The organism is Acinetobacter sp. ANC 4204, assembly GCF_002135205.1.
Classification (GTDB): Bacteria; Pseudomonadota; Gammaproteobacteria; order Pseudomonadales; family Moraxellaceae; genus Acinetobacter.
In genome coordinates this window covers 630,735-688,405 of record NZ_NEFZ01000001.1, presented here as the reverse complement: position 1 = coordinate 688,405, position 57,671 = coordinate 630,735, and the positions used below count along the sequence as shown (strand labels likewise).

Sequence of the window (57,671 nt, the reverse complement as noted above, 5' to 3'; positions counted from 1 at the left end):
TTCCTGTATCACCATACTTAGGTGTGTCAGACATGAGCATTGGCCTATTGTTCTTTATGGCAATGGCCGGTATTGCAGTCTATGCCGTATTGTTTGGTGGTTGGTCATCAAACAACAAATATGCATTGCTCGGTGGTCTACGTTCAGCAGCACAAACCATTTCTTATGAAGTGTTCTTGGGTATTTCATTGATGGGTGTGGTTGCGATTGCAGGCTCATTCAACATGCGTGAAATTGTAGAAGCACAAAAAGATGTATGGTTTGTTATTCCACAGTTCTTAGGTTTCTTAATCTTCGTGGTTGCAGGTGTTGCGGTTACTCACCGTCACCCATTTGACCAACCAGAAGCAGAACAAGAATTGGCGGAAGGTTACCACGTCGAGTATGGTGGTATGAAATGGGGGATGTTCTTCGTTGCAGAATATGTCAACGTGGTTCTGATCTCTGCATTGATCGTCACGCTATTCTTCGGTGGTTGGTTAGCGCCATTTAACATCGACATTCCGTTCGTTCCACCCGTATTCTGGTTCATTATCAAAACAGCATTCTTTGTGATGATGTTTGTCTTGGCTCGTGGTTCACTTATGCGTCCACGTTATGACCAAGTGATGAACTTTGGTTGGAAGATTTGCTTACCATTAGCGTTAGTTAACTTATTAGTTACTGGCGCAGTGATTCTGTGGTAAGGGCAGGGAGAATAAAATGTATAAAATTCTAGCTGGGTTCGGGTCAATCGTACGTTCACTGTGGATGGTTTTCTCACACGTGACACGTAAACGTGACACCATTCTTTACCCAGAAGTGCCAGCCGAACAAATTGTTCCACCACGTTTCCGTGGTCGTATCGTGTTAACACGTGACCCAGATGGTGAAGAACGTTGTGTTGCGTGTAACTTATGTGCAGTTGCATGTCCTGTTGGCTGTATTTCACTACAAAAAGCAGAAAAGGAAGATGGTCGTTGGTATCCGGAGTTTTTCCGTATCAACTTCTCACGTTGTATTTTCTGCGGTATGTGTGAAGAAGCATGTCCGACGACTGCAATTCAAATGACGCCAGATTTCGAGTTGGGTGAATACGTTCGTCAAGACTTGGTATACGAGAAAGAAAACTTACTCATTTCAGGTCCTGGTAAATACCCAGACTACAACTTCTACCGTGTAACAGGTATGGCTGTAACTGGAAAAGACAAAGGTCAAGCGCAACGTGAAAGCGCACCAGTTGATGTACGGAGCTTATTACCATGATGTGGCCATTTTATTTGATGGCACTTGTGGCCATCGTTTCTACGATTCGTGTTGTGACCAACGCGAATCCTGTACACGCTTTATTGAGCTTGATCGTGTCACTTCTTGCAGTTGCAGGCATGTTTATGATCGTGGGTGCGCCATTTGCTGGCGCGCTTGAGATCATCGTCTATGCAGGCGCGATCATGGTGTTATTCGTATTCGTAGTGATGATGTTAAACCTTGGTCAACATACCGTTGAACAAGAGCGTAAATGGTTAACATCGTCTGCTTGGGCATACCCAGCACTCATGAGCTTCTTAATGGGCTTGGTGTTGGTGTGGATGCTCGGCTCTGACTACACAGTGGCTGGCCCTGCTATGGGTACCGAAGTTGTGGGTCCAAAAGTCGTTGGCCAAGCACTCTTTACTCACTATTTATTATTGGTTGAAGTTGCTGCCATGTTATTGCTTGCTGCATTGGTTGCAGCATTCCATCTTGGTAAACGTGAACCAGGTGCAGAAGAGGACAAACAATAATGGGCAACATCCCTTTAGAACATGGTTTGATTGTTGCAACCATCCTTTTTGCACTGGGTTTTTACGGTGTGATGGTGCGACGCAATCTATTATTTATGTTAATGAGCCTTGAAATCATGATGAACGCAGCAGCGCTTGCGTTTGTTTTGGCTGGTAGTGCATGGGTACAACCAGACGGACAAATCATGTTTATTTTGATCTTAACGCTTGCTGCGGCAGAGGCTTGTATTGGTCTTGCGATCGTCCTTCAGTTCTACCATCGCTTCCATCACTTGGATGTGGATGCTGCTAGTGAGATGCGCGGATGAGTTTTTTATATTTAACAGTATTATTCCCGCTCATTGGTTTTGTCCTTTTAGCGGCAGGTCGCAACAAGCTTCCTGAAAATGTTGCTGCCATTATTGGTGTGGGGGCAGTTGGCCTTTCTGCATTGGTTGCTTTGATCGCTGGTCTAGACTTTGTTAATAACGGCAAAGTGACTTATGTTCAACATCTGTGGACATGGTTCAATGTCGGTAATCTAAGCCCAGGCATTAGCTTACATCTTGACGGTTTATCACTGCTCATGATGGGTATGGTGACGGGTGTGGGTTTCCTAATTCACATCTTTGCGTCATGGTACATGCGTGGCGAAGAAGACTTTGCACGTTTCTTCTCTTATTTCAACCTGTTCGTTGCTAGCATGTTGCTGCTCGTATTGGGCGATAACTTAGCGTTATTGTTCTTAGGTTGGGAAGGCGTGGGTCTATGTTCTTACTTGCTGATTGGTTACTACTACCAAAACCCTGCAAATGGTTTTGCAGCAATTAAAGCATTTACCGTAACACGTATCGGTGATGTGTTCTTACTGATCGCTTTGTTCTTAATTTACCAACAGTTCGGTACATTAAACATTGCGGAAGTGGTTGCAGCTGCACCAACAGTGATGACACAAAGTTCATCTTTAACCATTTGGACAGCACTCATGTTGTTCTTGGGTGCAGCAGGTAAATCTGCACAGATCCCATTACAAACATGGTTGGCCGATGCGATGGCAGGTCCTACACCTGTATCTGCATTGATCCACGCTGCAACGATGGTAACTGCAGGTGTTTACCTGTGCTGCCGTATGCATACCGTGTTTGAAATGGCACCAGAAGTGATGATGTTTATCTCAATCACAGGTGCGGTAACCTTGTTGGTGGCTGGTTTTGCTGCATTGGTTCAAACAGACATCAAACGTATTTTGGCTTACTCTACAATGAGTCAGCTCGGTTATATGTTTATGGCTGTGGGTGCTGAAGCTTACCAAGCAGGTCTATTCCACATGCTGACTCACGCATTCTTCAAGGCATTGTTATTCTTGTCTTCAGGTGCAGTGATTTTGGCTTATCACCACGAACAAAACATCTTCAAGATGGGCGGTTTGTTCTACAAGAACAAATTCCTATTTATCTGTTTCGCCATTGGTGGCGGTGCATTAGCCGCGATTCCATATATCACCGTGGGCTTCTTCTCGAAAGACGCGATCTTGGGTGCAGTTTGGGTTCAAGGTGAATCAATCGCAGTGTATAACTCATTATACTGGGCGGGTGTAGCAGGTGCATTCTTAACCTCGATTTACACATTCCGTCTGATTTGGGTTGTGTTCTTTGGTAAAGAAAACACCCCATATCATGCGATTAAAGGCATCACATACTGGGGACCTTTGGGTATTCTTGCAGTACTTTCAACCTTCATTGGTGCGGTACTTAAAGCACCTGTAGAAAGCATTTTAAATGCAGCAAAAATCCCAGCATTTGTAATCCCAGAAGCATTAGAACATGGCATGCACAGCGCTGAATGGACTGCTGTTGGTATTGCATTGGTTGGTTTAGCGATTGGTGTGGTGTTATTTGCATTTGCTTATAGTGCTGTGAAAAGCTTCGCTAAAACGTCATTCGGTGCAGGTCTTGCAAACATTTGCCGTAATGCGCTGGGTTTCGATGCGCTTTATGACATCGTTTTTGTGAAACCATATTTGCTTATTGCGAAGATTTTAGGTCGTGATCCAATTGATCGCTTGTGGTTAGTCTTGCCTGCTATTGTGAAAGGTGGACATAGCTTCACAAGTTCACGTCAAACAGGTTCATTGCGTGATTACGCATCAAGCATGGCATTAGGTATCTTTGTATTACTAATGGTCTTGATCGTAACTCAGATCGTGGGGAAATAAGATGGAAATCACAAACAACTGGATTCTACCCGCGCTGATCTTAGTTCCGTTCATTGCTGGTTTTATTTGTTGGTTAGTCGACAAACTCGACGACAAACTGCCGCGTTATATTGCGCTGATTGGTATGCTCATTACTTTGGGCTTAACTGTTGCGCTGTGGCAAACAGGTACATTTAACTACGAACTTGGCGCGAAAGTGCCATCGTGGTCTGCTGAATTCATGTTGCCATGGATTCAAACTTTAGGCATTAACATCCACTTAGCGGTGGATGGCCTATCTCTATTAATGGTGGGCTTAACGGCACTTTTAGGTGTGTTAGCTGTCGGCTGTTCTTGGGGTGAAATTCAAAAGAATGTTGGTTTCTTCCACTTAAACCTTTTATGGTCTTTGGGGGGTGTGATCGGTGTCTTCTTAGCGATTGACATGTTCTTGTTCTTCTTCTTCTGGGAGATGATGCTTGTACCTATCTACTTCTTGATCGCGCTTTGGGGTCATAAAGGGGCAGAAGGTAAATCACGTGTTTACGCTGCAACCAAATTCTTTATCTATACGCAAGTCGCTGGTCTTATTATGTTGATCGGTATCCTAGGCCTCGTGGTTTATGGTTACATGATGACAGGTATGATCGGTTTTGATTACAACTACTTATTAGCTGTAGCCAACACTTTAGACAAAGAATTACCTACCGTTGCTTATGCATTCATGCTGTGTTTATTTGTCGGTTTTGCGGTAAAACTTCCAGTTTTCCCATTACACGGCTGGTTACCAGATGCGCATGCACAAGCACCTACAGCGGGTTCGGTTGACCTTGCAGGTATCTTGATTAAGACGGCTGCATACGGTCTACTTCGTTTTGTGATTCCATTCTTCCCAGCGGCTTCTGCACAGTTTGCAGATATCGCGATCATTTTTGGTTTGATCGGTATCTTCTACGGTGCTTGGTGTGCTTTCCAGCAAACCGATATGAAACGTTTACTTGCGTACACGTCAATTTCACACATGGGCTTTGTTTTACTTGCGATTTACGCAGGTAACATCTTAACCTTCCAAGGTTTGATGATCATGATGTTGGCACATGGCTTGTCATCTGCTGCATTGTTCATTATGTGTGGTCAAGTGTACGAGCGTGTTCATACACGGGATATGCGTTTGATGGGCGGTATGCGTGGTCAATTCCCATATCTTGCATTCTTCCTCATGTTCTTCGTGGCGGCGCTTGTAGGTATTCCGGGTCTAGGTAACTTCATTGGTGAGTTCCTGATCTTGATGGGTTCTTATGCAAAATTCCCAGTGTTTACTATTCTTGCAGCTGTAAGCTTAGTATTTGCAGGTCTTTATGGCTTGATTCTGATCCACAAAGCATTGTTTGGTACACCGAACGAAGAACAACAACAGCACTACAACAACCCATTGAAAGACTTAAATGCGCGTGAAGTAGTGATCTTGTTAATCTGTGCTTTCGGTCTGTTATGGCTGGGTCTATATCCACAAAGCTTCCTTGATATTTCAAATTCAAGCATGGCGTGGTTAGCAAACAGCTACATTCCTGTACAAGAAGTCGTTGATGTTGCAAGTCAAGCAACTGTTCAACTCGAAAATGTGGAGATGCAATAAGTCATGAACTTCACAATGTCATTTTCTGAGCTTATGCCTTTAGCTCCTGTGATGATCGTTGCTTTAACAACGATCGTCGTGATGATTCTTACTGCAATTAAGCGCAACCATAACTTAATTGCAACAGCATCAGTTGTGGGCTTAAACCTTGCAGCAGCTTATGTGCTTTTCACAATGTTTGGTGGGGCTTTTAAACCAGCAAACGTGATGGGTATGTTCATGGTGGATGCGTTCACCTTGTTATACCAAGTGATCATTTTGATTGCGGCACTGGCATGCTGTACTTTGTCTCATGCCTATATCGAGACCTATAAAGATAACCGTGAAGAACTGTATATCTTAATGTTGTCATCAGTGACTGGTGCAATGTTAATGGTCGCAAGCTCTCACTATGCATCGTTCTTCATTAGCCTTGAGTTGATGTCGATTCCTGTATATGGCTTATTGGCGTATACACACCAACGCTCTAAATCTTTAGAAGCGGGTGTGAAGTACTTGGTGCTTTCAGCAACCGCTTCGGCAATGTTGTTGATGGGTATGGCTTACATTTACGCGTACACAGGTTCAATGTCGTTCTATGACAATGTTCAAGCGTTAATGCAAAACATCCAGCAACCGATGGTGCTTTTAGGTTTAGGTTTCATCGTATTTGCTGTGGCATTTAAACTGTCTTTAGCGCCATTCCACAAATGGACACCAGACGTTTATGCAGGTGCACCAACACCGATTGCAACTTTCCTTGCAACGGCTGCAAAAGTCGCAACAATTGGCCTGTTTGTACGTTACATTTTAACTTCAGGTGCAATCCTAGTTGACTCTATCATCACGATCTTAACTGTGATTGCAGTGTTATCAATCTTGGTGGGTAACTTCCTTGCAGTGAAGCAAGTAAACTTGAAACGTATCTTGGCATACTCTTCAATTGCGCACTTTGGTTACTTGTTGATTGGTTTAATCAGCATGACCTATGCAAGCCTTGGAAACGTATCTGTTTATGTAATCACTTATGTATTAACTACAATTGGTGCGTTCGGTGCAGTTGCATTGATGTCTAGTCCATATAACAACGTGGATGAAGCAGAAAGCCTAGCAGATTACCGTGGTCTATTCTGGCGTCGTCCAGTGTTGACCGCAGTGTTAACGGTGATGATGTTATCGCTTGCAGGTATTCCATTGACAGCGGGCTTCATTGGTAAGTTCCTAGTGGTGATGGCTGCGGTAACGACTCAACATTGGTTCCTTGCTGCGATGATCATTGTTGGTTCTGGTATTGGTCTGTACTACTATCTCCGTGTGATGGTTGTGATGTACATGACACCACCAGACGCACCGCGTGTCGACGCTGTGGATCATTGGGGTCAAAAAGTGGGGGGGATTATGGTGCTTTTAGCTGCGGCAGCAGTACTGGTGATTGGTATCTATCCAGATCCAATTATTAAGCTTGCGCTTCAGTCTGAGATTTTATCTCCAATCCACTTTATGCTTTCTCAACAGCACTAATCATTCAAAACGTTTTGTTTTAATAAAAAAGCCTCCATCAATTGGGGGCTTTTTTGTTTTTATCGCACGATAAAAAGCTTTATAATGTCAGGAATTTTATTTTACCTTTTAGGTGCTCTCCCGTGGCTATCCATGAAATTTGTCATCCGTTGATTCGTCATAAGCTTGGTCTTCTTCGTCGTGCAGATATCAGCACGAAAAACTTTCGCGAGCTGGCTCAAGAAGTGACTATGCTGTTGACCTATGAAGCAACTAAAGATTTACCTGTGTGTGATCATGAAATTGATGGTTGGAATGGTAAAGTCATCGTAGATCGTATTGTGGGTAAAAAAATTACGGTTGTGCCTATTTTACGTGCGGGTATTGGTATGTTGGATGGTTTCTTAAACCTGATTCCAAGTGCAAAAGTATCTGTATTGGGTTTAGAGCGCGATGAAGAAACGCTTGAAGCGCGTACTTATTACAAAAAATTGGTGCCAGATGTACAAAACCGTTTAGCCATGATTATTGACCCAATGCTTGCAACAGGGTCTTCGTTGGTTGCTGCGATTGATGTATTGAAAGCAAGTGGTTGTAAAGATATTCGTGTAATGGTATTGGTTGCTGCGCCTGAAGGAATTAAACGTGTAAATGATGCGCACCCAGATGTCACTATTTTCACGGCTTCAATCGACCAAGGTTTAAATGCTAATGGTTATATCGTGCCGGGTCTAGGCGATGCGGGCGATAAAATCTTTGGTTCAGTTCAAAAAGATTAATGATTAAAATGAATGCATAAAGGAGGCTTTCACAGCCTCTTTTTTATATACTGGCTATCTAGCCATGTACAGATGAGGATCGGGTAATGAAGTCTGAACAATATCAAGGAAAAGTGAAGCAATATAATGCGGATAAAGGTTTTGGTTTTATTTCCTCACCTGAAGGCGACGTATTTTTTCATATCTCGGATTTCCCAGCAGACTCAGGTGAGCCGAAACGCAATGAACGTGTAAAGTTTAATGTGGTTGAAAATGGCGATCGCTATAAAGCAATTAAAATTGAGCGGGTTGAAGACAACTCTGCCAAAGCTAAGAAATCGAAAGTCTCAAGCCACAATAAGTCGATTACCACAGATTTATTGTCTAATTTCAGACGTTAAAATGGGTAAATTGAGTATGCACATGCTGCAAAATTAATCTGCTTATTTTGATTGAAAGAGGCTTTTTAGCCTCTTTTTTATTGATTACAATACTCGAAAATACAGTTGATTAGCGCATATTATGTTTCTGAACGGGAAAATCAAAAGCTTTAGCCCCTCACGTGGTTTTGGTTTTATTGAAGTAGACGGGGATGTTGATGATGTGTTTTTTCATATCAAAGATTTGCCACAGAACAACATTGAACCCAAGATTGGTGAAGCGTTGCAGTTTATGATTGTGGAAGATCAAGGCAAGTTTAAGGCTGGAAATATCCAGCGGTTGAATCATCCAACAGAAACTCAAAAATTAGGTGAGTTAAAGAAAAAAGTAAGACCGAGTAACTCATCTGTTCGCTATAACAAGGCAGGACATAAAAGTACGATCATTACCGTGATCGGTGTAATTGTGATTGCAGTGTTGGGATTTCTGACTTATGGCAAATATCAAAGCTATACTATCGAAAAACAGCATAAAGCTGAGCAATTGATGCTTGAGCAACAGCAGATTGTAGAAGAACAACGTAAGGCTTTAGGTGAGTTACCTGATCAGGTGCTTACAGAGCAAGGTAAACAAAACTTAGATGCTGAGCTACATCAAACCAATCAACCTCGCTCAGAACGTGTGACGCAGAGCATTGATAAACAAAATGGTCGTTTACCTGTCAGCACAGGAAAGTTCAAATGCGATGGACGAACTCATGGCTCCCAAATGCGTTCCTATGAAGAAGCGCTTTACTTCTTAAGGAACTGTCCAAATACCAAAATGGATGGGAACAATGATGGTGAGCCTTGTGAGCGCCAATTTGGGAAATAAAAAAAGCACCCTCGGGTGCTTTTTGCTTAGTTATTTTTCGCAAAACTTCATAAAGGCTTTGAGTCCTGGGCCTTGGTACTTCTGACGATGCACCAACATGAACAGTGGACGTGTTAGAGACCAAAACGGTGTATCAAGTACCACCAACTGGCCTTTTTCACGCAAAGGTTCCGTTGCCAGTTTTGAAATACAGGACATCCCTAAACCACCCGCCACGATTTTTAAAATCGCTTCATTATGACCCAAGGTCAGACGGATATTGGCATCAGGCAAGTCTTTCAAAATAGCGTTATCAAATACTTCACGCGTACCTGAACCTTCTTCACGCAAGATCCACTCGACCGATTTAAAGTCATCTGCGGTCAAAGTACGGTCTAGTTGTGCAAGAGGGTGGTTGGGTGCACAGCAGACGGCTAATTCATCGTCACGCCAGTGAATGCATTGCAGTTGTGGTAAGTGACAAGAGCCTTCAATCAAGGCCAAATCCAGTTGGAACTGATTCACTGCCTCAATCATTTGACGGGTATTACCAACTTGTAGCTGTAAATGGGCTTGAGGTTGAATTTGTAAGAAGTCAGCCATCAGGTCAGGCATGAGGTAGTCACTGATGGTCAGGGTTGCACCTAAACGTAAATCAATGCTTTGTAACTCACCTTTAGCGGCCTGCTCGAAAGCATCACAGCGACCCAAAATTTCTAAAGCTTGTGGCAGCAGGAAACGACCCAAATCATTGAGTTGAAGACGCTTACCTAGACGGTCAAATAAAGGAGCCCCCAAACCGTCTTCTAGATCTGCTAAAGCCATACTCGCAGCACTCTGGGTAAGTCGAACCGCATCACTGGCTTTGGTTACTGTGCCTTCTTGAGCAACTGCTACAAAAACCGCCAACTGGCGTAAAGTCATGCGCATGAATATAGCCTTAACATTTAAAAAATATTAACAAATTATGTGGTCATGCTAACATGAGCAACGTCTTTGATGCCACGCTGAAATCATGTCAATTGAAAAATTTAGCCTAGAAAAGGTTTTATCCGTACACCGTTGGACCAATACACTTTTTAGTTTCACCATGACGCGACCTGCACATTTTAAGTTTAGCGCAGGACAATTTGCCCGTATTGGCATCAAAGTGGGTGATGAATTGGTGGTTCGAGCGTATTCGGTGGTGTCCTCTCCCTTTGATGAAACTTTAGAATTTTTCTCGATTGTGGTGCCAGAAGGTGCCTTTACCTCAAATTTACAACACTTAAAAGTTGATGATGACATCTACCTTGAAAAGATCCCGTACGGCTTTTTGACTTTGGCGCGTTATCAGTTGCCACTACCAAAAGACTTATGGTTACTGGGCACAGGGACAGGGCTTGCGCCTTTTATTTCGATGTTGCAAGACTTTGAGACGTGGTCGAAGTACGAGAGCATTACACTGGTCTATAGCGTACGTACAGCTTCTGAACTGGCCTATGCAACACGTATTCAGGAAATTGCAGAGACCTTTGGCGAGGGCCATACAGGCTTTAAATTTGTGCCGATTATTACGCGTGATCCGCATGCGCCACTACATGACCGCTTACCCGTACTGATTGAAAATGGTGAGCTTGAAAAAGCAGTTGGTTTGAGTCTGAACCCTGAAACTAGCCATGTGATGCTGTGTGGTAACCCGCAAATGGTCGAAGACACCAAAGAAGCCCTAAAAGCACGTGGCCTGACTATGAATCGCCGTGGTGAAGGAAATATTGCGGTCGAAAACTATTGGTAAAGCTATTTCGCTAATAAAATGCTCATCGAATGATGGGCTTTTTTTATTCTTAGATTAGCATTTGAATCACTTAGATTTTAAACTTGGCTTAAAAGAGAGATCACTGCTTGTACGCTCAGATCGCGCTATAATTTCTCTTTTGTACTGGGTTGGATGGGTTATGTCTTTAGCGTTAAAAACGACGGCTCAGCTAGAGGTTCAACTCAGTCCACAGCAGAAAAAATTAAATCGTTTGATTGAACGCATTGAACAACAAAAACAAGAACTGGCAACATGGCAAAATGTGCAAGCCGACATTCAAAATTATACGCGCAGTAAGCTTTTGCCCATTTATAGCGAGTTACATACGGTTCTATTTACACAGCTAGATACTCTGTGGAATCACATAGCCAGTGATGCCTTTAGCAAAGCTGATTTGGCGCAGATAGACACCAAAATAGCCGCCTTAGCCAAGATGCTAAAAAAATCTCAGATGCTAACTTCTGAGCAAAAAGAACAAGTAGAGAAAATTGATACTTTCTATATACAGCATGAAGAACATATACGCGCGAAGAAAGCCAAAGCAAACTCAATACAAAATCATGACCTTGCTGAAACGGTAGAACAAAACGTAGATGTAGACTGGGAAAATTATGAATATGATTCTACCCAGTATATAGCAGAGCGAGAACGTGCCAAGCAGTTAAAACAACAAGAAAAACGTGAGCAAGCGGTTAAAATGGCAGAGCAGTCTTTGAAAACCGTATATTTAAAAATTACCGCGATGATTCACCCTGACCGTGAGCCTGATGAAGCCAAGAAGTTGGAAAAAACTGAGCTTTTGCAGAAGGTCAATGAAGCTTATGCAGAGCAGGATTTATTTTATTTATTGAAACTCCAGTTACAGCTTGAAACCAATAGGGGTCTAAGCTCAAAGGCGTTAAGCTCTGAGCAAGTCAAGTTTTATCAGTTGGCTTTGGAAGCACAGGGTCAGAATTTGCAAAGCCAGTTAGAAGAGATCTTTACGTCTTTTCATTTGAGCAGTCATGTTAATACCAAACAGCTCAAAATGAGTGATGTGTATAAGGTGATTGATAAGGATGCTGCTGAGTTAAAACAGCTGTTGAAGTGGGAAAAGGAACGTTTAAAGCATATGAAAAAGGTGAGTGGGGTAGAGATGTTGTTGGCGCATGGGGTGTTATAAAATCCCTCACCCCAACCCTCTCCCATAGGGAGAGGGAGCCGTAAGTGATTACATACCTGCATAAAATTTATAATGAACATTCCCTCTCCTTTTAGGAGAGGGTTAGGGAGAGGTAATAATAAAAAATGAAACTAGACCCACAATTATTAGAGTTCGCTAAAAACATGAGAAGTAATGCGACTGATGCAGAGCACCTAATGTGGCAACTACTTCGTGCTAAACGATTTATGAATCTTAAATTTCGCAGACAGCTTTATATTATTGATGGATATATCTAAAAAAATTACTATTTATAAGAAAGTAGTATTTCTCTAGCTTCGTTAATTAGATGTGCTTGTTCCTCTAACATTTGTTTGACTGCGGGAGTAACATTAGTATTTCGGTCTGGATGAAAATCCTTAATTTTTAGACGATAAGCTTTTTGTATTTCTTCAATCTTTGCATCAATAGAAACACCCAAAATCTTTGCTGCTTTTTCAATTTCAGATGTATTAGTAGACGGCTCCTCTTGTTGATATATGTGTTCATTAACAACATTTTGACAATATTGATATTCAAGACCTATGTTAGATCCAAAACTTAAACTTTCTTGCCTAATAATTTCGGCATTCTTACAAGTATTAATTAATAGTATAACAACAGCATTGTAAATTATTTTTTTATCATCTGTGGATGGTTTTGTTTTTAACCAGAGTGAAATATTATATGAAAGGTCTGGTCTTGTGTTTAATTTTAAGCGGTTTTTTAGAAAATCTTGTTCAATACTAGTTTGACATATGGTTTTAAATAAGCCTTTAATATACCTAACTTTTTCTGGATTCCATTCTTTCTCATACTTTAAGGAAAAATAGCATAGTATATCGATACATGGGGTTAGTGTTTCAATATGGCGTTGATGATGTTCAGGAGGCGTAGTTTGAGATGTATCAGTGTCATTTTTTTGCGAAAGAATATACCAAATTATACCTAGAGATATCAAAAAACCAATTGGTCCTGCGATCACCGTTGCGACTACAACTATAGCTAATAACCACATATATGTGCCCCTAGAATATTAAATTTATTTATCAGTAATCTGCTTTTTAATTACCATAGAGGGTTCTTCTTTTTCAAATTTAATATCGCTATTCTTAAAAAAAGAAGTTTCATTTACTACTTTTGGAGCTATAAAAATATTTTTAAGAGCTAGAATGATGCAGTATAAAGAAACTATATAAGCTGGTTGAATAATGAGCTTATCACCAATAAAGCCATTAAATATAGGATATAACCATGCTAGGTATAGGGCAGCGAGGACCCAATTAATTGTATTGCTAATTTTTTTCTGCTTTTGAATAAGGTATTTATGGTTTAAGAAAGGGATAATTAAGAATATACCCCAATTTATAATACTCCATATGCCTAGGAGGGATGAATTGTTATCACTTAAGTAGAAAGCACTCCAAAGATAGAAGAACCACAGTGCAGAAAAAAATAGAGTTTTCTTTAGGTAAGTAATTTCAATATTTTTCATTAATTTTGTCCTTAGATTAAATTTTATATTTGAATTGTATATGTTTTTTTTAATATTTCAATAAATGCTTGATTTTTTGGTTGAAGAAAATAAGAGGAGATTTAATAAAACTTTGCGTGTTTAATTAACTCAGAAGAGAGATATTTTAATCTTTGCCCACAGCCGAAAAAGCAATAACTATAAACTGTAAAATCATAAGATGTGGGAAAAATACATGTGTTAAATTCCATATACAAGCCACAGGACCCTTAATTAATCTGCCAATAGAGCCAAAGGTTACAATAGTACCAAAAATAACAGCAACACTACCAATCCAAAGTAGTAAAAATCCAAGTACAAATGCCATTATAAGTTAATTCTCAAGTATATTTTTTGATTTTCAAAAAAATCCCCTCAATTATGAAGGGATTTTATCTTATTTTTTAATCTTTTAGCAATTGGTTAAAGCGCTGCAATCTGCTCCATATTCGCTTTAATCTTCACTAACTGGTCAGCAAACTCAGCCAGTTTCACTTTTTCACCTTCAACCACAGCCACAGGTGCTTTCGCCACAAAACCTTCATTAGAAAGTTTGCCTGCAATGACATCATGCTGCTTTTGCACTTTGTCTAAGTCTTTCTGTAAACGACCCAATTCCGCTTTCGGGTCAATTAAACCTTTCATAGGAACAAAGACAGACGCATGGCCTACAACACTCGATGAAGACAATGGTGGTTGCTCACCCTCAGCCAAGAACGTGATGCTTTCCACTTTCGCCAAGGCTTTAAACAACGCTTCAATACGTGTGATCTGTGCTTTCTCAGCTTCAGTTGTGTTTTGTAAAAGCACTGGTAATAAACGCGCATTACCTAAGCCCATTTCACCACGAATGTTACGTACCGCACCAATCAAACCTTGAAGCCATTGCATATCGGCTTCAGCCTGTTCGTTTACACGCTCAGGGTTAGCAACAGGGTACTGCGCAAGCATGATGGTTTCGCCAGAAATACCAAGTTTCGGTGCAAGCGTTTGCCAAATTTCTTCAGTCAAATACGGCATGATTGGGTGTGCAAGACGTAAAGAGGCTTCCATCACTGCAAGGAGTACACGACGAACTTCAGCTTTACGCTCAACCGACACATTTTCATCATTCAGAACAGGTTTCGTTAGCTCGACATACCAGTCACAGTATTCATTCCAAATGAATTCATAAATGGCTTGTGCAGCCAAGTCTAAACGGTAAGTCGCAAAAGCTTGTTGAACCGCAGCTTCGGCTTTTTGCAGACGGCTCACGATCCACTGTTCAGGCAATTCCCAAAGGTCTTGACGAACTTCAGTACCAATCACTTGCTCTTCACAGTTCATCATCACGAAACGGGTTGCGTTCCAGATTTTGTTGGCAAAGTTACGGTAACCTTCAACACGTTTCATGTCGAACTTAATGTCACGACCTGTGTTGGCAAGCGCACAGAAGGTGAAACGCACTGCGTCTGTACCATAGGCTTGAATGCCTTCTGGGAACTCTTTACGGGTCGATTTTTCAATCTTCGCTGCTTGTTTCGGGTTCATCAGACCTGTAGTACGTTTTTGTACCAAAGTCTCAAGGTCTACACCGTCAATCAAATCTAATGGGTCAAGCACGTTGCCCTTAGACTTCGACATTTTTTGACCTTCGCCATCACGGACTAAACCGTGAACATAGACCGTTTTAAACGGAACTTGCGGCGTACCGTCTTCATTTTTCATGAAGTGCATCGTAAACATAATCATACGAGCAACCCAGAAGAAGATGATGTCAAAACCAGTCACCAATACATCCGTTGGGTGGAAAGTATTGAGGAAATAGTTTTCCGCATCTTTCTTGGCATCGCCAGTCCAACCAAGGGTTGAGAAAGTCCAAAGTGCAGAAGAGAACCACGTATCGAGTACATCTTCATCTTGGCTAAGCGCAACATCAGCAGGGAGGTTGTTTTTGGCACGTACTTCAGCTTCGTCACGACCCACATAGATGTTACCTTCAGCATCGTACCAAGCAGGGATACGGTGTCCCCACCAAAGTTGACGAGAGATACACCAGTCTTGGATGTTGTTCATCCACGCCATGTACATATTGCTGTACTGTTCAGGCACGAACTTGATACGACCGTCTTGAACGGCTTCAATGGCAGGTTGAGCCAATGGTGCAATTTTTACATACCATTGATCTGTCAATAATGGCTCAACGATTACACCTGAACGGTCACCGCGAGGTGGTTTCAACGTATAAGGTTGGATTTGCTCTAACCAACCTTCAGCTTCAGCTTGTTCAACCAGTTTTTTACGTGCTTCAAAACGCTCTAAACCAATATAGTCCGCAGGGGCAGCAATGGTTTTTGAGATTTGCTCGCCTGCCTTGGCGATGTATTCAAATTCAGCCAATACTTCTGCATTTTTATTGAAGATATTGATGATAGGCAATTCACAACGCTTACCGACTTCATAGTCGTTAAAGTCATGCGCAGGGGTGATTTTCACACAGCCTGTACCGAATTCTTTATCGACATATTCATCTTTCACGATGGGAACAGCACGACCTGTAATTGGCAGGATAATGTTCTGACCCACAAGGTGCGTATAGCGTTCATCATCCAGTGCCACAGCAACCGCAGTATCACCGAGCAATGTTTCAGGGCGTGTGGTCGCTACAACGATGTGGTCTTTACCATCATGGGTACGTAGGTTTTTATCTTCAAAGAAATATTTGAAGTGCCACAATGAACCTGCTTCTTCTTTATCTGACTCAACTTCGAGGTCAGAAAGCGCCGTTTGTAATTTTGGATCCCAGTTCACCAAACGTTTGCCACGGTAAATCAAACCGTCTTCGTGCAGTTTAACGAACACTTCTTTGACCGCATTCGATAGACCTTCATCCATGGTAAAGCGTTCACGCGACCAGTCCACTGAAGAACCTAGTCGACGGATTTGACGAGTAATCGTGCCGCCTGATTGTTCTTTCCATTCCCAAACTTTTTCAATGAATTTTTCACGGCCGAGGTCATGACGGCTGACACCCTGAGCGCCCAATTGACGTTCAACTACCATTTGCGTTGCAATACCCGCATGGTCTGTACCCGGCTGCCATAAGGTATTTTTACCTGACATGCGGTTGTAGCGAGTTAACGCATCCATAATGGCATTGTTAAAACCATGACCCATGTGCAAGCTACCGGTGACGTTTGGTGGCGGAATCATGATACAAAATGACTCACCTTTTTCAGAGGGCTTAAAATAGCCACGCTCTTCCCAAGTTTGGTACCATTTTTTCTCGATCTCGGTCGGATCGTAAGTTGTAGCGATATTTTGCGCTGAATCAGTCATAGTTCAAACAGTTCAAAAGTAGATAAAAAATTGCATCTATTGTAGCAAAGAAATCGTAAATGGGGGCATGTAAAGCAAATGCGTTGATCTAGCAATTGCGACATGAAGCAGAGCGCTTTATGATGTGCTTACACCTAGAGTGCGCATTGTTCGCAGTAAAAATCAAAAAAAAGGGGGGATCACGATGACTTATCAAATTTCTTTAAAATTAAAACCCGAAACTCACCAGCGCTTTACCCATATTCATCAACAGCTCAATGCAGGCGAAAGCCAAAATTTAGCAAAACCACTCGGTGAAGTTCTAGCAGATATTTCATGTGAAGTAATTGATCAGGTCTTTGGGGATTTAGCCCGACTCTCAACTTCGGGCGATGGAGAGTCGGAAAAAGTCATCAAGCAGATTGTGGATACGATGCGTAAGTACATGCCGTGGTCCGTGTCTTTTTTTTCAAATGACCGTCTAATTCCCATGGTGAATTATCTAGAGCAAATGATGTATGACACCGAGAGTACACATTTTTTAAGTTATCCTGTCGAAAAGACTTTGGTGAATGAGCTTTTGGGTTGTGCGGAGCAGATGGATAAAGGCAATAATCAATATGTATCACCTGCTTTAAAAGCATTTACTCAAATTGTGGATCAGGGGGTGACCAGTTTGATCCGCGAACCGAAGAAAATGTTGAAATTTAATGTAGTGGTGGATAAAACACTTAATGGGGTGATTAGTTTTACCACTCAATTGGGTTATAAACGCTTTGACAAATTAGGTCGTATTTATGATGCGCAGATGATGAGTCAATATTTTGATCATTTTCTAACTTTTTTAAATGATCAACCTACAAATAAAACTTCGGTATGAGGCAATAAGGACATGGCACAGTTAAACAGTTTAGATGCGAAAGTGGTGTGGATTACAGGAGCATCTTCAGGGTTAGGGGAAGCACTGGCTAAAGAATGTGCCTTACAGGGGGCTGAGGTCGTACTCACGGCAAGACGTTTGGATGAACTCGAAAAAGTCCGCGTTGGGCTGCTTAATCCAGATCAACACATTTCTATTTGTGCCGACATTACCGATGAGACGAAGGTCCGTCACGCCTATGAGCAAGTGCTCCAGAAAAAAGGTCGGATTGACTGGCTGATTAATAATGCTGGTTTAAGTCAACGTGCCTTGATTGCCGACACGACCATGCAAACTGAACGCGCAATTATGGAAGTCGATTATTTCTCGCAAGTGTTTTTAACCAAAACAGTTCTGCCGACATTCTTAGCACAAAAATCCGGTCGTATTGCCTTTGTGTCAAGTGTGGCAGGTTTATTGGGGACGCAGTATCGTGCCAGTTATTCAGCGGCCAAGGCTGCTATTCACATGTGGGCAAATAGCCTACGTGCCGAAGTGGCCAATGAAGGTGTAGATGTTTCGGTGATTTTCCCAGGTTTTGTTAAAACCAATGTCTCGTTTAATGCTTTAAATGGCGCAGGTAAACCGCAAGGTCATCAAGATGAAGCGATTGAAAATGGTTTAGAACCAGATATTTTTGCGCAAACCGTAGTAAGTGCTTTGCTTAAAGGTGAAGAATACATCGTAGTCGGTGGACGTAAGGAGAAAATGGGTGTTCTGGTGTCTCGTTTATCACCTAAAACATTGTATAAAATGATTCGTAAGATGAAAGTGAAGTAAAGTGAAACGGGCAGGGAGAAATATGTTCCCTGCCCGTTGAATTGATGTTTTCTTATAGATATAGTTTGGGATCGGACTTTTACTTACTGATTTTATTTAAATAATTTAAAAATAATTCCGCATTTTTCCCACGCACTTGCCAAGACATACAACGCACGCCACCGCCCATATGACAGACATTAGCAGACTGTACTGGAATCACGGTACGTTTGGTAACACTACGAATTTGCTTTAAAGCGATAGCATCCTCTTTAATGCCAAATTGCGGGAAGTAAATCCGCTCAGGTGTGGCCAGCATGTTGGTGTATAAGCCACATGCAGAACCAAACTTTTCATCATAAATCTCACTGCCATCATAAGGGGTGATGATTTCACGAATTTTTACATTGGGAATGCCACGTTTTAGGTCTGCTTTAAGCTGCTTGGCATAGTCGGGATCTTCAGGGTAGGAGTTTATTACCAGTGTATTTTGGTCCACAAAACTGACCACACCGTCCGCATGTTCCAAGCCACCTTGTTCATCGGCTTCAATGAATGCAATTTGTTTGGCTCCTGTCAGTGCCATGAGTTTCTTACGCGCTTCGTTTTCGGTTAGCTTGTTATCTGCTAGAAACTTGGTGCTGAGGACGACATTGCCATAACCATCTTCCACCCAATTACCACCATCATTCAACAGTTTGGTCTGAGTAAACTGTAAGCCTGCTTTTTGACTGTAGTATTTAAATTCATCCTGCACTTCATCTGAAATAGCCTGACCTTTTTTAGCCCCACCTTGCCCAGCGGCCGTGTAGCGAAACATGACGGGTTGAGCTGGATTGGCGCTGGTGAAGTCACGCATCCAAATGTCATGCATCGGTGCGATTGCTACATGCTTTTTTCCCAAAGCTTTGACATAGTCGGGGTAGAGCTGTTTGTCTGTCAGAACAACGACATTGTCTCCGTTTTTAATAATTTTTTTTGCATAATCGACGTGGAAATCGAAAATATCATCAATCATTTTTGCATAGTAAGCATCATTACTTTGAGGGGATGCCAATACAATTAATTCAGCTTTGGCTACAAGTGGGATCATGCTGAGTACAGCCATACTTATTTTTAGTGCTAAAGATTTCATTATCTGTGACCTATTTACAGTGTAGGTGAAGTCCATTTTTATTTTGTTCAGTGTAGAGAATTATGCTCTAGCTGTACGATAGAAGGTGACCGAGCATGAGCGATTTTGCGCACTCATGCTGTTTGAGTTTAGTGAATGGAGGATTGGTTCATAGTCGCTGTTTAAGGAATTTGAATGGCGGTCCCATAAGCAAAGACTTCGACCATACCACCTTGCATTCCCATTTCTGTAGTCGCCAGTCGAATACAAGCGATGTGTGTTGCGCCGTGCTTTTCTGCTTCAAGCTTAAGTCGGACAATAGCTTCACGACGGGCACGATCTACCACACTTTCATAACTGGTCAGCCGACCGCCCAAAAAGTTTTGCACAGTGGCCAGTACGTATTTGAAGTAATCATGTGAAATCACCACATTGCTACTGATCATGTGTCCAGACTGTGCAAAATTCACTTTGCGCAGATTACCCACAGTGATGTAGGCAAGTCGCTTTTCATTCTGTTCAAGCTCTGCCAAATGTTTACGTTCGTTATATCGGCCAAAGCCAAAACCGACGCTAAACAGCACCGCAAAGATCAGCAGTTGGAAAATTAAGCTTTCCATCGTTTAGGCCTGCTTTGGAAAAGGGTCAGGGAGATGGTTGTTTAACGGTGTGACACGGACGGCAGTGCCATACACAAATAATTCTGATGCACCTTGGGCAATATTTGAAGTTGAAAAACGAATTCCTACGATGGCATTTGCACCTAGGCCTTGTGCTTTTGCAATCATACGATTCATAGCTTCTTGGCGTGATTCTTCTAAAAGTTCAGTATAGGCCGTGAGTTCACCCCCGACGATATTTTTCAGGCCTGCCAGAAAATCGCGTCCGACATGTTTACTCCGAACTGTACTCCCATAAACCACGTCCAGTTGCTGAGAAATCGTATGTCCAGGTACAGACTCAAGGTTACTTAAAAGCATAATGTCCATTATTTAAAAGTGAGTATTGTCTTTGAAGATAGGAAAAAGCCGATGAAAAAGCAATAAAAAAGCCCACCGAAGTGAGCTTTTCATACCGCAAGCGTTAGTTTGCAGTTTTGTTATATTTTACATCTGAAGAAGAGGGCTGTTTCGCCACTTGATCAGCTGTATTGGCTTTCACACCACCACCAAGCGTTTTATACACTTCAACTTGGTTATTTAAGTTTGCTTGTTCAAGCAATAACAGACCTTGTTCCGCCGAGTACGAAGTACGCTGAGCATCGAGTACTGTTAAGTAGTTGTCGATCCCTGCACGGAAGCGTGCTGTTGACAGCTTATAGGTGGTATTGGTGGCATCCACAAGACGACGTTGTGCAGATAGACGATCACCAATATTTTCACGTACAGCTAATGCATCATTCACTTCACGGAAAGCCGTTTGAATGGTTTTTTCATAATCTGACAACGCAATTTTTTGGTCAGTTTCTGAAATCTTCACATTGGCACGACGTGTACCCCAGTCAAAGATAGGGATATCTAAGCTTGGGCCAAGTGACCAAACGAAGGCACCTGATTTAAACAAGTCGCTTAAATCTGTCGATGCATAACCTGCTGTACCTGTTAAGCTAATTGTTGGGAATAATTGTGCTTTTGCCGCACCAATATTGGCACCTGCAGCAGACAATTGATACTCAGCAGAGCGAACATCAGGACGGTTATTCAACAAGTCACTTGGTAATCCAGCAGTTAAAGCTGTACTTTGAGTAATGCGTTTAACTGGTTGCGGTGCCAATAAGTTAGCTGGTACAGCCTGACCCACCAACAAGTTCAATAAATTCTGCGCTTGGGCCACTTGAGTCTTGTAGTTGGCAACATCATTACGTGCAGTTTCAACTGAAATTTGCGCTTGACGAACGGGAACTTCACTGTCGATACCAACATCAAAACGTTTTTTGTTCAGATTGTATGACTCAAGCTGTGCTTTAAGCGTTTGATCTGCCAGTTTTAAGTTAGCATTGGCAAATGAATAGCTGAGCCATGCTTGCGCAACTTGACCAATCAACGAAATTTGTGTTGCATCACGCGCACTTTGGGTCGCTAAATAGCTGTCCAAAGCATTGTCTTTTAAGCTACGTACACGCCCCCAAAAGTCTAACTCATAAGCGGTGACACCAAGGCCAACATTATAGGTTGTGACTGGCTTAGTCGTACTTAACGTATCTTGACGAAGCACACTACCACTTGCCCCAATAGTGGGTAGTTGGTTGTTTTCAGTAATTTGATACGCTTGTTGTGCACGTTGAATATTTAAAGTTGCAGTGCGTAGGTCACGGTTATTGGCCAAAGCCATTTCAATGACTTGTACCAATCGTGCATCAGCAAAAAAATCTTTATAACCTTGCTCAGCAATAGACGGTCCTGTAGCTGAACCAATATATCCTGTTGGGATATCCGCTTGAACGACGGGTTCTGGACCACGCATGCTTTGACATGCAGTCAAAGCAAGCGCAAGTGCAGATACCGCAATGCTACGACCTGAAATAGACCATACTTTTTGCATCACGATGTTTGCTCCTGATTATTTTGTTTCTTCGGTTTGTATTTGAAAATGCTGCGAATCCAAACAAAGAATACTGGAATGAAGAAAATACCCAAAAGTGTAGAACTAATTACACCACCAAGTACACCATAACCGACAGAGTGTTGACTACCTGCACCTGCACCTGCTGAAAGGGCAAGAGGGAGTACACCAAAACCGAAGGCAAGGGTGGTCATAATGATTGGGCGTAAACGCATTTTTGCAGCATGAAGGGTTGCATCAAATAAGTCTTCACCTTTTTCTTGCAACTCTTTTGCAAACTCTACAATCAAGATTGCATTTTTCGCAGAAAGACCAATTACGGCAACAATTGCGACTTGGAAGTAGATGTTAAATGACAGGTTTGGATCGCCTTTGATGATCATACCTAACCACGTTAAAGTAAATGCACCAATAATACCAAGTGGTACAACCAGCAATACTGAAACAGGGATAGACCAACTTTCATATAAAGCTGAAAGACAAAGGAATACGATCAACATTGAAAGAATGAGTAATGGTCCTGTTTGACTACCAGAATCACGTTCTTCTAAAGATAAACCCGTCCATTCATAGTCGAAACCATCTAAGCCCATTGACGGTAACTTGCCAATAATTTCTTCCATTGCAATCATGGCATCACCCGAACTAACGCCTGGTGCAGGAGTACCTTGGATGTTGACTGATGATACGCCGTTATAACGCTCTAGACGTGGGGAACCATAAGTCCATTCGCCTGTTGCAAATGCTGAGAATGGAACCATTGTGCCGCTACTATTACGTACGTACCACTTGTTCAAGTCTTCAGGCATCATACGTGCATTTGCTTCGCCTTGCACATAGACTTTTTTCACACGACCACGGTCTACGAAGTCATTAATATACGAACCACCCCAAGCGATACTCATGGTTGTATTGATATCAGCAATACTTACACCCATTGCGCCTGCTTGTGCTTGGTCAATACTAATTTGATACTGAGGCGTATCTTCTTGACCATTTGGACGCACACCTGCAAGGCGTTTATCCTGTGCTGCCATACCTAGAATCGCATTACGTGCAGCAATCAGTTTTTCATGACCTTGACCACTCGCATCTTTTAATTGGATGTCAAAACCAGCAGATACACCTAATTCAGGCATTGCAGGTAACTGTAATGGCATGATGTAAGAGGCATCTTTCACGATCATATTCAATGCCATACCACGTTGGATGATGGCACCAATTTGTGATTCAGGTGAGGTACGCTCACTCCAGTCCTTCAGCTTGATAAACGCAAGACCTGCGTTTTGACCAACACCTGTGAATGAGAAACCAGAAACAGTAAAGATGGACTCTACATGTTCTTTTTCTTTATTCATGAAATAGTCTGTCATTGTGGTGATGACTTTATCGGTACGTTCAAGGCTTGCACTTGGTGGAAGCTGTACGAGTGTCATTACCACACCTTGGTCTTCGTCAGGCAAGAATGATGATGGTAAAGCTTTATATAGGCCAACTAAGCCTGCAATCACCAGTAAATAAACCACACCAGAAAATACTTTATGATGGGTCATACGGTTGACACCACCTTGGTATTTTACGGATAGCTTTTCAAAGCTGTTGTTAAACCAACGGAAGAAACGCGCAAAAATATTATTACTTTCTGGTTTGTTTGCATCATGTTGTTTTAACAAGGTTGCACATAAGGCAGGGGTGAATGTTAATGCGACGATCAATGACAGAATCATTGCTGTCACAAGTGTAATCGAGAACTGACGGTAAATAACACCAGTAGTACCACCGAAGAAAGCCATCGGTACGAATACGGCTGTTAACACACTGGTAATACCGACTAAGGCACCAGAAATCTGTTGCATTGACTTTTCAGTGGCAACAACAGGGTCGAGATGCTCTTCTTGCATGACACGTTCGACGTTTTCCACCACAACAATCGCATCATCGACCAGAAGACCAATCGCTAAGACCATTGCAAACATGGTGAGTGTGTTGATGGAGAAACCGAAAATGTTAATGACAGCAAAGGTACCCAATACAACCACAGGAACAGCAAGTGTTGGGATAATCGTTGCACGCCAGTTCTGTAGGAACAAGAACATGACAATGAACACCAAAATTATGGCTTCAATTAAAGTGTGAACCACACTTTCAATCGAAAGCTTAATAAATGGAGTTGTGTCATAAGCCAGTTTATCTTTTAAACCATCTGGATAGTTCTTACGAAGTTCACTGAGGCGCTTTTCTACAGCTGCTGCTGTATCTAGTGCATTTGCACCAGTTGCCAGTTTAATCGCTACACCACCAGCAGGTTTGCCATTGAATTTAGAGTCAAATTGATAGTTATCTGAACCAAGTTCAACACGTGCAACATCAGATAAGCGCACTTGAGCGCCAGATGCTGTATTTTTGAGGAAAATATTTCTAAATTGCTCAGGGGTCTGCAACATACTTTGCGCATTGACCGTAGCATTCAGAACTTGTCCCTGAATTGATGGAGCACCACCGAGTTGACCCACAGCAACTTGTGAGTTCTGCGCATTAATGGCAGTTGCAATATCACTTGGTGTAACTTGCAGACTGGTCATTTTCGCTGGATCAAGCCAAATACGCATCGCGTATGAACCACCAAAAACTTGTACTTCACCCACCCCAGCAACACGACTGAGCGGTTCGGAAATGTTGGAGTTTACATAGTCTTTAATGTCAGATGCAGAAAGGCTTTCATCTGGAGAATAGAATGCCACAACTTGCATAAAGCTTGCGCCAGATTTGGTGACTTTGACACCTTGGCGTTGCACATCTTCAGGTAAGAGTGCAGTTGCAGATTGTAGCTTGTTCTGTACTTGAACTTGTGCAATGTCTGGATCAATGCCTTGCTCAAAGTTCAAGTTAATAGATGCCTGACCATTGCCAGCACTGTTAGAAGAGATATAACGTAAGCCATCTAGACCATTCATTTGTTGTTCAATGATCTGAGTCACGGTATTTTCAACCGTTTGTGCAGAAGCACCTGGGTACGTTGCAGAAATTGTCACCGTGGGCGGTGCAATCGTCGGATACTGGGCAACTGGCATATTGGTTAGCGTAATAACACCCGCCAACATAATCACCAGTGCAATCACCCACGCAAAAATGGGGCGATGAATAAAAAATTGAGCCATTCAGTCTACCCCTTATGTGTTTGAAGTAGCTTTTTGTTCTGTTTTCGCACCAGCTTCTGTCTTTTTAGCCTCAGTTGTTGGAGCTTGAGGCGCTGCTGCTTGAGGTTGATACGGTTTCGTAACAACTTTTTGTTCAGCTTTAACTTTCGCTATACCGTCAACAATAACTTTTTCACCTGTTTTAAGACCTTGAGTCACAATCCAGTTTTGGCCTTGAATGCCAGATGTGGTGATTGGGCGAGACTCAACAACACCTTTGTCATTCACAATCATCGCGATGGCTTGACCAGTAGGTGTACGTGTCACAGCAATTTGTGGCACTAAAATCGCATTTGGGATCACCCCTTGCACGATTTGAGCGTTGGCAAACATACCAGGAAGTAATAAGTGATTTGGGTTCGGGAACACTGCACGGATGGTTACAGTCCCTGTATCTGGATTGACACTTGCATCAGAGAACGCTAAACGTCCTTCGACTGGGTACTCACTTCCATCTTCTAGTTTAAGTTTTACGCGAGTGTTATTACTGCTGTCTAAACTACCTTTGCTTAGTTGTTGGCGTAAGCGTAGAAGTTCAGAACTTGACTGGTTGATATCAACATAGATTGGGTCTAAACGCTGAATCGTCACCAAAGGGTCAGTTTGATTTGCTGTAACCAATGCGCCTGCTGTAACTGTTGAACGGTTCGTTTGACCTGAAATAGGTGAACGAATGGTTGAGTAGCCTAAATCTACTTCAGCATTTTTAACTTGTGCACGTGCAGCAGCGACTTGTGCTTCTGCAACATTCACTTGACCGACTAAGTCATCATAATCTTGTTTCGCAACAGCATTGCTTGAAACCAGTTGTTGATAACGATTGAGTTTGGTTTTAAGTGAGCTTAGATTTGCTTCTTGTTGTAATAATGCTGCTTTGGCATTATCAAATGTTGCGCGATTAGTACGAGAATCAAGTTCATAAAGTGCCTGTCCTTCACGTACATAGCTGCCTTCCGCAAACAAACGTTTTAGAATAATTCCACTCGTTTGTGGGCGAACTTCAGAGACTTCAAATGCCGTGGTTCTGCCAGATAACTCTACAGATTGTTCTACATTTTGCGGTTGTGCAACAATGACACCGACTTCAGTAGGTGGCATTTGTTGAGAAGCGCCTGCTTGCTGCGCATCCTTTGGGTCTTTGCTACAACCAACAAGTGCAATACTCGTTGCTAATGCGCAAGCGGTAAGGGCTGGGGCCCAAAGCTTTGCCGACATCATTGTTCCACCTCGATTAGATTTTTATCTAAAAATAATTTGTATTTGATTGGTTGTATCTGCCATACATAATGTAGAGCAGTGAAATCCATATAATACTGATACTCCATCCCGCAAGGACATCGGACGGGAAATGTACCCCAAGATAGACTCTTGAAATTCCCATCATCAGCATCCATAAAAGAGCAATGCAGACAATAAAACGATGTGCAGGAAATGGGCGACTTAAGAAAATGGCAAGACACGCCAAAGTGGCAGCATACATACTGTGCGCACTTGGAAAGGAAGCACCATAGCTCGTCACTAGGTGAAACATTTCTGGTGGGCGTGGTCTTGAAATTAAAAATTTAAGTAGCCAAACAGAAGCAATGCTTCCAACTACGCCTAAACCTATAAAAATGACATCTTTATACTTTTTATACCATGCACGATGGAAACACCATAGACAGGTTAAAAATAATACAAATGGCATGCCGCCGAGTGCAGATAAAAGTATTGCAAACTTATTTATAGGCTCAGTTCTCAACGTACTGAAATTTTCAACTATTGTTAAATCTAGCGATGTTAATGGTTGAAAAAATAATACTAATATGCTGATTATAAATAGAATAATACCGATAAAAAGCAACAAATAAGGCATGCTAAAACTCGTGTCATTTGAACCGATTTGAGCGCGGTTATTTACTGGGTTAAAGTGTACTCATCAGTACACTTTAATTCAAGTGTTGATTAATAATGCATAAAATTTTGTTCATAGTCTAACAAGTGCTCAAAATGGGTACAAAATCATTTTGTATGGTGTTTTGTACTGTTTGAACTTTCTTCAACTTCAAGTGGTACTTTTGGGGGCCAAAAGAAATCACTTGGGCGAGTCAGAAAATGGGTGAGTACCAATTTTGCTAAAGGTTTCCATTGTTCAAAACGAACTCGACGTGCACGTAAAGCCACAATAATAGTCAAGGTAAAACTGACGAATAAGTTTGTTAGACCAATGCACAATACCCCAAGGAAAGATACAATAATCAAGCCAATTTCAGGACTGCCATTAATATTCATTAGCCCTTGAATAAAGTTTGCTGAAGCAAAGGCAATGTGTCGAATATCTAAAGGTAACCCCAAAATGTAGCCAATGGTTCCCATACTTCCTAGCATAATCCCGAATAAGAAATTACCTGCCAACGCACCTAAGTTACGTTCTATATAACCTGCAAATTTATCGAGCCGTTCTTGTCGCATGATGGTTTTGAGACGGGGGTGTGCTTTTAAGCGAGGACCAACTTTGCGGTAGACGGCCATATTATCGAAATAGCCCGCCAGCAGACCTGACAAAAATAAACATACGCCAGCAATAGCAGCATGGGGAATGGCTAAAGAGGTAAATGGATTCAGGTCGTGTAGTGCTTTGCTGGCTTTTGCATGTGTCATCAGAGGTTCGTGTAGCCCCGTTGCCCAAGCCCATGCAATAAAGGCTGCAACGGGTATGGCAATCGAGATATTACCCAAAATAGCAATGAACTGGGTACGGATAATATTGATAATCAATGCTGCTAATTCAGCAATTTGCGCGGTTTTAGAACCTTTGCGGTGTTGTACTGTTGCTGCAAGGGCTGCAGCAGTCATCGCGGGTTGTTTAGTCGCTACAGTAAAGTGCAAGACATGAATCAGCATAAAACCTAGTGAGTAATTCATACTGTAAATAAAGGCTTGCATGAGTGGTGCCATGACCATACGTGCCGACAAGGTTTTGAGCGTTGCCATAATGGCAATAATAACCCCTGCACCTGCTGCCGATTTGTACATGGCCAAAAAGCCTTGTTTGTCTGTACTTACATAGTGTTCACCTGTTTTACTGGCATTTTCAGTTACCTGTAACGCAATGAGTTCACTGTTGGTAGTGAGTAGAGAACGAACACTGCGTTCGCTATAAATTGCAGCGGTAATATCGACCAGAAGGTTGCTAATGGCTTTATAGTGCGCTTCACCTTCTTCTACAATCAAATTGAGCAACAGTTCAACGCGGTCTAAGCACTGTTCTAATAAGGATATGAGATAAGTTAGGCTCACACTTACCCCAATGCGTTTGGTTGAGCGACGAATTTTTAGAACTACATCACGACACTGCTCAATCATAACCAATGCCTGAGATGCATCGGGTGGTGCAACCACACTGGAAACATCGGCGTCGTGATGAGCTTTTTTATACTGTTGAATGAATTCGATCATTTCGCGATTCTGAACTAAGAAAGGCGATTCATATTCAGTCAGTTCAGGATGTGCATTAATAAATTCAGGATATAAACCAATACCACTAATCCGATAAGACAGCACCGTGATGGCTTTAATCACTTCACTGCGAATTTTGACTTTTTCTTTTTGATTGGCATGGCCATGATTGAGCAGGTTCAGCAGTTGTAGCCAGTCACTGTCTTTGATGTTATCAAGCCAATATTTATCACTTCGGTTGGGGAAAACACGACGGACTAAATCTTGCAACTGCGTCTCGTCGTTAATCAGCGGTAAAAAATGTGCGCCTAAACGCTGCGACAATTGATTCCAAAAACCATCTAAAGACAAAATGCCAGTATCGGCATACAGACTGGTTTGTTTGTATTGGGAAATCAGGCCTAAGATGAAGCTTTGCAATGTTGAGCCTGCATCAGGCGTAATCAACAAAGCATGAATTAATGCTTGTATTTTTTGATGAATTTCATCAGTTTGATATGAGTCAGTAGGGCGAATACGTTCCACCAACTCAATTAAAAGTTGGTCATTTAAAGCAACTTGAGGATGCTCAAGTTGCTGCTGCATTTGAGAGAAAAGATCATTAAATTGTATATGCATAAGCAAGTTAAAAACGTTCTAAGGCATGATTTGTTATTGAATTCGATGCAAAGCCAGTTGGGTTAGATTAACCAAAGCTTGACGATATTGGCTTTCAGGTAAAGCCTGTAAAGCGTCTAAAGCAGCTTCGGTTTCTTCGTGCGCACGCTGACGACAATAGTCCAGTGCACCAGAATTGTTCACAATTGCAATGACTTGTTCAAGATCTGCCGTTCCACCTGTGGCAATACTTCTACGAACGACATCATGCTCTGCGCCCGTTGTGTTTTTCAATGCTGAGATTAAAGGTAAAGTTGGTTTACCTTCCATCAAATCATCACCAATATTTTTACCTAATGTTTCAGCATCTGAGGTGTAATCTAAAATATCATCAATAATTTGGAAGGCATTGCCGAAGTGACCTGCGAATAAACGCAGTGCTTCTCGATACTGTGGCGTACCTGAAAGAATAGCAGCACCTTCAGTTGCCAGTTCAAATAAACGTGACGTTTTACCGTGAATAATATCTAAATAAGTTTGTTCTGTGGTTTCAGGCTGATGTTGGGCTTGAAGCTGTAGTACTTCACCTTCCGCAATTTCACAGGTTCCTGTAGAAAAATCTTTGAGTAAAGTCATGTCGCCCAAATCGACCAACAGATCAAAGGCACGTGAAATGAGGAAGTCACCGACCAGAACTGCAGTCTGATTGTTCCAAGTCGCGTTCGCTGTTGGTCGACCACGACGTAAACCAGACTCGTCCACTACATCGTCATGAACTAGAGTTGCGGTATGAAGCATTTCAATGATTGCAGCAAGTTTACGTTGACGTTCTAAATCTTCTGCACCACAGGCTTTTGCTGCTAATAAACACATAATTGGACGCATGCGTTTACCACCTGCTTCAACCACATGTTTACTCACTGCCATGACTAGAGCCACTTTAGAGGTAATTCCTTCATTAATAAATGTGTCCATCATGGCAAAGTCTTGAGCTACTGGGGCGAGAATATCTTGCTTAAAATCGACGGTCATTTGAAGAGAAGCCTCATCTATATAAAGTGATAAAAATCAGCAATACAATTATGGTTTAAAATAAGGACACATGTCTAAATCATTCATTTCAATCATAAATAAGGCTAGCATTGTGCGAGGCTATATTTTAGAAAGACAGTTCCTTATTTCCCCGATGTATAAGCGTACCGTATTTGTACGTCTATTTATACCTTCGAATCAATTCCTTCATACTATAGCGAATTGATTTTAAAAATCTATTTCATTGTAAGCAAACTCTAGCCAGAGTTGAACTGTAATTTGTTGATTGAGTTTTTCCCGATTATTAAATAATCGTTAATTTAGTCGAATAAGTTTGGCAAATCTCTTGTTGTTTGATCAAATATCACTTAAAATCCTTGCCCTTGATTAACCCCAGTGGCGTTCGTATTAAGATCGGTATATTCCTTTATCGGCACGACGACACGGGCATGTTTGGAGTACATTATGTACGCAGTAATCCAAAGCGGTGGTAAACAGCACCGTGTTGTAGAGGGTGAAACCCTTAAAGTTGAATTGTTGAAAGCTGAAACTGGCGCAACTATTACGTTTGATGACGTACTAATGCTAGTAAATGGCGACAGCATTCAAATCGGTGCTCCAGTTGTTGCTGGTGCGACTGTAACTGCTGAAGTAGTTAGCCATGGTCGTCACGACAAAATCCGTATTGTAAAAATGCGTCGTCGTAAACACTACCGTAAACAACAAGGTCACCGTCAATGGTTCACTGAGTTGAAAATTACAGCTATTTCAGGCTAATCACGAGGAGTAATGAGACATGGCAACTAAAAAAGCCGGTGGTTCGACTAAGAACGGTCGTGATTCGAACCCTAAAATGCTTGGTGTTAAAGTTTACGGTGGTCAAACTGTAACTGCTGGTAACATCATCGTTCGTCAACGTGGTACAGAATTCCACGCTGGTACAAACGTAGGTATGGGCCGTGACCATACTTTGTTTGCTACTGCTGATGGCGTAGTTAAATTCGAAGTGAAAGGTCAATTTGGCCGTCGCTACGTAACTGTTGAAGCGTAAGTTTTAATAGTAAAAAAGCCCACAATTTAGTGGGCTTTTTTTTGTCTTTTAATAACAAGGATCTGTTCTTTACTTCTGCTTTCCTGTAATTTAAGTCTCAAAATCACAGTAAATAGTGATGTGTATCACATAGAATAAGCGTGTAATAGAACTGTAAAACTAGAAGAAAAGGCAGATAGATATGGACAGAATAGATAAAAATGTCTGGCCTGATTCAGGCAGCCATATGGCAGAAACTCTTGGGCATAAGTTCAAACAAGAGCAAAGCCATATCAGTGCCGCAGTAAAAGACATTATTCAGCGACGTTGTTTTTTATTTCATCATGATTTTCATCGAGAAAAATTCACTTTAAAAGCAGTTTTGTTGGGTGCGATGCTCATTACAGCACATGGTGTGTGGGCTGGTGGGAGTGAAAATAATTGCTATTTTAAGAATGACTATTGTGGTGGTCAGGTTGGACCTGCTGGGCCTGCGGGTGCAGATGGTCAAGATGGAGATAGTGCCTATCAAATTGCTTTAAATAATGGATTTGTAGGAACTGAGCAAGAATGGTTATTAAGCTTGCAAGGAGCGGATGGTATAGATGGTCTTAATGGTAAAGATGGTATCAATGGGGCTGACGGTCTAGATGGACAAAATGGTGCAAGCGCTTATCAAGTTGCAGTCAATAATGGATTTGAAGGTAGTGAAACACAATGGCTTGAAAGTCTACAGGGTGATACAGGAGCTACAGGCGCACAAGGTATCCAAGGTGTGAAAGGTGATACTGGGGCAACAGGCGCAACTGGAGCGCAAGGTGAACAGGGTCTCCAAGGCTTACAGGGCGAACAAGGCCTCCAAGGCTTACAGGGTGAACAAGGCATCCAAGGTGTGAAAGGAGATACTGGGGCAACAGGCGCGACTGGGATGCAAGGTGAACAGGGTCTTCAGGGCTTACAGGGCGAACAAGGTATCCAAGGTGTGAAAGGTGACACTGGTGCAACAGGTGCGACTGGGATGCAAGGTGTGAAAGGAGATACTGGTACAACAGGCGCAATGGGTTACAGTGCTTACCAAGTTGCGCAAGTAAATGGTTTTGATGGCACAATTACCGAGTGGCTTGCCAGCTTAAAAGGTGATACAGGTAACACGGGTATGACTGGTGCTTCGGGGTTTAGTGCCTATCAAGTTGCTGTTGGGGATGGTTTTGATGGAACTGTAACCCAATGGTTGGCTAGCCTTAAAGGTGCAGATGGCACAAATGGCATAACAAAAGAGGTGATGGATGCAGCGGATACCTACATCCTTAATGAAGCAAAAACCTATGTGAACCAAGTCGGGGAGCAAACTCTCAATCAAGCGAATGCATATACTGATAGTCGTGTAAATGCTTTGAATCGAGACATGCGAAAACTTGAGGACCGAACCTATGCAGCAGTTGCATCAAGTATTGCGATAGCATCTTTACCGCAACCGACAGATGCAGGTTACAATATGTTGAGTGCTGGTGTGGGGACTTGGGAAGGTGAACAAGGCTATGCTTTCGGTCTTAGTGGTGTGACCGAAAACAATAAATATGTGTACAAAGTCGCAGTGACAACCAATAGTGAAGGTGACTTCGGCGCAGGTGCTGCAATTGGTTGGCAATGGAAATAACAATGATTGATCTTGATTTAAGCTAAAAAGCCTCTGCTTATTCAGAGGCTTTTTAATGTCTAAAATACAACTAAGTTCTCCATCATGATGGATATTTCACAACACTAAGCACCAATAAATATACAAATCTTCTTATATTCTCAATTATTAGCCATAAAATTTGATTTAAGATAGCTCATCTAACAAATTGCGGCTGCGCAAATTATAAAAGGTGAAATTATGAAAATGCTTCGTAAGACTTTATGTGCGATGACAGTAGGCGTGGTAGCGCTGGGCCCTGTTATGAGCAGTACAGTATTTGCAGCTTCGGTTGCAGCATCGGAGCAACAAGCGACGACGAGTTTAGTCAAGCAGTTGAGTGGTATTCAAAGTATCAGCTCTAATTTTGAGCAAACCACTAAAGTGACGAATGCATCTAAGGCGCCGAAGAAACAAGGTTTATCTGCTCAGCACATGAATCAGACCTTTAAAGGGGTGATGAAAGTTGAGCGTCCTGGAAAATTCTATTGGGAAACCACCAGTCCTGCGAAACAAACGATTGTTACCTCGGGTAAAACGGTTTGGATTTATGATCCAGACTTACAGCAAGCAGTTCGTCAGACTTTAGATGAACAGGTGGCGAATACACCTGCACTATTATTGTCAGGGAATACCGAGCAAATCCGTAAGTCGTATCGTATTACTCAACCAAATAAGAGCAAAACCTACTATACCTTATATCCAAAGAGTGATGATGGTGCATTTCAAAGCTTGACGATCAGTTTTGGTGCAAAAAGCGCACCAACGCTAATGATCTTAGAAGACTCTTTGGGGCAAACGACTTATGTGCGGTTTAATAACACTAAAGTCAATGCCAGCATTCCAGCTTCAACCTTTAATTTTACACCGCCTAAAGGCACCGACATTATTGATCAATAATGTTGAACAGTCCGTGAAAACCACCTTTGGGTGGTTTTTTTATCGGATGCAGTCCAGTTACATAACGTGGTGGGAAGTTTTTCCTGTGCTTTGTATAGTCTTTGATAAATGAATATATGACTGAGGAAAAGTAATGACATCACTTCATAACAATAAAATGCGATCAGTCTTTGCTGTGGTGCTATGCGGGGGGTTACTCAGTGCTTGTCAGCCACAAAATGACAGTGCTGCGGCAAAAAGTGAAGAGACCGCTAAGCCAGCTAAAGTTGCACAGAGCTTACCGCTGATTGAGGCAAAAGTTAGACCATTACCATTGGCGCATTCTATTGCTTGTGATGAAGAAGGTTGTACCCAATACCAGTTGTACAGTTTGGAAACCAATGTTCCGTGGATCAATGAGTATTTTGATGAACGGATGAAAAAAGCCAATCCTGTGGCATTTGAAAAAACCAAGCAGTCAGTAAAGCAGCCAGACGAAAGTATGCTTAGTGAAACTTTGTCGGATGTCCGTTATGTGGCGCAGCGTGGCAAATATGCAGATTTTGTTTTGATGGATTATTACTATCCAGCACGTGCGGCGCACGGTATGTATCATAACGAATACATTACTTTAGATTTAGCAACTCGAAAACGGGTTGCACTGAGTGATATTGTGGTGGAGAAGACCGAGTCTAAACTATTAGATGCATTGTATAGTGCCAACAGCATGTGGTTGTCCGAGCATAATATTTCACGCGAGCAATTGAAGCTAACAGACAATTATTATATGAGTGCTAAGGGTATTGTCTTTGTTTATCCCTTATATGAATTAGCCTCTTATGCAGAAGGGATGTCTGAATTGGTTTTACCGTATCCACAAGCCAGCGGCTTAATTAAGTCGGAATATTTACCAAGTTTTGTCGATTATGCCGCTGAGCGAGAAAAAGCGGGTAAAGAAAAGCCATGAAAATTGCTGTAATAAGCCACAGCTAGTGATCGCGTGACTGTATTTTTTGGCTTGAAGCGCTTACACTATAGCCAGTTTTTTTCTTTGCAAAAGATTGGCTATGATCGACCCGAAATTACTCAGAAATAATATTGAGGCTGTAAATTTAGCCTTAGCAAAACGTGGTGTACAACTGAATGTTGAAGAATGGGCATCACTAGAAGCTCGCCGTAAAGAGATTCAATCCAAAACTGAATCTCTTCAGGCAGAACGTAATTCGGGTGCAAAACAAGTTGGCCAAATTAAGAAAGCTGGTGGCGATGCATCTGAAATTATGGCGCGCATGTCAGCAATTGGTGATGAAATCAAAGCGGCGGAAGAGGCTTTGTCTGAATTACAAGCTGAACTTGAAGCGAAATCACTCAGCATTCCAAACTTGCCAGATGAGTCTGTTCCAGAAGGAAAAGACGAAAGTGATAACGTGGAAATCCTCACATGGGGTACGCCACGTACGTTTGACTTCGAAATTAAAGATCACACTGACTTAGGTGAGTGGATGGGCGGTCTTGAGTTTGAAACAGCGACCAAATTGACAGGTTCTCGTTTCAGTGTGCTTAAAGGACCACTTGCGCGTCTACAACGTGCGATTACCCAGTTTATGTTGAATACGCATACCTTAGAAAACGGTTATACCGAAGCGTATGTGCCGTATTTAGTCAATGCTGACTCACTCCGTGGTACAGGCCAATTGCCTAAATTTGAAGAAGATTTGTTCAAATTACAAGGTGAAAAAGAGTATTACCTCATTCCAACTGCGGAAGTGCCTGTAACTAACTTCGTGCGTGATGAAATCATTGATGCAGATCGTTTACCACTGAAATATGCAGCACATACGCCATGTTTCCGTAGTGAAGCGGGTTCGTATGGGCGTGATACACGTGGTTTGATTCGTCAGCACCAATTCGACAAAGTAGAAATGGTGCAAATTGTTAAACCTGAAGACTCAATGCAAGCGCTTGAAGAGCTTACAGGTCATGCTGAAGGGATCTTGAAAGCACTAGGTTTGCCATACCGTAAGATCATTCTTTGTGGTGGTGATATGGGCTTTGGTGCAACTAAAACTTACGATCTTGAAGTTTGGGTACCAAGCCAAAATACGTATCGCGAAATTTCTTCATGTTCAAACATGGGTGACTTCCAAGCGCGTCGTATGAAAGCACGCTATCGTGCAGACCAAAAGAAAACTGAGTTTGTACATACGCTGAATGGTTCAGGTTTGGCTGTGGGTCGTACTTTACTTGCGGTCATGGAAAACTACCAACGTGCTGATGGTTCGATTGAAATTCCGACCGTGCTTCGTCCATATATGGGCGGTGCTGAGTACATTGACTAATAAAGTCGATGTACTGCACCATTTTGTGCACAATAATTGCTTTAAGACAGTCAGATAAAACTCATTGAGGTCGTGTGTGGATATTTTTCCAATCTCTTTAAAGTTGCAGCAGCAACCTTGTCTGATTGTCGGTGGTGGGCATATTGCTTACCGTAAGGCAGTGTTGTTACATAAAGCAGGCGCGGTGATTCATATCATCGCTCCTGATATTGATGCAAATTTATTGCAACTGGTTGAAGAAAGCCAAGGGCAATATATCCAAGCGCTATATCCTGCGCAGATTCAACTCAATGACTATCGTTTAGTGATTGCTGCAACAGATGATTATGCGGTGAATACTCAAGTCTTTGAGGACTGTGAAGCGCTGAAAATACTGGTCAACAGTGTTGATGATCCACCGCATTGTCGTTTTATGGTTCCTGCCATTGTTGATCGTTCCCCTTTGGTGATTTCAGTTGCCAGCAATGGGACATCTCCTGTTTTATCTCGCCAAATTCGTACCCAGCTTGAAACCAGTATTCCACATGGGATGGGCAAGTTGGCTGAGTTTTCAGGAAAATGGCGTGCAGCGGTGAAAGCGAAAATTTCCAGTCCTGATGAGCGCCGTGTTTTTTGGGAAGACTTATATGCAAGTCCGCTGAAAGAACAGGTTTTTCATGACAACCTTGCTGAAGCAGACCGTTTAATCGAACAAGCGTTGGCAGAGTGGAAAACACCAAAAGGTGAGGTGTATTTGGTGGGAGCAGGTCCTGGTGATCCTGAGCTGCTGACCCTCAAGGCTTTGCGTTTGATGCAACAAGCTGATGTGGTGATCTATGATCGTTTGGTTTCCCCTGCGATTATGGAACTTTGCCGCCGTGATGCAACTAAGATTTATGTGGGTAAAGCGCGATCTAACCATGCTGTGCCACAAGAAGGTATCAATGCCTTGTTGGTGGAATATGCTTCGAAAGGTCAGCGTGTTTGTCGTTTAAAAGGTGGTGATCCATTTATTTTTGGGCGTGGTGGCGAAGAAATTCAAGAACTTTTTGCCTCGGGTGTACCATTTCAAGTGGTTCCAGGGATTACCGCAGCTTCAGGCTGTTCCGCTTATGCAGGCATTCCACTTACCCATCGTGATTATGCACAAAGCGTACGTTTCCTTACGGGGCACTTAAAAGAGGGTTCACCTGAATTACCGTGGGATGAGTTGGTTTATCAAAATCAAACACTTGTATTGTACATGGGCTTGGTTGGTTTAGAAAAAATTTGTGAAAAACTGATTGCGCATGGTCAACGCCCAGACATGCCAGTTGCGTTGATCTCGAAAGGAACAACGCCTGAGCAAAAAGTCGTAGTAGGTACTTTGGCCGATATTGCATCTAAAGTTGAAGAGCATCATATTCAAGCACCTACATTGACCATCATTGGCGATGTAGTGAGTTTGCGTGAACAATTACAATGGCAAGATTAACTTTTGCCAAATTGAAAAAGTAGAGAAAAGCTGTGATCCATGTTGTTTTATACGAGCCTGAAATTCCTGCAAACACAGGAAATATCATTCGTTTATGTGCTAATACTGGAGCGCAGCTACATTTGGTAAAACCATTGGGCTTTGAACTAGATGATAAAAAGCTCAAACGTGCGGGTTTGGACTATCACGAGTGGGCACGCATGCAAATTTGGGAAACATTCGATGAGTGTTTAGCAAATTTGGCAGAAAAGGGGGTTGATCTAAATGCGATTTATCCTTTAACCACTAAAGGAACAGAAACACCGCATACTTCGGATTTGAATCGACCCGTGGCTTTACTCATGGGGCCTGAGACGCGTGGTTTGCCTGAACAGGTTCGTATGTTATTTCCAAAAGAGCATTGGATTCGTTTGCCCATGGCTGAAAACTCGCGCAGTTTGAACTTATCCAATGCGACAGCTGTAATTGTTTATGAAGCATGGCGTCAGCAGGGTTTTAAGCCTTTAGCCTAATCAAATTGCTGTGACAGAGCCTGCTTAAGCAGGCTCTGTTTTTTCTAGCTTTTGATCGAATCCCGCTCTGGATTTTAAAACTTTAAGCATATTGGCTTCGACCCAATCTTTCATTTGATAGGCATTTTGAGCAAAGTCTTTGCCAATCTCAGTTAAGGCATACTCCACTCGTATCACGTTATCTTCATGAATGGTTCGCGTCAGAAAACCATCGCGCTCTAATATCTTCAATTTTTGCGAAAGCACTTTAGGTGAAATACCTAAAACGTTTTTCTTGAGCTCATTAAAGTGCTGCGATTCTTGATCCAACGTATATACAATCAATAAAATCCACTTGTCTGCAAATTTTTCAAAAAAAAGACGAGCAGGGCAGTTTGGATGAAAAATATTAAATTTCATGGGTTTATTCATCTGTAAATATGTTCCTTTTACGTTCTATCTTCATCTGAAACAGTGAATTTGACCAGTTACCAAGTGGTAACTAATTGATACTAGGTTTCATAAGTGTATCATAAATACAGACTTAATGCAGCGTTGTCATTAGACGATGCTTTCGCAAGATACTGGCTAATTGGATGGATCATAGGATGAATGTTTCAGAGGCGGTTGTTTTTATTACGGGTGGAAATCGTGGCTTGGGACTAGCCATCGCTCGGGAAGCTCGTCGTCAGGGCGCTAAAAAAATTTATGTAGGGATGCGTCAGATCGGTAGTTTTCACGAAGAAGGCTTAATCCCGATTCAACTCGATGTGAATGATGAGGGATCTATACAGCAGGCTGCCGAACAATGTGCAGATACCACGATTCTTGTGAATAATGCAGGCATTGCACTTTTGAATGAGCATCCTGTTGACGCCAATATCATTACAACTACGCAAAAGATTTTGGAAACTAATTTATTGGGTTTGATGCGAGTGACCCAAATTTTTGCTCCAATCTTGCAAAAGAGCCAACAGGCTTATGTGGTCAACATTCTCTCAGATGTGTCATGGGAGCCAAGCACTGTTTTGACTAGTTATGCTATTTCCAAAGCAGCAGCATGGTCCTATACCAACTCAAGTCGCCAGTGGTTGTCTCAATTTAATATTCAGGTGATGGGCGTACATGTGGGTTTTATTGATACCGATCTGACTCGTTCATTACCTATTCCGAAGATTGCACCGGAAACAGTGGCTCAAGAAATTTTCCACGGCATCCAGCAAAATGCTTATGAGGTTTTAGTTGGAGAAAAGACTCAACAGCTTAAACAAGGTTTAAGTGCTGAAGTGGCAAGTTATGTGAAACTTAAGCCTGATCAGGCAAGCGTTTAAAATATTACATATGATTTATTTTTAATGGTTTACATGGTGCGATGTCACAATTGATTGGCCCATGCAAATGATGTGATTTAAAAGAGGAAACTAAAATGTCGAAAATTTCTGTTGTTTATTTTTCAGGTTATGGTCATACCAAAGTGATTGCTCAAACGTTTGTGCAAGAAATTGGTGCAAATCTGGTAGAGATTGATCCAAATGGAGACATTCAGGAGCAAGATTGGCTGACACTGGATCAATCTGATGCAATTGTATTTGGTGCACCGACTTATATGGGCACTGCACCGTGGCAGTTTAAAAAGTTTGCTGATGCATCTTCAAAGAAATGGTTTACCCGCGCATGGCAAGATAAGATTTTTGGTGGATTTACCAATAGTGCAAGCCTTAATGGGGATAAGCAAGTGACCTTAATCCAATTGCAAACACTTGCGTCGCAGCATGGTGGTATTTGGGTGAGCTTGGGTTTATTGCCAGCCAACAGCAAAGCTGCAACCCGTCAAGATGTGAATAACTTGGGTGGTTCTGTAGGCTTATTGGTGCAAACGCCTTCAGATGCAAGTGTGGATGAGATCCCAACAGGGGATTTAGAGACTGCAAAAGTTTATGCACAACGCATTGCCAAAATTACTCAACAATTTAAGGGTTAGTTTTTTAGCTATATCCTTAAAAAGAAAAAGACGCACTTGGCGTCTTTTTCTTTTCTGAATGAGAGATTATGGATGATCATCAAATTCATTATGTTGTGGTGCTGGTTGCTTAAAGCCTTTGGTTTTATAACCTAAGTATAAAATACCAAACATTGCCCACCACAAACCGAATTTCAATGCAGTTTCTTCAATCTCTAACCACATGGCAAAGATACTGAGGAATCCACACATTGGAATGACCACAAAGCTCAAGATATCTTTAATATTCTTTGTGCGACCATCACGCAGAGCATAACGCGAAATAACGGATAAGTTTACAAAGGTAAATGCCGTTAAAGCCCCGAAGCTGATCATCGAAATGACGATGTCCAAGTCCATGAAGCCCGCGGTTAATGCCACAGCACCTACAATTAAAATATTATAAGATGGTGTGAAGCTTTTCGGACTAATATGACCAAAAATCTTCTTGTTAATCACGCCATCACGGCCCATTACATACATTAAACGTGAAACGCCTGCATGTGCCGAAATACCTGATGCCATAACAGTCACAATTGCGAAGTACAACACCACCGTTTTAAACGCCACGCCACCAACGGCTTGTAAAATGTCAGGCTGTGTTGCAGCAACATCTTCAAAGTACGTCTTAGGATCGTTCGGGAAGTAAATCTGCATGAAGTAGGTGCTGATAATAAAGATCACACCTGCAAAGAGTGCTGTTAAGAAAATCGCTTTAGGTAGAGTTTTCTCGGTATCTTTTGTTTCTTCTGCAAGTGAGCTAAGTGAGTCGAAACCAGTGAATGAGAAGCACAGTAAAGTCGCACCAGTAATTAGGGGACCCAGTGTAGTAAGTTCATTCCAAAATGGCTCTAAGCTCCATAACTGATATTTCGCATTGACCAAAGTACCATCAGCATTGATGCCACTTGCAAGTAAGCTGTAAACCATCCAGGTAAAGTATGCGATAACTGCTAACTGTACCAAAACGATTAAGCCATTAAAGTTTGCAACGAAGCGCGCACCGCGTAAGTTGACCGCCGTCATAAATGCAGTTAAGCCTACTACCCAAACCCAATGGTTTACATCAGGGAATAAGGCTTCTAGGTAAATCACAGCAAGAATGATGTTGACCATTGGAGACAATAAATAGTCTAACCATGATGACCAACCCACCATAAATCCAACATTTGGATGGATGGATTTTTGTGCATAGGTGTAGGCTGAACCCGAGGAAGGGTAGCGACGAATCATGTGACCATAACTGATCGACGTGAATAAAATTGCGATTAAAGCAATGATGTATGACGTCGGCACATGATAATGACTTTCTTCTGATACTAAACCGAAAGTATCAAATAATGTCATTGGTTGAATATAAGCTAAACCAATAATAATGATGTGCCAGAGACCTAGCGTTTTTTGCAGTTTAGCTGCCGATTGAGTCCCAGAAATATTAGTCAACGGCGTTATCCTCTTTATCGTTGATCAAGGATCAGTCATGTTTATAAGGATCGTTTGAGACGAACGATCCCCCCTATGTTTAATTTCAAAAGTGCGCCAATCTACATTAATTTGGCATCTTTTGTCAGTAACTTTTTCAGATTTTTTAGCAGTTTTTATGCCAATAAGTTTATGCATAGCATTATTCCTTATGGCAAATAAAAGCCCGATGTTTAAAAAAGCATCAGGCTAAGATTGTCGCTATATTGGCTGATTTTATGCCAATTACCAAGCTTTTTCTAAAATTGCTTTTAAATCTTTTAAGCTGGCTTCTTTCGGGTTGTAAATAATTGAACCATCGTTGAGGGCTTTTTCTGCGACCTCATCGAGTTGTTCTAAGGTCACTTTTCCTGTTTCACTCAACGTACGCGGTAATTTGGTTAATGTGAATAAGCGATCACGCATCGTGAGTAATGTACTAATGGCTTTGTCTGCACGTAAGTGAGCAGGAGTCTGCGCATAGATATCTGGCCCTGCAAGCGGTAATAGGAGGTCTGCAATCTTGTCTCCATTCACTTCTTTATTAAACTCAAGCACATAAGGAAGGAACAGGTTCATACATAGTCCATGCGGTAAGTGGGCAACTGCACCTAAAGCATGGCCTAGAGAGTGAACGAGACCGACCATTGAGTTTGAAAATGCAATACCTGCCATAGTGGAGGCTTGAGCCAATTCTAAGCGACCGTTCGCGTCGTTTGGATTATCCAGTACATTAAACAAATGATTGCTGACTTTTTTAATTGCAGCCGTAGCATATGCATCTGAAATTGGATTATGTGCCATACATGTATAGGCTTCGACGGCATGGGTCATGGCATCCATCGCGGTCATCGCGGTTAGGTGTGGTGGCAAGGTTTGGGTCATGCGTGGATCAAGAATCGCAGCATGTGGCATTAAATAGTACGATGCGAAAGGTAGTTTGACATTTTTCTCTGGATCAGACACCACCGCAACCATGGTAACTTCAGAACCTGTGCCTGACGTGGTTGGAATCACAAAAAAGGGTTTAAGTGGCTTAGGTAAGTTGTGTGCCCCAGAGTATTTGAGTAAATCATCGCCACCTTCAGACACCAAAATATTGGTGGCTTTAGAGGTATCAATCACTGAACCCCCACCGACAGCAATAATGGCATCACACTGGTGTTCACGGTATAAATTGGCCGCTTTACGTACTGTCTCTAAGCTTGAATCAGGCGGAACATCATCAAAAATTGCGCCAATCACTGCATCGGTAGATTCAAAAGCTGCTTCAATTGGTGCAAGTAAATTGTTGGCACGTACGCCTTTGTCAGTAATGATTAAAGGTCGGGTTGCCCCTAATGTTGCCAGTTCAAACGGAATGTGTTCCAAAGCAGCATGACCAGCGATCACTTTTACAGGACAAAAAAATTCGTAATAAGGCTTCGCCATGTTATGCACTCCGTTTTAAATATGATTGGGCTACTTTGAGGTAAATATTTGCAGCGCCTGTGAGTTTTTCTTTTAAGCTCAGTTCTGTTGGGTATTCTTTGACTGCAAGTTCTGCAACCATTTTTGGTAAAATCAAGGATTCCATTTTATTTAGACAGCGGACGAGGCGAATTGCATAAGAAATATCGCCATCTGCGATCATACGATCATGGGCAAATGCTTGTGCTGTACTTTCTTGAAATGAAAATACTAAAAAGGCATGACTTAAATGTTTAAACGTAATCGTTAAATCTGCTTTTAGACTGCCAGGTGTCAGCAGTTCAAGTTGATGGTCTTCGGTCACTTTGGCTAAAAAAGCAGGCCCATTTGGAAAAACATTCATAGATAGAGTGAAATTGGCTGGAAATTTTGCAACTTCTTGCTGAATTTCACTATCGACTTGGCTGGCCATGACCAATCCTCGGCCAATCACATCCATCATAAGTTTGACATAGGTTAATTGCAGAGCGGGTTTCACTGAATTGAGGTTAATCACTCGCTGTCCTTTCTAAAAATAATTATTAGTTTAGAGTAAATACTCTAATTTATTTTTCCATGAAAAGCAAAGCCTTTATACATGCTGTACTTGAACATCTTTAAAGTAACCGCTGTGCTTTAAAGTTTCAATAATATCGGCACATAAGTTTTCAAAACGTGGGTAGTCGGTTTTGAGGTCTGAGATACGCACCATTTCCAAACCTGCATAACCACATGGATTGATGGTCTGAAATCCGAACAAATCGCAGTCAATATTTAAGGATAAACCGTGATAACTACGGCCTTTACGTATTTTAAAACCTAGTGAGCCAATTTTACGTCCATCAACGTAGACGCCAGGTGCATCAGCTTTGGCATAGGCTTCAATCTCATATTTTTTGAGTAACTCAATCATTAAGTTTTCAGCATAAGATACTAAAGTACGGACGTTCCAGCCAAGACGGTTGAGGTCAAACATAAAATAGGCAACCAATTGACCGGGACCATGCCATGTCACTTGACCACCACGGTCGGATTGAACAACAGGGATGTTGCTGTTCATCAAAATATGTTCAGGTTTTCCTGCTTGACCTTGGGTGAGAACATCATGATGTTGCAGTATCCAAAGTTCATCAGGCGTATCCACATCACGTTGTTCAGTCAATGTCTTCATTTCAATAAAGCGGTCAGCATAGGGAGTTAGGCCATCAAACTGACGAATAATGAGTTGTGGTTTGAGAACGACATCTGACGACACGGCACTTGCGTCCTTATAAAACAAAAAGTATGGGTTAAATTATAAAGAAAAGATCAATAGTGTAGGGGGATTTCTTTAGTGAATAAGTTGAATTCTTGGGATTAAAATATAGGCACAAAAAAAACACGCTCGTAAGCGTGTCTCATTGATACATCATTTGAATTACAGTGCAGTCTTAATTAACGGACAAGCTGCAAGATCTGCATATAACTGATGCACTTGTTCTAACTCTTCAAAACGCAATTGTGCAGTCAAAGAGTGATATTTACCAGTACGTGATGGCTGAGTTTGAACCGATTCAGCATCAAACTCTGGAAAATGTTTTACTAAAATTTCAACTACAGCAACACGTAAGTCATCGCCAGCAAGGCCAATGAGTTTAATTGGGTAGTCCATAGGAAATACCCAAAGATGTTCTTGTAATTCACGAGATGGTGTGCGGTCTAACATAGTCATGAGCGTCAGTCCCCCCTTTATTTCAAACGCCTGCGAAAGTGCAGGCGTTAGGTGTTGCGCTTAAAGACTTAAATGGAGACAATTGATAAAATTTCAAGTCTCCATCGCGTCCATATAAATTAGTCGTTTTCCAAGAATGAACGTAAGTGTTCTGAGCGAGAAGGGTGGCGAAGCTTACGTAATGCTTTCGCTTCAATCTGACGGATACGCTCACGCGTTACATCAAACTGTTTACCTACTTCTTCTAAAGTATGGTCGGTTGGCATGTCGATACCAAAACGCATTTTTAGAACTTTCGCTTCACGTTCAGTCAAGTTTTCAAGCACTTCACGTGTCGCTTCTTTTAAGCCTTCAGACGTTGCAGCATCGACAGGTGAAGTGATGTTTGAGTCCTCAATGAAGTCACCCAAATGCGAATCTTCATCATCGCCAATCGGTGTTTCCATCGAAATTGGTTCTTTGGCAATTTTCAGCACTTTACGCACTTTAACTTCGTCCATTTCCAGACGTTCACCGAGTTCTTCAGGTGTTGGTTCACGGCCCATTTCTTGTAGAAGTTGGCGTGATACACGGTTGATCTTGTTAATGGTTTCGATCATGTGTACTGGAATACGAATGGTACGCGCTTGGTCGGCAATCGAACGAGTAATGGCCTGACGAATCCACCACGTTGCATAAGTCGAGAACTTATAACCACGACGGTATTCAAACTTGTCTACCGCTTTCATCAAACCGATGTTACCTTCTTGGATCAAGTCCAAGAATTGTAAGCCACGGTTGGTATATTTTTTCGCGATCGAAATTACCAAACGTAAGTTCGCTTCTACCATTTCTTTTTTCGCGCGGCGTGCTTTTGCTTCGCCTACAGCCATACGTTTTGAAATGTCTTTGATGCCTTTAACATCAAGGCCCAAATCTTTTTCAATGTCTGCAATTTTTTGTTGGAACGCTAAAACATCTGGACGTACTTTTTCAAGATAGCCTTTTTGATCTGGCGACGCTTTCGCAATTTGTTCATCCAACCAAGCAAAGTTTGATTCTTGACCTGGGAAAGAGGTGCGGAATTGCGTGCGATCCATACGACCACGGCGAACTGCATAGCGCATTACTTCACGTTCAGAGGTACGAATTTGTTCATGCGTACCACGAATCATTTCTGAAATGATGTCAAATAAACGAGGTGTAAATTTGAACATCATAAACACAGTTGCTAGTGCTTCTAATGCATCTTCAGCTGGTTTGCTTGAACGACCGTGCTTTTCGATTACCGCTTGGGTATTTTTCCAAGCGGCTGCCAATTCGTCAAAACGAACTTTTGCAATTTCAGGATCTGGGCCAGACTCGCCTTCAGAATCATCATCACCTTCAGACTCTTCTTCTTCCTCGTCATCATCCAGTTTCACATCTTTGGTTGATTTGCTCGAAGACTCTTCTTCGTCATCAATCTCAGATTCTTCTTCGAGGACTTCTGGAATGTCTTCATCTGTTTCTGGATCTAAATAACCAGAAAGGATGTCTGCAAGGCGACGTTCGCCTGCTTCATAATCTTTGTATTCTTGTAATACCACTTCAACCGCATTCGGCCAGTAAGCAATCGAATGAAGAACGTCGCGAATGCCTTCTTCAATACGTTTAGCAATGCTGATTTCGCCTTCACGCGTTAACAGTTCAACTGTACCCATTTCACGCATATACATGCGGACTGGATCTGTAGTACGACCAGGTTCATTTTCTACAGAAGCGAGAACAGCTGCGGCTTCTTCTTCAGCAACTTCATCGGCAGCTTCATTACCACCTTCAAACATTGCATCGTCAGATTCAGGTGCACGCTCATGCACAGGAATACCCACGTCTTGAAGCATTTGAATAATGTCTTCAATCTGTTCGCTTTCAGTAATCGAGTCTGGGAGATGATCGTTAACCTCAGCGTAAGTTAGGTAACCTTGCTCTTTGCCTCGGCTAATCAGAGCCGCTACTTGCGAAGTAGGGGAAGTCATATCGCTCATCTTTGCTTACTCTTCGTTGAATCTGTGGCAGTGGAAAACCGTGCATTTTAGCACAATTTGCTTCATAAATTTAGCTGTCAATAGCTGTCTATTTCATCAGGATAATTCAGCAAAAGTGCGACCTGATAAAATATTAAAATATAAATTCAGTAATTTAGATGGGGGTGAAATTGTTGTTTTCAAGTTCATCCCTCACGCGCTTAAGTTTAAAACCCAAATATGAAATAAAGGATATTTGGCGTTTATTTGGCACAAACAAGCCGTAAAACTAAACAGACGCAAGGTGGATTATATCATGCCATAAAAATTGCTTAAAAATAAAGAGCAAAAATCGAATTAATTGCTCTAAATGCAAATAAAACTTGACAAGGTTCTATAACCCATATAAATAGCGCCTAAGACCCTTCACATTTTTTCACTATGAGGTAGTTTTAGTGTCTTCTACAGATTTTGAACTAGATGATAACTACGCTGATGATGATGTTAATTTTGATGAGTCATCAAGTAAAATTAGTGCGAAAGAATCATTAGAAAAACGTCGCCTGATTGATGACCTTCTTGCACAGCGCCGTTTGGAACGTGAGCTTAAAGATTTTGATTACGACATCGACGATGACGACGATTTTGACGACGAAGAAGACTAAAATCAGATGTAGCATCGTGTCTGAAAATGCTATGCTAATGCCCTAATCAGTTTCTGAATTTGGATTTGAAATGAGTGCTTTAGATTTAGACTTATTGAGTGAATATCTAGATGGTGACCAAAATGAGTATGGTCTAGATTTTGCAGCGACTCATGGTTTTTTGTGTGCAATTGCAGTTGGTCCTACTTTTGCAAAATGGTTGGATGAACTTTTTGATAATAATCAAAAGAAAGTGCCTGCCGAGATCATCGTGCAAGTGAAAGCTTGGCTTGAGTCTATTCGTCAAAACCTTGCCAATGAAGAGGGAATTGAGTTTCCTTTTGAAATTGAAGAAGCAGATGTAGAATCAAGCTTGGGCGACTGGAGCGTTGGTTTTGTTGATGCAATGTTTTTAAACGAAGATGCTTGGTTCACGCCTGAGTTTGAAGAACAGCTGGTCGATCTTACCTTACCAATTATGGTGTTTAGTGGGATTGATGAAGAAGACCCGCAGATGGAAACCTTCCGTCGTAACGGTCAGTTAATGGATGAACTTGCAGAAGAAATTCCAGAGAACTTAAATGAACTTTATTTGATGTATCACACACCAAATTAAGCTAAACATTTATTTTATATTTAACTCGGGTAGCGAGCGCTTTGTTGTGCTATCCGAGATTAGCCATGTATGCAACCAAGTCCTCCACAACCACGCGAACACGCGTTGGTAGTAATTTTTGTGATGGCCATATTGCATAAATATCACGAACAGGTGTTTGCCACTCAGGTAACACTTTTATCAAACGTCCCGACACTATTTCCGCTTTACACACATTTTCTGGTAAATAGTACAAGCCTAAGCCATGTAAGGCTAATTCTGTACAAATCTGCATTTCATTTGTAATCTGCGCTCTAAAATTTTCTAATTTGAACTCTATTTGTTCATGATTACGTTGTAATTTTATAGTGGATAATGGTTGCGCGATGATCCAGCTATGATTTTTTAAATCGTTCGGATGATAAATATTTGGGGCTTGAGCAAGATATTGCGGTGAGGCCACAATCATCGTTTGAAGACTACAAATATATTTTTGAATATACGAAGTATCTTGCTGTTGACCTATTCGTAAAGCTAAATCTGCCCCCGTACTTAAAAGATGATCCTTTTTGTTGTCTAAACAAATTTCTAAGCGGATATCTGGGTATTTATGTAAAAAACTCGCCCAGAAAGCTTTAAGAATTGTATTGGCGAGATTGATTGGTGCTAATAATTTTACTTGACCAATAGGGTCTAAAATATGATGGCTTAGTTCTTGAGTCGCTTGCTGCAAACTAGAAATAAGGGGTTGGCATCTTTCGTAATAGCTTTGTCCCTCATGGGTAAGTTGAATACCTCGTGTTGTGCGGTGCAGTAGTTTACATCCTAATGTTTTTTCGAGCTGTTGTAGGCGTCGGGTTAATGTTGCTGTTGGAATAGACTGATTTTTAGCGGCTTGACTCAAGCTGCCTGCTGCAACGATAGCAATAAAGAGTGAAAGATCATCAAGCATTTCATTTTTGGAATTAATGTTTTAATTTATAGCGATTCTATCAAATATGAAATTAAGTCACAATTTCTCAGTCGTTGATTGAGGAAAAAAATATGACACTCAGATTTCGCTTGCTTAATACAGCTTTAATGTCAATGCTATTGTCTTTCTTGATGACATTATGGGTGACTTGGCTAAATTTAGGCTTCATTACCGACTTTATCCAACATTGGTTACATGCATGGTTAATGGCTTGGCCTGCTGCTTTCATTTGTGTAATGCTTTTAGCACGGCCTGTATTGTTAATCAGCCAAAAGGTTTTGGGTGTACAAAAGTAGTCTAAAAATGGACATGCTCAAGTTTTATTTCGATAGGTTATGTCCATTATTCAGCCTAATGGTTATGTTTTTGATCATAAAATGTTGCATACCATCCATAAGCAATATGGAAAATAGCACCATGAATCGCGACCATACACAACATCACTACTGCTGTGAGTCCGATGCCAGCATTATCGACAGATTTCATAATGGCTTCAGCATTGGGATTCATCACAACTAAGAATAGGACAAAAAAACTGCCAATGATAATGGCAACAGCACTTGAGCCCCACACCAGCTGAATCTTTTCATGATTACTTGGAACGCGTTTTTCTTTTTTAACGAAGTGTCCCACAGTGATCAAAGCACAGGCTACTAAGGTTGGAATTAAGGTAAAACCACCAAGGTTTAAACCAAAGATGAGTACTGTGATTAAGAGTACTAAAGCAATGCTATATACTGCGGCGAAGTGCAGTAAGTAGTGTTTCATGTATTTCCCCAAAATAAAAAAATTAACTGCGAGTTTTGCGTAAATGTTTGCGGTATAGAATCCATGAAATAAGCACAGCAACAATGGTAATAATCACATAACCGACTTTACTAAAAATTTGATGCATCAATGCTTGGTTTTCACCAAAGTAATAACCGACTGTTGCTAAAAATGTTGTCCAGATAATCGTACCGAGTCCACTATAAAACATGAACTTCCAAAAGGGCATACGGCTCATCCCTGCGGGAATACTGATCAGTGAACGTACCGCAGGAATCATCCGACCAAAGAACACAATACGGTGTCCATATTGTTCAAACCAGTCTAAAGATTTTTTGACATCGCTGGATTTAATAAATAAGTATTTTCCATAGCGGTCAACCCATCTAAAGATGCTGTCTTGTTTAAACTGATAACCAACCCAATACAGTAGAGCTGCTGCAAGCAATGAACCGATACATCCTGCAATAATGACCCCAGTTAAAATGAGCTGCCCCTGAGATGCTGAGTAACCTGCAGAGGGCATAATGATCTCGGATGGGATGGGCGGGAAGACATTATCAAGGAACATGAGTAGGGCAATTCCGACATAGCCCAATTGTTCCATGATAGCGATGATCCACTCGGTGAGTTTCATAAAACGTGTGAAAAATAAATGCGATAAGTTATCTTAAGGACTTATCGCATGTGGGTAAAGATTTGCAATGTATTGTTTTGCTATTCATCAAAACGCGTATGTGTCAGGGTGTGAATATATACTTTGCGTAAAGTGTAAGCGAATACAATCGGAATGAGAATGAGTAGCCCATAATTGAAGATCGTTGAGTCTAAGTGATAGCCAATCCCAAGTGAGATACTTGAACCAATCAACATGCCCAAAACCACAATAAACAAATGTGTACGTTGTTCAAGCTTGGCCTTAATCTGATTGAAACTGGTATGGTGATATTGTTCAATACGGTTGGCTGCAGCATTACGAATTAGATCGCGATGGCGCGAAAGGATCATTTTATGCATAGCAATTATCCTATGTTTCGTCGTTTAGGAACGTCATTTTTATTGTTATGTGGAGACTTTTAGTACACCACTTTAGGTTATTATTTGTACAGTATGAATTAGATTTATCAGAACGCCATGACAAAATTGTTAAATAATTTTAAAAACGTGAACTATATAAAAAAATAAGCCCTCAAATGAGGGCTTATTTGGATAAAGCGAGCAAATGATCAAAGGCGTTTACGTTTTGCTGCTGCAATTTGTGACTGGCGCATACGGAAGCCTTCTTTTTGTTTTTCAGTGGTTTTATCAATGCAGTATTTGCATGATACGCCGTGTTCATAACTGGTTTCTTCAGCTTCTACTGGAAGAAGTGGCCAACCACAAGCATGGCATTTAATGTTTAGACCTTCTTCGACACCATGTGTGACAGCTGTACGACCATCAAATACGAAACATTCACCTTCCCACATGCTTTCCTCAGCAGGGGTTTCTTCTAAGTACTTTAAGATCCCGCCTTTAAGGTGGTAAACCTCATTGAAACCTTCTTGAAGAAGTAATGATGTAGATTTTTCACAGCGGATACCGCCTGTACAGAACATCGCAATTTTTTTATCTTTATGCTGTTCTAAGTTTTGTTTTACATAATCAGGGAATTCGCGGAAGGTTTCCGTTTTCGGGTCAATGGCACCTTTAAACGTTCCTGCTTTGTATTCATAGTCATTACGGGTATCGACCAAAATGACATCATCGCGCGCAATCAGTTCATTCCACTCTTTCGGATCAAGGTAGTGACCGACTAAATCGCGTGGTTTAACTTCCACACCTAAAGTGACGATTTCTTTTTTAAGTTTGATTTTCATCTTACGAAATGGTTTGTCTGCACTGTCAGACTCTTTGTATTCCATATCATTGAAACCTTCATTTAGAAGGAATTGATGAATAGTGTTAATCGAAGCGCGATCACCAGCAACCGTACCGTTAATACCTTCGCCAGCAACAATCAGAGTACCACATAGGTTGATGGTTTTTACCAAGTCTAAAAGACGTTGTTGCAGATCAGCAGGATCTAGAACTTCTTTGAATTGATAAAGTGCGGCAACAACCCAACCAGTCGTCGCTTGCTGTTCTACAGGTGCAAGCTGTTCTACAGTAGCGTTCATGGAGTACTCCAATGTATTTTGATAGATAATTTTAAGGCCCATATTTTACATGGAATTCAATCAAGATGCGAGATAAGTAAACATTTTAAATGGCTTCTCAAGTTGTAGGTGAGCGTGTATATTCAGTTGCCGAAGACAAAATCTATTTTGTTTTGGTAGATTGCTTATCAGGAGTATGTTTTGAGTACAGATCGTCGAATTGCCTCTTTGACCCCATGTGCAGGGCGTTGTTCAACGGTATTTGGTGATTCTGTGTGTCGTGGCTGCCGTCGTTTTAATCATGAGGTAATTCAGTGGAATACCTACACTTCGGAGCAGCATAGTTCAGTTTGGCAACGCTTAGATGCACAACTAGATCAAATTTTAGTACCGATGTTGCCATTTGCAGATGTACAGCAGGTCGAAGCTTTTGTTTTATCCAAACGTGTTCGTTTGCGTCCCGATGCATCAAAAGGACGTAAGCTTTATCATGCTTTGAAAGTGTGTGAAAAGAATAAGAGTTTTACAGAAGAGAGTGGTTTAGGTATTCAGGCACAGCAAGTGAAACCACTTTGGCAAGAATTTGAACGCCGTGTTCTTGCCCTTGCGACAGCCAGTTATGATTTGGCTTTTTTACGCGCTGATGCCATTCGGCAACATCTCATCCATACCGAAGAGGACGAATAAGTCCTCTTTGTTTTTGTATAAAAAAAATACTCATGTCACTGAAATAGAGTATGTGAGCGTGGGCTGGGGGAAAGGATTTTTAGATGGTAAATGTATTTGAACTCATGCTGTACTGTATGGCTGTGGTGGTCATGATTGCAACACCTGGCCCAGTGATGTTACTGGTTGCCAGTGCAGGTCTAAAAGGTGGATATAAACAAGCCTTAAAAACCATTTTTGGGACGAACTTAGCCTCTTTAGTCCTTATTGTTTTGTCAGTGCTGATTTTAAAAGGCTTTTTAAATATTGCAGAGCATTGGCTAAATGCCATTAAAGTTTTAGGCTGCTTATATATTGCCTATTTAGGCTTTCAAATTTTAAAAGAAGCTGTTGCGCAAGAACCTGATACTGCACCTGTGCAGTTAACTGCGGTACAGGGAGGTTTTAAGCAAGGTTTCTTGGTGGGTATTTCCAATCCGAAAGATATTATTTTCTTTGCTTCATTTTTCCCACAGTTCATCGGGGTTACCAGCGATGTCGATGTCAGCCTTGTACTATTGACCATTCTCTGGATTATTCTAGACTTCAGCACCTTGTCTTTGGTTTATTTGGGTTTTAATAAACTCTCGCAGTCCGCTTTGTACAATAAGCTGTTAGGTGTTTGTGGCGCGATATTGGTCAGCATTGCGCTCTATGGTATTTATACTGTCTTTGCTTGATATTGATGGTACTGTATCAAAAAGCCTCCAATATGGAGGCTTTTTGATTGTGAGCTTAAAAACTAGACTCCGTGTTTAATGCGATACTGCACCAATTCTTCAATAGTGATCACGGTCAACTGATGCGTTTGTGCATAAGCCAACACTTGAATGCCTGAGGCCATAGTTCCATCGGCATTGGTCAGTTCACACAAGACACCTGCTGGCTTCAAGCCTGCTAAACGTGCTAAATCAATTGTCCCTTCGGTATGACCACGACGGGTGAGCACACCGCCTTGGCGTGCACGAAGTGGGAATACATGACCGGGGCGGTTTAAGTCGCTGGCAATAGCCCCATCCTTAATCGCGGCTTTGACTGTGGTAGTGCGGTCTTGTGCAGACACACCAGTAGTCACGCCAGTTGCAGCTTCAATGGTTACAGTGAATGCTGTTTTAAACTGACTCGAGTTATCTGACACCATAGGCACAAGCTCTAAGTGATCGGCCAATTCATCGGTCAGACATAAACAGACAATGCCAGAACCATCACGAATCATACGTGCCATTGTTTCGACGGTGAGAGTTTCGGCAGCCACAATGAGGTCGGCTTCGTTTTCACGGTCAAAGTCATCCATCACCAAAACAGGTTTACCTTGGCGGATATCTTCTAAAGCTTGTTGGATACGTTGTTCAGCTGGAGAAAGGGCTGAAAAGAAAATTTCGGGTTGAATCAAACTAGACATTGAAACGCTCGCGTAAAATTAAAGTACGGTTGAACATTTCAGGACTTTGAAAAATTGGCGTAGCAATAAATCCTCACAGGTTTGCACCTGAGATTCTATTGGTCACGTCGTCTTCTTTCATCCGGACTATACCGTCGGCTTTGGAGTTGAACCAAATCTGCGAGCCAAACAGATGATTTCTGCTTGGCTGGCTCGTGGGCTGATTCAGTCTGAGTCATTCAACTGAACTTACCACCGGTGGGGAATTGCACCCCGCCCTGAAGCGATGTAAGCCCATTATAGTGCTAAATATTTATAAAAACAGGGGGAGTTTTAGAATGATCAGTTTTATACATAGAACAATTTTTGCTATAGGGTTGTTTATGTTATTGGTTTGCTAAAGACCAACACTCTCTGTGTATGATTTCACTTAGTATGAGTTTAATGTTTGAAAATGAATACTTGAGAAGAACCATAAACATGAATAAGACGTTTTCTACAGATTGAATGATTTGAAATGATCAAGATAAAAATAAGAGAGGGGGTGGGAGTGATTAAAATTCAACAATACGATTATCCTTGGAATGCTGAGTCCTTCATCAAGCATCTTCAAGTTTTTGGTTTTACACTCATTGCGGTCAGTATGTTGTATTTGGTTGCTGCCAATTGGTTTATGTTGCCAAAGAATATTCAACTGGCTATTCCTCAGTTGTTATTATTCCTCGGTGCGGTTTTTAGCTTGTGGCTGACAAAACATGATTTTCTAGTGCAGTGTTTACATAGTATCTGTGGTTTGATGATTGGTTTAAGTTTGGCTGTGATTGGTCAAATTTATCAAACGGGTGCTGACAGCTATTTATTATTTCTACTTTGGTCTGTGCTGCTTTTACCGTGGTTATATCGTCCGAATATCGGGATGTTTTTCCTTTTATGTATGACCAGCCAATTGGCATTGTTTCTGTTTTTTATTCAAACCTTTTGGGGAGATCAATATCCAGAGCTTTTCTTAATCAGTATTCATGTATTTGCACTGATTCAATTCTATTTCTGCAATAAATATTATTCGAAACTCCGTTATTTATTCTTGCTGTGGTTTGCCATTCTCTCGGTTTGGCATATGGCGATGTATCTCTATGCTGATAAAAACATTCTTTATTTCATCGTGTCTTTTCTCTTGTTGGGCATTTCACTGGCTTACTATTATCAAAATAAAGATCAGCTATGTAGCGCACTTTCAGCCGTTGGCTTGGGTATTAGCTTTACCTTGATCATTGTGAAAGCAGTGACGGAGTGGTTTGGTCAGAATGAAATTTTTGAATTATTTTTTATCGCGCTGATTATTTTTGTGTGGTTTGCTTTCATCACTTATCTTTTAATTAAATTTATTCCACATAGTCGTTTCAATGCTATTCCGCTTGCGGTAGGAGCTTGGATTGCGGGCATCGTCTTTGCTACGTTGATGCTGACCTTTTGGGGGAATTTCTCTTTAATTATGGGTATTGTCTTTGTAGCTTTGGCTGCTTACTTGTTGAAAGCTAAACAAAGTTTGTTTTTAAGACAATTTGCTTATTGTCTCTGGGTTGCAGGACAAATTGCGGTGATTTTTCACACCGTTGATTTGATGAATCAAATTATACCTATTCTATTTTTACAATTGGTGATGCTTGCACTCGCCTATTTTATGCGTACACATTGGTTCTTTGTTTTTGTTCAAATTTTGGGTTTATATGCAGCAGGTGTGGCGTGTATTTGGGATATTAATGCACATCTCAGTTGGCGTAATATTGTTGAGAATTTTGTCTATTTAGCGCTTTGGAATTATGTTTTTTATCTGGGAATTCTGGCTATAAAATTTATACAGCCAACTGAATATCAACGTAGTGTATTACTTGCAGCACTTGGAGTTATTCTATTTTCCATGGGCTTTTATACTTTATTTGGGAAATATGAATTAGCGAAAATTGAGCACATTCCGATATTGGCTTTTGGTCTGCCGATTTTATGGTTTGTACTTTTTGTCTTTTTACATATTCAAAAGCAGTTTCATTTATTTGCGCACTTCATTTTGGTTGCTTTCGCAGCAGGACTGATTTTTTATGGCTATTTCGATATTTTTATTTGTTTGGCCATCATTTCATGGGCATTAAAAACACAAGATAAAGTGATCTATGGATTTGCACTGGCAACTTTCGCTGTAATTTTAGGGTTTTTATATTATTCCCTTGATGTGACCTTTCTGATTAAAAGTTTAAGCATGTTTTTGTCAGGGCTGATGTTGCTCTTACTGACATTGAGCTTGACTATATTTAAGCAAAAAGAGGAGTTTGGGGTATGAAAAAAATGATTCCTCTTGTTTTGGCACTACTTAGCATCGCAGTATTTTTAGGCTTAATCTTTAAAAATGAATGGCACATAAACCATAGTCAAAGCATATATGTGCGTTTGCAACCTGTAGACCCGCGTTCGATTATTCAGGGTGATTATATGGCACTAAATTATCAACTTTATTTTGCGCCACAGCATTCAAACCCAGAAAGTAACAACCAAGCCAACATCAATCAAGAAGATCAGATTTTTTCAGGTCATTATTTTGATGAAGTGATTAACAACAAGTCTTCGGTGCTCACTTATGTTGAACTCGATGCACATAGGCGCGTGATCCATAGCTATTTTGAGTCGCCTAAAAATGTTCGGACAGCTCGACTGATTTTACAAAACCCGAATAATCGTTATAACCAGCTTTATCCTGCATCGAGAAGTTTTTTATTTGCAGAAGGTTTAGCCGATTGTTATCAGCAGGCAGAATATGCTGAGTTTAAAGTCGATGAGCAGGGCAATGCGATACTTACGGCATTGAAAGGTAATCAGCTACAAGATTTAGGCTGTGAGAGTAAACGGGATTGGCTGAGCGGATTTCGTTCTGATCCAACTTGATACAATGGTATGATTCTGCTGATAAAAAAATCCGCACGCAGCGGATTTTTTTAATCTATTGGGTTTAAGCCACTTGTACTGGAATACAGTTTGCCATGTGACTTACAGTGTTATCTGGATTTGCATAAACCAAGCGTGGTTTATGTGCATTTGCTTCAGCTTCTGTAAAATCACCAAAGGTCGCGATAATCATTAGGTCACCTACATCAGCTTGATGTGCTGCGCCACCATTGACTGAAATGATGCCAGAACCTTCTTCACCACGAATTGCATAGGTACTGAAACGCTTACCATTTGTCACGTTCCACATGTGAATTTCTTCATATTCGCGGATACCGGCTAAATCCAATAAAAGACCGTCAATTGCACATGAGCCTTCATAATGGAGTTCAGCTTGAGTAACAACACAACGGTGGATTTTTGCTTTTAATAAACGAGATAGCATGACGAGCGTCTCCTGAGTGGACCTAAGATCGTTATCTTATGGTTAAATCAAACTGAACTTGCTGGATAAGCAATCAGGCAAGCGCATTTTGCCTTTAAAATGACACTATGGCAAGCAGTAGCGTTCAACAAATTTTTGACTTATCAGTTCGGTTTGTAAGCATTGATT

At 41.4% G+C, this 57,671-nt stretch carries 60 protein-coding genes, 1 pseudogene and 1 riboswitch (2 of these 62 cut by a window edge); of the genes and pseudogenes, 32 read left to right on the top strand and 29 right to left on the bottom strand.

The features are described 5' to 3' along the window. From nuoH to B9T36_RS03435, 10 genes are all read left to right on the top strand, one after another. Positions 1-686 carry the 3' portion of an NADH-quinone oxidoreductase subunit NuoH gene (gene nuoH, locus B9T36_RS03480; RefSeq protein ID WP_086208149.1) on the top strand. Its footprint begins 322 nt before the window's first position, so 686 of the gene's 1,008 nt are visible here — the last part of the coding sequence; the start codon falls outside the window, past its left edge; its stop codon occupies positions 684-686. A 16-nt stretch (positions 687-702) separates the two neighbouring features. Beyond that, positions 703-1,245: an NADH-quinone oxidoreductase subunit NuoI gene (nuoI, locus tag B9T36_RS03475; protein ID WP_004651038.1), complete on the top strand. Its 543-nt coding sequence runs from the start codon at positions 703-705 to the stop codon at positions 1,243-1,245. Continuing rightward, on the top strand, positions 1,245-1,763 hold the full coding sequence (gene nuoJ / locus B9T36_RS03470; RefSeq protein WP_171264408.1) for an NADH-quinone oxidoreductase subunit J: 519 nt from the start codon (positions 1,245-1,247) through the stop codon (positions 1,761-1,763). The genes nuoI and nuoJ overlap by 1 nt, the downstream gene beginning before the upstream one ends. Further along, the gene (gene nuoK, locus B9T36_RS03465) at positions 1,763-2,071 is read left to right on the top strand and encodes an NADH-quinone oxidoreductase subunit NuoK (protein ID WP_004695395.1); all 309 of its coding nucleotides are present in this window, start codon (positions 1,763-1,765) and stop codon (positions 2,069-2,071) included. Before nuoJ ends, nuoK begins: the two co-directional genes overlap by 1 nt. Beyond that, positions 2,068-3,957 carry an NADH-quinone oxidoreductase subunit L gene (gene nuoL / locus B9T36_RS03460; protein ID WP_086208147.1) on the top strand — a complete coding sequence of 630 codons (1,890 nt, stop codon included), beginning with the start codon at positions 2,068-2,070 and terminating at the stop codon, positions 3,955-3,957. The genes nuoK and nuoL overlap by 4 nt, the downstream gene beginning before the upstream one ends. A gap of 7 nt (positions 3,958-3,964) precedes the next feature. Further along, positions 3,965-5,572, top strand: coding sequence for an NADH-quinone oxidoreductase subunit M (nuoM, locus tag B9T36_RS03455; RefSeq protein WP_171264407.1), 1,608 nt, complete (start codon positions 3,965-3,967; stop codon positions 5,570-5,572). 3 nt (positions 5,573-5,575) lie between these two features. After that, the gene (nuoN, locus tag B9T36_RS03450; protein ID WP_086208145.1) at positions 5,576-7,072 is read left to right on the top strand and encodes an NADH-quinone oxidoreductase subunit NuoN; all 1,497 of its coding nucleotides are present in this window, start codon (positions 5,576-5,578) and stop codon (positions 7,070-7,072) included. A 122-nt stretch (positions 7,073-7,194) separates the two neighbouring features. Beyond that, positions 7,195-7,830 carry a uracil phosphoribosyltransferase gene (upp, locus tag B9T36_RS03445; protein ID WP_086208144.1) on the top strand — a complete coding sequence of 212 codons (636 nt, stop codon included), beginning with the start codon at positions 7,195-7,197 and terminating at the stop codon, positions 7,828-7,830. 86 nt (positions 7,831-7,916) lie between these two features. Continuing rightward, entirely contained in the window at positions 7,917-8,210 is a 294-nt protein-coding gene (locus B9T36_RS03440; RefSeq protein ID WP_086208143.1) for a cold shock domain-containing protein, read from the top strand. A 121-nt stretch (positions 8,211-8,331) separates the two neighbouring features. After that, positions 8,332-9,063 (top strand): cold shock domain-containing protein, encoded by a 732-nt coding sequence (locus B9T36_RS03435; protein WP_086208142.1) that lies wholly within the window; start codon positions 8,332-8,334, stop codon positions 9,061-9,063. A 30-nt stretch (positions 9,064-9,093) separates the two neighbouring features. Here the strand turns inward: B9T36_RS03435 and gigC are convergent, their stop codons facing one another. Further along, positions 9,094-9,972 carry a LysR family transcriptional regulator GigC gene (gigC, locus tag B9T36_RS03430; RefSeq protein ID WP_086208141.1) on the bottom strand — a complete coding sequence of 293 codons (879 nt, stop codon included), beginning with the start codon at positions 9,970-9,972 and terminating at the stop codon, positions 9,094-9,096. Positions 9,973-10,057: 85 nt separating this feature from the next. On the opposite strand from gigC, the gene B9T36_RS03425 reads away from it, so the two are divergent. From B9T36_RS03425 to B9T36_RS03415, 3 genes and pseudogenes are all read left to right on the top strand, one after another. Next, the gene (locus B9T36_RS03425) at positions 10,058-10,819 is read left to right on the top strand and encodes a ferredoxin--NADP reductase (RefSeq protein ID WP_086208140.1); all 762 of its coding nucleotides are present in this window, start codon (positions 10,058-10,060) and stop codon (positions 10,817-10,819) included. A 160-nt stretch (positions 10,820-10,979) separates the two neighbouring features. Continuing rightward, positions 10,980-12,002, top strand: a complete 1,023-nt coding sequence (locus B9T36_RS03420; protein ID WP_086208139.1) for a molecular chaperone DnaJ — start codon at positions 10,980-10,982, stop codon at positions 12,000-12,002. A 125-nt stretch (positions 12,003-12,127) separates the two neighbouring features. Next, a pseudogene (locus B9T36_RS03415) lies at positions 12,128-12,274 on the top strand (DUF559 domain-containing protein); the annotation flags it as partial. Positions 12,275-12,288: 14 nt separating this feature from the next. On the opposite strand, the gene B9T36_RS03410 reads toward B9T36_RS03415, so the two are convergent. From B9T36_RS03410 to B9T36_RS03395, 4 genes are all read right to left on the bottom strand, one after another. Beyond that, positions 12,289-13,038, bottom strand: coding sequence for a J domain-containing protein (locus B9T36_RS03410; protein ID WP_086208138.1), 750 nt, complete (start codon positions 13,036-13,038; stop codon positions 12,289-12,291). 24 nt (positions 13,039-13,062) lie between these two features. Further along, positions 13,063-13,515 (bottom strand): hypothetical protein, encoded by a 453-nt coding sequence (locus B9T36_RS03405; protein WP_086208137.1) that lies wholly within the window; start codon positions 13,513-13,515, stop codon positions 13,063-13,065. Positions 13,516-13,660: 145 nt separating this feature from the next. After that, positions 13,661-13,861, bottom strand: coding sequence for a hypothetical protein (locus B9T36_RS03400; protein ID WP_086208136.1), 201 nt, complete (start codon positions 13,859-13,861; stop codon positions 13,661-13,663). Positions 13,862-13,956: 95 nt separating this feature from the next. Then, complete coding sequence (locus B9T36_RS03395; RefSeq protein WP_086208135.1) at positions 13,957-16,851, bottom strand: valine--tRNA ligase; 2,895 nt, start codon at positions 16,849-16,851, stop codon at positions 13,957-13,959. A gap of 184 nt (positions 16,852-17,035) precedes the next feature. Here B9T36_RS03395 and B9T36_RS03390 point away from each other — a divergent pair, with 184 nt between their 5' ends. Together B9T36_RS03390 and B9T36_RS03385 are read left to right on the top strand one after the other, a co-directional pair. Next, complete coding sequence (locus B9T36_RS03390) at positions 17,036-17,710, top strand: hypothetical protein (RefSeq protein WP_086208259.1); 675 nt, start codon at positions 17,036-17,038, stop codon at positions 17,708-17,710. A 12-nt stretch (positions 17,711-17,722) separates the two neighbouring features. Next, positions 17,723-18,529 carry an SDR family NAD(P)-dependent oxidoreductase gene (locus tag B9T36_RS03385; protein ID WP_086208134.1) on the top strand — a complete coding sequence of 269 codons (807 nt, stop codon included), beginning with the start codon at positions 17,723-17,725 and terminating at the stop codon, positions 18,527-18,529. A 79-nt stretch (positions 18,530-18,608) separates the two neighbouring features. On the opposite strand, the gene B9T36_RS03380 is transcribed toward B9T36_RS03385, so the two are convergent. The 9 genes from B9T36_RS03380 to sdsA all read right to left on the bottom strand — a co-directional run bounded on the left by B9T36_RS03380 (position 18,609) and on the right by sdsA (position 30,448). Then, positions 18,609-19,643 carry an agmatine deiminase family protein gene (locus B9T36_RS03380; protein ID WP_086208133.1) on the bottom strand — a complete coding sequence of 345 codons (1,035 nt, stop codon included), beginning with the start codon at positions 19,641-19,643 and terminating at the stop codon, positions 18,609-18,611. Positions 19,644-19,804: 161 nt separating this feature from the next. Then, entirely contained in the window at positions 19,805-20,242 is a 438-nt protein-coding gene (locus B9T36_RS03375) for a YbjQ family protein (protein WP_086208132.1), read from the bottom strand. Between the two features lie 3 nt (positions 20,243-20,245). Continuing rightward, a complete protein-coding gene (locus B9T36_RS03370) occupies positions 20,246-20,602 on the bottom strand; it encodes a YbjQ family protein (protein WP_086208131.1) in 357 nt (118 codons plus the stop codon). 103 nt (positions 20,603-20,705) lie between these two features. After that, positions 20,706-22,163 carry a multidrug efflux RND transporter AdeIJK outer membrane channel subunit AdeK gene (adeK, locus tag B9T36_RS03365; protein ID WP_086208130.1) on the bottom strand — a complete coding sequence of 486 codons (1,458 nt, stop codon included), beginning with the start codon at positions 22,161-22,163 and terminating at the stop codon, positions 20,706-20,708. Next, positions 22,163-25,342 carry a multidrug efflux RND transporter permease subunit AdeJ gene (gene adeJ, locus B9T36_RS03360; RefSeq protein ID WP_086208129.1) on the bottom strand — a complete coding sequence of 1,060 codons (3,180 nt, stop codon included), beginning with the start codon at positions 25,340-25,342 and terminating at the stop codon, positions 22,163-22,165. The genes adeK and adeJ overlap by 1 nt, the downstream gene beginning before the upstream one ends. Before the next feature lie 12 nt (positions 25,343-25,354). Further along, entirely contained in the window at positions 25,355-26,599 is a 1,245-nt protein-coding gene (locus tag B9T36_RS03355) for an efflux RND transporter periplasmic adaptor subunit (RefSeq protein ID WP_086208128.1), read from the bottom strand. Between the two features lie 25 nt (positions 26,600-26,624). Beyond that, positions 26,625-27,236, bottom strand: coding sequence for a phosphatase PAP2 family protein (locus tag B9T36_RS03350; protein ID WP_086208127.1), 612 nt, complete (start codon positions 27,234-27,236; stop codon positions 26,625-26,627). Positions 27,237-27,382: 146 nt separating this feature from the next. Further along, positions 27,383-29,437, bottom strand: coding sequence for a site-specific recombinase (locus tag B9T36_RS03345; protein ID WP_086208126.1), 2,055 nt, complete (start codon positions 29,435-29,437; stop codon positions 27,383-27,385). 33 nt (positions 29,438-29,470) lie between these two features. Next, a complete protein-coding gene (gene sdsA, locus B9T36_RS03340) occupies positions 29,471-30,448 on the bottom strand; it encodes an All-trans-nonaprenyl-diphosphate synthase (protein WP_086208125.1) in 978 nt (325 codons plus the stop codon). A 465-nt stretch (positions 30,449-30,913) separates the two neighbouring features. Between sdsA and rplU the strand changes: the two genes are divergently transcribed. The 8 genes from rplU (at position 30,914) to B9T36_RS03300 (ending at position 38,336) form a co-directional block, all read left to right on the top strand. Continuing rightward, positions 30,914-31,225 carry a 50S ribosomal protein L21 gene (gene rplU / locus B9T36_RS03335; RefSeq protein ID WP_004695441.1) on the top strand — a complete coding sequence of 104 codons (312 nt, stop codon included), beginning with the start codon at positions 30,914-30,916 and terminating at the stop codon, positions 31,223-31,225. Between the two features lie 19 nt (positions 31,226-31,244). Beyond that, positions 31,245-31,499 carry a 50S ribosomal protein L27 gene (gene rpmA / locus B9T36_RS03330; RefSeq protein WP_086208124.1) on the top strand — a complete coding sequence of 85 codons (255 nt, stop codon included), beginning with the start codon at positions 31,245-31,247 and terminating at the stop codon, positions 31,497-31,499. Between the two features lie 181 nt (positions 31,500-31,680). Then, complete coding sequence (locus B9T36_RS19205) at positions 31,681-33,135, top strand: YadA-like family protein (protein ID WP_228146960.1); 1,455 nt, start codon at positions 31,681-31,683, stop codon at positions 33,133-33,135. Between the two features lie 219 nt (positions 33,136-33,354). After that, positions 33,355-34,053 carry an outer membrane lipoprotein chaperone LolA gene (gene lolA / locus B9T36_RS03320; RefSeq protein ID WP_086208123.1) on the top strand — a complete coding sequence of 233 codons (699 nt, stop codon included), beginning with the start codon at positions 33,355-33,357 and terminating at the stop codon, positions 34,051-34,053. 133 nt (positions 34,054-34,186) lie between these two features. Then, positions 34,187-34,999 carry an RsiV family protein gene (locus B9T36_RS03315; RefSeq protein WP_086208122.1) on the top strand — a complete coding sequence of 271 codons (813 nt, stop codon included), beginning with the start codon at positions 34,187-34,189 and terminating at the stop codon, positions 34,997-34,999. A gap of 100 nt (positions 35,000-35,099) precedes the next feature. Next, entirely contained in the window at positions 35,100-36,371 is a 1,272-nt protein-coding gene (gene serS / locus B9T36_RS03310; RefSeq protein ID WP_086208121.1) for a serine--tRNA ligase, read from the top strand. Positions 36,372-36,447: 76 nt separating this feature from the next. Then, entirely contained in the window at positions 36,448-37,824 is a 1,377-nt protein-coding gene (gene cysG, locus B9T36_RS03305; RefSeq protein ID WP_086208120.1) for a siroheme synthase CysG, read from the top strand. Positions 37,825-37,856: 32 nt separating this feature from the next. Then, the gene (locus B9T36_RS03300) at positions 37,857-38,336 is read left to right on the top strand and encodes a tRNA (cytidine(34)-2'-O)-methyltransferase (protein ID WP_058870115.1); all 480 of its coding nucleotides are present in this window, start codon (positions 37,857-37,859) and stop codon (positions 38,334-38,336) included. 24 nt (positions 38,337-38,360) lie between these two features. Here B9T36_RS03300 and B9T36_RS03295 read toward each other — a convergent pair whose 3' ends face one another. Further along, positions 38,361-38,747, bottom strand: a complete 387-nt coding sequence (locus tag B9T36_RS03295; protein ID WP_086208119.1) for a winged helix-turn-helix transcriptional regulator — start codon at positions 38,745-38,747, stop codon at positions 38,361-38,363. Between the two features lie 176 nt (positions 38,748-38,923). Between B9T36_RS03295 and B9T36_RS03290 the strand changes: the two genes are divergently transcribed. Beyond that, the gene (locus B9T36_RS03290; RefSeq protein ID WP_227509227.1) at positions 38,924-39,646 is read left to right on the top strand and encodes an SDR family NAD(P)-dependent oxidoreductase; all 723 of its coding nucleotides are present in this window, start codon (positions 38,924-38,926) and stop codon (positions 39,644-39,646) included. 95 nt (positions 39,647-39,741) lie between these two features. Next, positions 39,742-40,296, top strand: coding sequence for a flavodoxin family protein (locus tag B9T36_RS03285; protein ID WP_086208117.1), 555 nt, complete (start codon positions 39,742-39,744; stop codon positions 40,294-40,296). A gap of 66 nt (positions 40,297-40,362) precedes the next feature. Here the strand turns inward: B9T36_RS03285 and B9T36_RS03280 are convergent, their stop codons facing one another. The 6 genes from B9T36_RS03280 to rpoD form a co-directional block, all read right to left on the bottom strand. Beyond that, positions 40,363-41,757: an APC family permease gene (locus B9T36_RS03280; RefSeq protein ID WP_086208116.1), complete on the bottom strand. Its 1,395-nt coding sequence runs from the start codon at positions 41,755-41,757 to the stop codon at positions 40,363-40,365. 264 nt (positions 41,758-42,021) lie between these two features. Next, positions 42,022-43,206, bottom strand: a complete 1,185-nt coding sequence (locus B9T36_RS03275; protein ID WP_086208115.1) for an iron-containing alcohol dehydrogenase — start codon at positions 43,204-43,206, stop codon at positions 42,022-42,024. Position 43,207: 1 nt separating this feature from the next. After that, entirely contained in the window at positions 43,208-43,687 is a 480-nt protein-coding gene (locus tag B9T36_RS03270) for a hypothetical protein (RefSeq protein WP_395579804.1), read from the bottom strand. A gap of 129 nt (positions 43,688-43,816) precedes the next feature. Further along, positions 43,817-44,479, bottom strand: a complete 663-nt coding sequence (gene lipB, locus B9T36_RS03265; protein ID WP_086208113.1) for a lipoyl(octanoyl) transferase LipB — start codon at positions 44,477-44,479, stop codon at positions 43,817-43,819. 162 nt (positions 44,480-44,641) lie between these two features. Further along, the gene (locus B9T36_RS03260; RefSeq protein ID WP_086208112.1) at positions 44,642-44,929 is read right to left on the bottom strand and encodes a YbeD family protein; all 288 of its coding nucleotides are present in this window, start codon (positions 44,927-44,929) and stop codon (positions 44,642-44,644) included. Between the two features lie 125 nt (positions 44,930-45,054). Beyond that, a complete protein-coding gene (rpoD, locus tag B9T36_RS03255) occupies positions 45,055-46,941 on the bottom strand; it encodes an RNA polymerase sigma factor RpoD (RefSeq protein WP_086208111.1) in 1,887 nt (628 codons plus the stop codon). 434 nt (positions 46,942-47,375) lie between these two features. Between rpoD and B9T36_RS03250 the strand changes: the two genes are divergently transcribed. Further along, on the top strand, positions 47,376-47,585 hold the full coding sequence (locus tag B9T36_RS03250; RefSeq protein ID WP_004982817.1) for a PA3496 family putative envelope integrity protein: 210 nt from the start codon (positions 47,376-47,378) through the stop codon (positions 47,583-47,585). Positions 47,586-47,655: 70 nt separating this feature from the next. Further along, entirely contained in the window at positions 47,656-48,180 is a 525-nt protein-coding gene (locus tag B9T36_RS03245) for a YecA family protein (RefSeq protein ID WP_086208110.1), read from the top strand. A 49-nt stretch (positions 48,181-48,229) separates the two neighbouring features. On the opposite strand, the gene B9T36_RS03240 is transcribed toward B9T36_RS03245, so the two are convergent. After that, positions 48,230-49,111, bottom strand: a complete 882-nt coding sequence (locus B9T36_RS03240) for a LysR family transcriptional regulator (protein WP_086208109.1) — start codon at positions 49,109-49,111, stop codon at positions 48,230-48,232. A gap of 92 nt (positions 49,112-49,203) precedes the next feature. Here B9T36_RS03240 and B9T36_RS03235 point away from each other — a divergent pair, with 92 nt between their 5' ends. Continuing rightward, positions 49,204-49,428: a DUF2798 domain-containing protein gene (locus B9T36_RS03235; protein ID WP_086208108.1), complete on the top strand. Its 225-nt coding sequence runs from the start codon at positions 49,204-49,206 to the stop codon at positions 49,426-49,428. 55 nt (positions 49,429-49,483) lie between these two features. Here the strand turns inward: B9T36_RS03235 and B9T36_RS03230 are convergent, their stop codons facing one another. The 4 genes from B9T36_RS03230 to B9T36_RS03215 all read right to left on the bottom strand — a co-directional run bounded on the left by B9T36_RS03230 (position 49,484) and on the right by B9T36_RS03215 (position 52,059). Further along, a complete protein-coding gene (locus tag B9T36_RS03230; protein WP_086208107.1) occupies positions 49,484-49,900 on the bottom strand; it encodes an ABZJ_00895 family protein in 417 nt (138 codons plus the stop codon). A gap of 22 nt (positions 49,901-49,922) precedes the next feature. Further along, positions 49,923-50,537 carry a DedA family protein gene (locus tag B9T36_RS03225; RefSeq protein ID WP_086208106.1) on the bottom strand — a complete coding sequence of 205 codons (615 nt, stop codon included), beginning with the start codon at positions 50,535-50,537 and terminating at the stop codon, positions 49,923-49,925. 80 nt (positions 50,538-50,617) lie between these two features. Continuing rightward, positions 50,618-50,917 (bottom strand): hypothetical protein, encoded by a 300-nt coding sequence (locus B9T36_RS03220; RefSeq protein ID WP_086208105.1) that lies wholly within the window; start codon positions 50,915-50,917, stop codon positions 50,618-50,620. 209 nt (positions 50,918-51,126) lie between these two features. Then, positions 51,127-52,059: a rhodanese-related sulfurtransferase gene (locus tag B9T36_RS03215; protein WP_086208104.1), complete on the bottom strand. Its 933-nt coding sequence runs from the start codon at positions 52,057-52,059 to the stop codon at positions 51,127-51,129. Between the two features lie 180 nt (positions 52,060-52,239). Here B9T36_RS03215 and B9T36_RS03210 point away from each other — a divergent pair, with 180 nt between their 5' ends. Continuing rightward, entirely contained in the window at positions 52,240-52,725 is a 486-nt protein-coding gene (locus B9T36_RS03210) for a DUF1289 domain-containing protein (RefSeq protein ID WP_086208103.1), read from the top strand. A gap of 83 nt (positions 52,726-52,808) precedes the next feature. Next, positions 52,809-53,423, top strand: a complete 615-nt coding sequence (locus B9T36_RS03205; RefSeq protein ID WP_086208102.1) for a LysE family translocator — start codon at positions 52,809-52,811, stop codon at positions 53,421-53,423. Positions 53,424-53,485: 62 nt separating this feature from the next. Here the strand turns inward: B9T36_RS03205 and ribB are convergent, their stop codons facing one another. Beyond that, positions 53,486-54,145 (bottom strand): 3,4-dihydroxy-2-butanone-4-phosphate synthase, encoded by a 660-nt coding sequence (gene ribB / locus B9T36_RS03200; protein ID WP_086208101.1) that lies wholly within the window; start codon positions 54,143-54,145, stop codon positions 53,486-53,488. Between the two features lie 105 nt (positions 54,146-54,250). Continuing rightward, positions 54,251-54,413: riboswitch (FMN riboswitch) on the bottom strand. Between the two features lie 261 nt (positions 54,414-54,674). Between ribB and B9T36_RS03195 the strand changes: the two genes are divergently transcribed. Further along, positions 54,675-56,459, top strand: a complete 1,785-nt coding sequence (locus tag B9T36_RS03195; RefSeq protein ID WP_086208257.1) for a DUF2157 domain-containing protein — start codon at positions 54,675-54,677, stop codon at positions 56,457-56,459. Then, positions 56,456-57,058 carry a GDYXXLXY domain-containing protein gene (locus B9T36_RS03190; protein ID WP_086208100.1) on the top strand — a complete coding sequence of 201 codons (603 nt, stop codon included), beginning with the start codon at positions 56,456-56,458 and terminating at the stop codon, positions 57,056-57,058. The genes B9T36_RS03195 and B9T36_RS03190 overlap by 4 nt, the downstream gene beginning before the upstream one ends. A gap of 64 nt (positions 57,059-57,122) precedes the next feature. On the opposite strand, the gene panD is transcribed toward B9T36_RS03190, so the two are convergent. Continuing rightward, positions 57,123-57,503 carry an aspartate 1-decarboxylase gene (gene panD, locus B9T36_RS03185; protein ID WP_004695506.1) on the bottom strand — a complete coding sequence of 127 codons (381 nt, stop codon included), beginning with the start codon at positions 57,501-57,503 and terminating at the stop codon, positions 57,123-57,125. A 143-nt stretch (positions 57,504-57,646) separates the two neighbouring features. Further along, positions 57,647-57,671, bottom strand: the end of a protein-coding gene (gene pth, locus B9T36_RS03180) for an aminoacyl-tRNA hydrolase (protein WP_004695508.1). The gene runs 557 nt beyond the window's last position; only the last 25 of its 582 coding nucleotides appear in the window; its start codon lies off the right edge, out of view — the gene reads right to left on this strand; it ends in the stop codon at positions 57,647-57,649.

Coding starts and splice junctions, on each gene's coding strand:
- nuoI (WP_004651038.1), top strand. CDS start 703: ATGTATAAAATTCTAGCTGGGTTCGGGTCAATCGTACGTTCACTGTGG.
- B9T36_RS03190 (WP_086208100.1), top strand. CDS start 56,456: ATGAAAAAAATGATTCCTCTTGTTTTGGCACTACTTAGCATCGCAGTA.
- B9T36_RS03205 (WP_086208102.1), top strand. CDS start 52,809: ATGGTAAATGTATTTGAACTCATGCTGTACTGTATGGCTGTGGTGGTC.
- rplU (WP_004695441.1), top strand. CDS start 30,914: ATGTACGCAGTAATCCAAAGCGGTGGTAAACAGCACCGTGTTGTAGAG.
- ribB (WP_086208101.1), bottom strand. CDS start 54,145: ATGTCTAGTTTGATTCAACCCGAAATTTTCTTTTCAGCCCTTTCTCCA.
- lolA (WP_086208123.1), top strand. CDS start 33,355: ATGAAAATGCTTCGTAAGACTTTATGTGCGATGACAGTAGGCGTGGTA.
- B9T36_RS03290 (WP_227509227.1), top strand. CDS start 38,924: ATGAATGTTTCAGAGGCGGTTGTTTTTATTACGGGTGGAAATCGTGGC.
- B9T36_RS03245 (WP_086208110.1), top strand. CDS start 47,656: ATGAGTGCTTTAGATTTAGACTTATTGAGTGAATATCTAGATGGTGAC.
- B9T36_RS03435 (WP_086208142.1), top strand. CDS start 8,332: ATGTTTCTGAACGGGAAAATCAAAAGCTTTAGCCCCTCACGTGGTTTT.
- B9T36_RS03355 (WP_086208128.1), bottom strand. CDS start 26,599: ATGATGTCGGCAAAGCTTTGGGCCCCAGCCCTTACCGCTTGCGCATTA.
- nuoJ (WP_171264408.1), top strand. CDS start 1,245: ATGTGGCCATTTTATTTGATGGCACTTGTGGCCATCGTTTCTACGATT.
- adeJ (WP_086208129.1), bottom strand. CDS start 25,342: ATGGCTCAATTTTTTATTCATCGCCCCATTTTTGCGTGGGTGATTGCA.
- B9T36_RS03215 (WP_086208104.1), bottom strand. CDS start 52,059: ATGAACGCTACTGTAGAACAGCTTGCACCTGTAGAACAGCAAGCGACG.
- B9T36_RS03350 (WP_086208127.1), bottom strand. CDS start 27,236: ATGCCTTATTTGTTGCTTTTTATCGGTATTATTCTATTTATAATCAGC.
- B9T36_RS03275 (WP_086208115.1), bottom strand. CDS start 43,206: ATGGCGAAGCCTTATTACGAATTTTTTTGTCCTGTAAAAGTGATCGCT.
- B9T36_RS03420 (WP_086208139.1), top strand. CDS start 10,980: ATGTCTTTAGCGTTAAAAACGACGGCTCAGCTAGAGGTTCAACTCAGT.
- B9T36_RS03405 (WP_086208137.1), bottom strand. CDS start 13,515: ATGAAAAATATTGAAATTACTTACCTAAAGAAAACTCTATTTTTTTCT.
- B9T36_RS03395 (WP_086208135.1), bottom strand. CDS start 16,851: ATGACTGATTCAGCGCAAAATATCGCTACAACTTACGATCCGACCGAG.
- B9T36_RS03240 (WP_086208109.1), bottom strand. CDS start 49,111: ATGCTTGATGATCTTTCACTCTTTATTGCTATCGTTGCAGCAGGCAGC.
- sdsA (WP_086208125.1), bottom strand. CDS start 30,448: ATGACCGTCGATTTTAAGCAAGATATTCTCGCCCCAGTAGCTCAAGAC.
- B9T36_RS03315 (WP_086208122.1), top strand. CDS start 34,187: ATGACATCACTTCATAACAATAAAATGCGATCAGTCTTTGCTGTGGTG.
- serS (WP_086208121.1), top strand. CDS start 35,100: ATGATCGACCCGAAATTACTCAGAAATAATATTGAGGCTGTAAATTTA.
- nuoK (WP_004695395.1), top strand. CDS start 1,763: ATGGGCAACATCCCTTTAGAACATGGTTTGATTGTTGCAACCATCCTT.
- B9T36_RS03440 (WP_086208143.1), top strand. CDS start 7,917: ATGAAGTCTGAACAATATCAAGGAAAAGTGAAGCAATATAATGCGGAT.
- gigC (WP_086208141.1), bottom strand. CDS start 9,972: ATGCGCATGACTTTACGCCAGTTGGCGGTTTTTGTAGCAGTTGCTCAA.
- B9T36_RS03400 (WP_086208136.1), bottom strand. CDS start 13,861: ATGGCATTTGTACTTGGATTTTTACTACTTTGGATTGGTAGTGTTGCT.
- nuoN (WP_086208145.1), top strand. CDS start 5,576: ATGAACTTCACAATGTCATTTTCTGAGCTTATGCCTTTAGCTCCTGTG.
- adeK (WP_086208130.1), bottom strand. CDS start 22,163: ATGCAAAAAGTATGGTCTATTTCAGGTCGTAGCATTGCGGTATCTGCA.
- B9T36_RS03230 (WP_086208107.1), bottom strand. CDS start 49,900: ATGAAACACTACTTACTGCACTTCGCCGCAGTATATAGCATTGCTTTA.
- panD (WP_004695506.1), bottom strand. CDS start 57,503: ATGCTATCTCGTTTATTAAAAGCAAAAATCCACCGTTGTGTTGTTACT.
- rpmA (WP_086208124.1), top strand. CDS start 31,245: ATGGCAACTAAAAAAGCCGGTGGTTCGACTAAGAACGGTCGTGATTCG.
- B9T36_RS19205 (WP_228146960.1), top strand. CDS start 31,681: ATGGACAGAATAGATAAAAATGTCTGGCCTGATTCAGGCAGCCATATG.
- B9T36_RS03295 (WP_086208119.1), bottom strand. CDS start 38,747: ATGAATAAACCCATGAAATTTAATATTTTTCATCCAAACTGCCCTGCT.
- B9T36_RS03375 (WP_086208132.1), bottom strand. CDS start 20,242: ATGGAAAGCTTAATTTTCCAACTGCTGATCTTTGCGGTGCTGTTTAGC.
- B9T36_RS03410 (WP_086208138.1), bottom strand. CDS start 13,038: ATGTGGTTATTAGCTATAGTTGTAGTCGCAACGGTGATCGCAGGACCA.
- B9T36_RS03220 (WP_086208105.1), bottom strand. CDS start 50,917: ATGCATAAAATGATCCTTTCGCGCCATCGCGATCTAATTCGTAATGCT.
- B9T36_RS03380 (WP_086208133.1), bottom strand. CDS start 19,643: ATGAAATCTTTAGCACTAAAAATAAGTATGGCTGTACTCAGCATGATC.
- B9T36_RS03270 (WP_395579804.1), bottom strand. CDS start 43,687: ATGATGGATGTGATTGGCCGAGGATTGGTCATGGCCAGCCAAGTCGAT.
- B9T36_RS03425 (WP_086208140.1), top strand. CDS start 10,058: ATGTCAATTGAAAAATTTAGCCTAGAAAAGGTTTTATCCGTACACCGT.
- B9T36_RS03285 (WP_086208117.1), top strand. CDS start 39,742: ATGTCGAAAATTTCTGTTGTTTATTTTTCAGGTTATGGTCATACCAAA.
- B9T36_RS03370 (WP_086208131.1), bottom strand. CDS start 20,602: ATGCTTTTAAGTAACCTTGAGTCTGTACCTGGACATACGATTTCTCAG.
- B9T36_RS03235 (WP_086208108.1), top strand. CDS start 49,204: ATGACACTCAGATTTCGCTTGCTTAATACAGCTTTAATGTCAATGCTA.
- B9T36_RS03225 (WP_086208106.1), bottom strand. CDS start 50,537: ATGAAACTCACCGAGTGGATCATCGCTATCATGGAACAATTGGGCTAT.
- B9T36_RS03260 (WP_086208112.1), bottom strand. CDS start 44,929: ATGTTAGACCGCACACCATCTCGTGAATTACAAGAACATCTTTGGGTA.
- rpoD (WP_086208111.1), bottom strand. CDS start 46,941: ATGAGCGATATGACTTCCCCTACTTCGCAAGTAGCGGCTCTGATTAGC.
- B9T36_RS03390 (WP_086208259.1), top strand. CDS start 17,036: ATGACTTATCAAATTTCTTTAAAATTAAAACCCGAAACTCACCAGCGC.
- B9T36_RS03385 (WP_086208134.1), top strand. CDS start 17,723: ATGGCACAGTTAAACAGTTTAGATGCGAAAGTGGTGTGGATTACAGGA.
- B9T36_RS03345 (WP_086208126.1), bottom strand. CDS start 29,437: ATGCATATACAATTTAATGATCTTTTCTCTCAAATGCAGCAGCAACTT.
- nuoL (WP_086208147.1), top strand. CDS start 2,068: ATGAGTTTTTTATATTTAACAGTATTATTCCCGCTCATTGGTTTTGTC.